Below are 54,735 nucleotides of genomic sequence, written 5' to 3'. Positions count from 1 at the left end.
AGCATATCCAGCGCGTCTATGAGCTGTGCGACCACAACGTGTCCGAGACGGCACGCCGCCTGGGCATGCACCGCCGCACGCTGCAACGGATTCTGGCGAAGCGGGCGCCGAAGTAGATCCCACCCCTCTCCCCTTGCGGGAGAAGGGCTTCACTCACGCATCGTCCTCAGGGCCCCCAGCCGCGCAAAGGCCAGCGTCAGCGCCTTCCTGCGCGCGGGCGCCAGCGGCGTGACGGGCGCCGCCCTGACCACCGCCCCGCCAAAGCCGTCAGCAACGATCAGCCCCGGCTCCTCCGGCAGAACCCCTTGCGGAAACTCGGGCGCGACAGCGAAGTAGAAGGCGTCGCAGTATGGCCCGTATTCCTGCCATTTGCGATCGACGCGATAGTCGTCCACCCCCGACTTCACCTCGCAGATAACCACGTCGCCCTTGCGGCCCAAGGCCATGACATCGGCCCGCCGTCCGTTAGGCAGGCAGACCTCGAGCAAGGGCGCATAGCCCATGTCCAGCATCAGGCGCGCCGCCCCGCGCGTCACCGACAGGGTGGTTTCGGGACGACTGAAAGCCAGTTCGAGATGCAGGGCGGAAGCGGGCATGCCCCTTTATGTTCCGCCTATGTTCTTATCGCAAGCGGCGCCGTCAACGGCCCGTGTGAACCGGCTGGCCGGTGAAGCCCAACTCCCGCGCCCGTGCGATCAGCCGTGTTCTCGTGGCTTCGGATGGGCTTTGGCTGCGATGCCATATCCACCAGTTCGACTTGTTCGGCAGGCCCATGATGGCCCAGCTGTAATCGGGCGCATGATCCCAGATCCAGTAGTTCTGGCCCGCCAGGCCGCCGAAGCTGAGCAGACCCCTCAAGGTGAAGCGGAACTTGGCGTTGCTCGTGGTGTCAGTGACGCGGGCCGCCGCGCGCAGGGTCTCGATCTGTCCGCCCGGCCGCCGGGTGCAGGTCACTGTGATGGCGAAGCGCTCGGCTTGGGCCTGGGGCGTGAAGTCGATCTGGGCGCGGCTACAGTCCTTCTGCGCGTCATTGGGATTGCGCACGATCTCGAACCAACGCCCGTCGAAGCGGCTCAGGTCCACCGCCTCGGCCTGGGCCAGGGCGGAGCCGGCGAACAGGCTGAGGCCGACGACCAGCGGCGCCAGGGGGCTCAAGCTGCGGTGTCTCATACGGCGTCCTCCGAAAGTCCCGACGAGGTCCTTACGCCCGACGCCGGGCTTCGGATGACCTGTCGGCTACAGACGCTCGCGGTTGACCCGCCATTCCTCGCGCGTCTGGCCCCACAGATTGACCGGATGGTGCTGGAACGGCGGCGGCATGGCGCCCAGCCCGCGATTGGTCGAGCCCAGCCGTTCGGCGACCTTTTCCGACGCCAGATTGTCCGGATCGATGCAGTGGATCACATCGCTCCAGCCCAGAACATCGAAGGCGTAGTCCATGCTCGCCGCCGCCGCCTCGACGGCATAGCCCCGACCGGTCGCGTCGCGGTGCAGGCTCCAGCCCACCTCGCGGCCCGGCCAGTCGTAGGGATGCAGCGGCCCGATGCGGCCCATCCAGTTTCCGGTTTCTTTCTCGATCAGCGAGAACATGCCCTCGCCCTGCAAGGCCCACATGCCGGCGACCGAGGCCATGGCGCGCCAGACCTCATGCTTGGACTGCACCCCGCCGATGAAGCGGGTCGTCTCCGGATCGCTCATGAAGTCGGCCCAGCGCGGAAAGTCCTCCAGCGTCGGCGGGCGCAGGAACAGGCGCCCGGTCTCCAGCGTCGGCCCCAGGGGCGAGGTGGGGCGCTCGATCACAGCAGGTACTCCCGCTCGAGACTGTAGACGCTGCCGTCGCCGGTCAGGACGCTGGAATAGAGGCCGAAGCGATCGACCCGGATCGGCGGAGAATGCAGCAGGTTGTGCCCGGCGATCCAGGCCCCGATCCGGTCCGGATTCGCCTGCGGCTTCAGATAGGCCAGGGTCACGTGGGGCCGGTACTCGCGCTTCTCCGGCGGCACGCCCGCCCGCTCGCCCGCCGAACGGCAGCGCCCGGCCAGCACGTTCAGGGGCTCCGATCGTTCCAGCCCTGCCCACAGGGTGTGGGTTCTATGGGCGTCGCCGAAGGCCCCGACGCCTTTCAACGTCAGATCAAACGCCCCGCCGCCCTCGGCCCGGCTCAGCTCCGAGGCCAGATCGTCCGCCGTCCGCTCGGACGCCTCTCCATAGAAGGCCAGGGTGACATGCAGGGCCTCCAGCGGTCGCCAACGCGCGCCCGGCAGACCGGATTGGCGGCGCTGAAGCGTCTCTGCGACGTCTTCAGGGATCGAAATGGCGGTGAACAGGCGCAGCATGCGACCCTTGGTAGCGGGCGGAACGTGTGTTCGGAAGACGGGTTTTCCTTGCAAGGCGGCCCGTCCGTCACGATATTTCCGGTCAAGGTCGGCATTTGCCGTCCACTTGGGAGACTTCTTTCGCGATGAGCGACTTCAACAACGGCTATGCGCGCCCGCTACCGCAGTCGGCGGACATGTCCGTCGACGCTGGTCTGCGCGCCTTCATGCTCGGCGTCTACAACAAGCTGGCCCTCGGCCTCGTGGTCGCCGGCGTCCTCGCCTACATCACCGGCAACGTGCCCGCCGTGCAGCAGCTGCTGTTCGCCCGCACCGATGACGGCCGCATCGGCCTGACCCTGCTGGGCATGATCGTCCAGTTTTCGCCCCTGGTCATGCTGTTCGGCTCGATGTTCTTCATGAAGAACCCGACCGCCAAGGGCGTGAACATGCTCTACTGGGCCGTGGTTTCGACCATCGGCGCGGGTCTGGGCGTCCTGTTCCTGCGTTACACCGGCGGTTCTCTGGCCTCGACCTTCTTCGTGACGGCGGCGGCGTTCGGCGGGCTCAGCCTGATCGGCTACACGACCAAGAAGGACCTGACCGCCATGGGCAGCTTCCTGATCATGGGCGTGATCGGTCTGATCATCGCCTCGATCGTCAACATGTTCATGCAGTCGGGCACCATGTCCCTGATCATCTCGGCGCTCGGCGTCCTGATCTTCTCGGGTCTGATCGCCTATGACACCCAGCGCCTGAAGATGACCTACTACCAACTGGGCGGTAATCAGGAAGCCATGGGCGTGGCCACGGGCTTCGGCGCCCTGAGCCTGTTCATCAACTTCGTGAACCTGTTCCAGTTCCTGCTGGCCTTCATGGGCGGCAGCCGGGAATAGAGGGCGTCTGAGTGCGCTATGGCCGTGACACGGTCACGGCCGACTTGAACGCGAACGGCCTCAAGTAGCCCGAAGGGCGATAGCCCAAAAAGAATGAAGGCCCCGGCGGAAATGTCGGGGCCTTTTTCTACTCCACCACGCTGAACTTGCGGCTGTCGAACACGCGCAGCACCTGGGCCAGGTCGCGGCCGCGCTTCAACACATGGCCGCCCTCGCCGATCACGGCCCATTGGCCCTGCTTCAGGCGCAGGGCCGGACGCTTTTCGATCCGATACAGAGGCGCGTCCCCCGAGCGGCGGAAGACGGCGAACTCGGCCACCTCCTTGTGGCCGATCATGGCGTAGTCACGCCATTCCCCGGCGGCGACCATGCGTCCATAGACCCGCAGCACCAGCCCCAGTTCCTGTCGGTCGAAGAAGACCGGACCGGCTTGCTGGGCGTCTGAACTGTTCGGATCAAGGCTCATCGTTCTTCAACTTAAGGACACCCGCGCCGAACGCCAGCGGCGCCGCGACTTGTCACCCGCCCGCCGCGCGTCCAAAAGGCGGTTCAAGTTCTAGATACGGAGACGAACCCATGGCGACGAGCGAAGGCTGGGATATGCCCACCGGCGACCTGATGAAGGGCAAGAAGGGCCTGATCATGGGGGTCGCGAACTCCAGTTCCATCGCCTGGGGCATCGCCTCGCAGCTGGCGGCCCAGGGCGCCGAGCTGGCCTTCACCTACCTCGGCGAGAGCCTTGAGCGCCGCGTGCGCCCCCTGGCCGAAAGCGTCGGCGCCAAGCTGCTGATCCAGGCCGACGTCACCGACGACGCCTCGATGGACGTCGCCTTCGCCGAGTTGGAAAAAGAGTTCGGCACGATCGACTTCGTCGTCCACTCAGTGGCCTTCGCCAACAAGGACGAGCTGAAGGGCTCCTTCGTCGACAACACCACCCGCGACAGCTTCCTGCTGGCCATGAACATCTCGGCCTTCAGCTTCGTCGACGTGGCCAAACGTTCGGCCAAGCTGATGCCCAACGGCGGCTCGATGATCACCCTGACCTACCTGGGTTCGGAACGGGTCATCCCCAACTACAACACCATGGGCGTGGCCAAGGCGGCTCTGGAAGCGGCCACCCGCTACATCGCGCGCGACCTGGGTCCGAAGAACATCCGCGTCAACGCCATCTCGGCGGGCGCGATGCGCACCCTGTCGCTGGCCGGAATCTCGGGCGGGCGCGGCCTGCACTCCAAGTCGGCGCAGTTCTCGCTGATCAAGGAAGAGACCTCGATGGAGGGCGTCGCCGGCGCCGCCCTGTGGCTGTGCTCGGACCTGGGCCGCTCGACCACGGGCGAAGTCGTCCACGTCGACGCCGGCTTCCACGCCGTCGGCCTGCCGGACGACGTCGAGGGCTGAACCCCTCCGGGTTCTGGAGAGTGCGAAGGGCCGTCGGGACACTGGCGGCCCTTTTTGCATATCCCTCACTACCCGCTCATCCCGGCGGACGCCGGGATCCAGTGAGAGCCAAGGACGCGCCCCTCAGATCAGCACCTCAGTCCCGGCCGCGCAGATGAAGCCAAAGCACTGGGTCCCGGCGTCCGCCGGGATGAGCGGAGATGAGAGGTTTCCTCTTTCAGGGCGCCGTCCCCCGGCCTAGCTTCGCCGCATGACTTCGTCGCGTCTGCCGCCCCCCGCCAGCTTCTCCGCCGCCGCAGTGGCGACCGTCATCGGCTTCGGCGGCACGGTGGCCCTGATCGTCCAGGCGGGTCAGGCCATGGGCGCTTCGCCGGCCCAGATCATCTCCATGGTCACGGCGCTGTGCCTTGGAATCGGCCTGCCGGGCGCCGTGCTGAGCTGGCGGCTGAAGATGCCGGTGGTGCTGGCCTGGTCGACGCCGGGCGCGGCCCTGCTGGCGGCCTCGACCTTGGGATTGGGCTGGTCCACCGCCGTCGGCGCCTTCGTCATCGCCGGATTACTGATGGTGCTGACCGGGTTGGTTCCGGCTCTGGGGCGGCTGGCCGAGCGGATTCCGGCGGCCATAGCCTCGGCCATGCTGGCCGGGGTGCTGCTGCCCTTCTGCCTCAAGCTGTTCCTCGTCTTCCCCACCGACATGGCGCTGGCTGCAGGCCTGCTGGCGGTCTTCCTCATCATGCGCCGCGTCGCCGCCGCCTGGGCCCTGCCCGCCGTTCTGGTCGCGGCCTTTGCCGTTCTGACCCTGCGGGGCCAGGTCGGCCTGCCCGCCGGGACCGGCCTGTTCGGCGAGCTGTCGCCCGTTATGCCCGCCTTTGACTGGAAGGCGGCCATCAGCCTGGCCCTGCCCCTCTATTTGGTGACCCTGGCCTCGCAGAACCTGCCCGGTCTGGTGGTGCTGCGGGCCGCAGGATACGCTCCGCCCGCCGGAAAGCTGATCTTCTGGGGCGGGTTGACCAGCACGCTCCTGGCCCCCTTCGGCGCCCACGGCGTCAATCTGGCCGCCATCACCGCCGCGATCTGCACCGGGCCCGAAGCTCATCCCGATCATGACCGGCGCTGGACCGTCGGCGTCCTCTACGGCCTGGTCTATCTGGTGGTCGCCCTGTTCGCCGCGCCTCTGGCCGGACTGTTCATCGCCATGCCGACCGGCGCCCTGGCCGTCATCACCGGCCTGGCCCTGATCGCGCCGCTGACGGGGTCGCTGGCCGGCATGATGAGCGTGGCCGAGGATCGCGAGGCGGCGGTGCTGACCTTCGCCGCCACGGCGTCGGGCGTGGCCCTGTTCGGGGTCGGCTCGGCCTTCTGGGGCCTGACGATCGGCTTCGTCGCCCTGGCGGCGCGGCGCTGGATCAGGCCCCGCTGAAGACGCGGCGAAAGGGGAAGCGATCCCGAATATTGGCCCCGAAGAACTGCCCTTTCGATCCGGCTGAGGCCAGCCCCTCGATGATGTCTGGCGGCACCTCTTCGTAGTCGTAGACGGCCCCGGAAACGAACCTGATCCTCAGCCGGCGGGCGGCTTCGTCATAGCTGTAGAGACGGATGACGCTGGAAGGCATGACAGCCTAACGGGTCCGCCATGTCCGGGCTCCCGCTCACGCGCCTGTGTTCCAAGCCAGATTGACGACGGGCTTGGCTGTGGCAGCTTGACCATGGGCCGACCCGGGCCTGCACAGCGAGGCGACCATGGCTCACAAGTTCGAAGTCTATCAGGACAAGGCCGGCGAGTTCCGCGTCCGGTTCAAGTACAACTCGGAAATCATCTTCTCGACCGAGGGCTATTCCGACAAGTCGGGCGCCAAGCGCGCGATCGAGTCGATCAAGAAACACGTCGGCGACGCCCCGACCGAGGAAGTCTAAGGCTTTCGGGGGCGCGACACACGCGCCCCCGTCATCTCTTTTACGGCCGCGCCGGGATGTTCAGCCCGCGCTGCACCGCCGGTCGCGCCAGACCGCGTTCCAGCCAGGCGGCGACATTGGGGAAGTCCGCAAACCCGACCAGATCGCCGGCCTCATAGAAGCCGATCAGGTTACGCACCCAGCCCAGGCTGGCGATGTCGGCGATGGTGTAGTCCTCGCCCATGATCCAGTCCCGGCCCTCAAGCCGAGCTTCGAGCACGCCCAGCAGACGCTTCGACTCGGCGACGTAGCGGTCGCGCGGCCGCTTGTCCTCGAACTCCCGCCCGGCGAACTTGTGGAAGAAGCCGACCTGGCCGAACATCGGGCCGATGGCCGCCATCTGGAAGAAGACCCACTGCAGGGCCTCATAGCGCGCCGCCGGATCGGCGGGCAGGAAGCGCCCCGTCTTCTCGGCCAGATAGACCAGGATGGCTCCGGATTCGAACAGGGGCAGAGGTTTGCCGCCCGGACCGTCGGGATCGATGATGGCCGGGATCTTGCCGTTGGGGTTCAGCGACAGATAGTCGGGCGTCCAGGTCTCGTTCTGGCCGATGTCCACCAGATGCGGCTCATAGGCCAGACCCAGCTCCTCCAGCAGGATGGAGACCTTGACCCCGTTCGGCGTCGGAAACGAATAGAGCTGAAGCCGGTCGGTATGGGCCGGCGGATACTGGCGGGTGATCGGAAAGGCGGACAGGTCGGCCATGGGGCGCTCCGGGCGGGTTGAACCTTCCATGTTGGAAGCCGCCCCGCCCGCCGCAATAGCCACCGCGTCGGTGGCGGTCGATCAGGCCTCGTCGCGCTCGTCCACCTCGGTCGGGCGCCAAAGACGATCTCAGCTTAGCGCCGGCGGGTTTGTTCAACCACTTTGACATAGTCGGCGCTTGATGCGCCCGCGTGGATCGTCATCAGAATGCGGATTACGTCGTCGAAATCGAGATAAGCTCCCCTTGCCTGTCCGGCTCCATCGACGCCGCCTCTCAACATCACGCCCGTCAGCCCTTGCCTCGTATTATTGAACACTGGCGAGCCGCTGATACCGGCTATTGAAGAGAACCCAACGTTCTTCCAGAACGCCGAGCACGTACGAAGGAAAGGGTCGTATGCAAGCGGCCCGTCATCGTCAAAGTCGAGCTTTGCAAAGGTCGGCCGAATTGTCCGATCCTCAATGCGCAACTCTTCTTTGAGTGCGCCGTAGACGGTTAGCTCGTCCCCTGCCTGGGAGCCAACGACTGTGCTGCTATCTAGAGGATAATAATCCTCACCGAAGAACTCGACCCCGATGTCATCGGAAAACTCGATGACCGCGATGTCGCCAATGTCTGTGCCGCTCGCCGCCTTGCGGAGATCGCTTGCGTAGCTGAGGGCTTTGAGACCGGCGATCTTGGTGCCCGTCTTCTCATTTGTAATGCACAGCCGCTTCCATGGAAAATCTTTGGCGATGTGCCGGGCGGTTACCCCGTAGGGCTTGTCCCCATACGAAACCACGAACACCGTTCCGCCATGCGAGGCGTATTGCCATTCTTCATAGTCGGTCTCGAACAAAGCCAGCCGTGTAGAGCGCGCAAGACGGACAAACAGGTCGCTCATATCGGGATGCCGCCGTGAGATTATCTACTTTGGAGAATGCACACGTTCGACTGAGCCATCTCGCTCATCCTATGTCGATCAGCCCTCGTCGCGCTCATCCACCTCGGTCGGGCGCACGATGCGCAGCCAGCCTTCGGAAATGCGCAGGTCCGGCGCCGCCTCGCGGGTGAAGGGCAGGTACCAGGTCGGCCCCCCTTCCTTGGGCGCGATCTCCAGCATGTCCGAGGCGCCGAAATTCTGCACCGACTTGACCGTGCCCACGGCCGTATCGTCGAGCTCGCGCGCTTCCATGCCGACCAGATCGGTCAGGTAGAACTCGTCTTCCTCGGGCTCGGGCAGGCGGTCGCGCGGGATGAACAGCTTTTGCCCGCGTGCGGCGTCGGCCTCTTCCTTGGTGGCGATCTCCCTGACCCTGGCGACCACGCCCGCCTTGTCCGGCCGCGCCGAGAGCAGGGTCAGGGCCGGCGTGCCGTCCGCCTTCAGCAGCGGCTGATAGTTCATCAGGGTCATGGCGTCGGCGGTGAAGGCGGTGATGCGCACCTCGCCCTTGACGCCAAAGGCGCCGCCGACCTGGCCGACGAGGATCATCTTGTTGTCGTCGCTCATCGACAGGCTCCGTTTCGTACTTCCAAGCGCCAGATAGCAGAAAAGCAGCGCCCGGGATCGGACGCTGCTTTCCATTTCGCGTCCCGGTCGAAACCGGGAAGCCGAAGGGTTTAGCCTTCAGCCTTTTCTTCGGTCGCTTCAGCAGCGGCTTCAGCCGGAGCTTCTTCAGCAGCGACGTCTTCGGCAGCGGCTTCAACCGGAGCTTCTTCGACAGCCGGAGCGTTCTTGGCGGCTTCAGCAGCAGCGGCGGCTTCTTCCTTGGCGCGGGCGGCGGCTTCGGCGGCCTCGACCTTGGCGGCGGCTTCAGCTTCCAGACGGTCGGCTTCGCGCTGGGCGCGCTCGGCGGCGCGTTCCTGGGCCTTCTTGCCTGGAGCGCCCTTGTTCGGGTTGTTCGACTGGGTCCAGGCGACCTTGCCGACCAGGGCCTCGTCCTGCGACTGGCTGATGAAGCGCGCGACGCGGTCGGTCGGCTGAGCGCCCTTGGCGAGCCATTCCGAAATACGGTCGGCCTTCAGGGTGACGCGCGGTTGAGCGCTGTCCTTGGGCAGCATCGGGTTGTAGCTGCCGACGCGCTCGATGAACTTGCCGTCGCGGGGAGCGTGGCTGTCAGCAACGACGATGTAGTAGTAGGGGCGCTTCTTGGCGCCGCCGCGGGCCAGACGAATCTTCAGCATTTTCAGTCTCTTTCTAGAAGGTCGAAATCAGTTCTTTTTCGGGAAGCCCGGCAGGCCCGGAAGGCCCCCCGGAAGTTGTCCGCCGCCCAGTCCGGCGAGGCGGTCCTGAATGGCTTTCATTTCGTCGGCGCTGGGTTCGGCCATCTTGCCGCCGCCCAGGGCCTTGAGGCGAGCCATGTCGGGGCCGCCGCCCATGCCGGGAAGGCCGGGCATTCCGCCGCCGCCTCCGCCGAGACCGCCCATCATGGCGGCCATCTTCTGCAGGTTCTTGCCGCCGCCCTTGGACAGGGACTTGACCATGTCGGCCATCTGCCGGTGCTGTTTCAGCAGGCGGTTGATGTCCTGAACCTCGACGCCGGCGCCGGCGGCGACGCGCTTCTTGCGGCTGGCGTTCAGCAGGTCGGGCTTCTTGCGCTCGGCCCTGGTCATGGAGCTGATGATGGCTTCCTGACGGGCGATCATCTTGTCGTTGACGTTGCTGTCGGCCATCTGGGCCTTCAGCTTGGCCACGCCGGGCAGCATGCCCATGATGCCCTGAAGCCCGCCCATCTTCTTCATCTGCTGCAGCTGGGCGGCCAGGTCGTCCAGATCGAACTGACCCTTGGCCAGCTTGCGGGCCATCTTTTCGGCCTTGGCCTGGTCCAGCTCGCCCGCAGCCTTTTCGACCAGGGCGACGATGTCGCCCTGACCCAGGATGCGGCCGGCGACGCGGCGGGCGTCGAAGACGTCGAGGGCGTCGACCTTTTCGCCGGCGCCCAGATACTTGATCGGCAGGCCGGTGACGGCGCGCATCGACAGCATGGCGCCGCCGCGACCGTCGCCGTCGGCGCGGGTCAGCACCAGGCCGGTCAGCGGCAGACGTTCGTGGAAGGCGGCGGCGGTGCGGACCGCGTCCTGACCGGTCAGGCTGTCGGCGACCAGCAGGGTCTCGACCGGATTGGCGACGCGAGCGACCTCGGCCACCTCGGCCATCAGGGCCTCGTCCAGCGTGATGCGGCCGGCGGTGTCGAGGATCAGGACGTCGAAGCCCTGGAGTTTGGCGGATTGCAGCGCCCGCTTGGCGATCTCGACCGCCGACTGGCCCGCCACGATAGGCAGGGTCGCAACCTCGATCTGCTGACCCAGGGTCGCCAGCTGCTCCATGGCCGCCGGACGACGCGTGTCCAGCGAGGCCATCATGACCTTCTTCTTGTCGAACTTGGTCAGGCGCAGGGCCAGCTTGGCCGAGGTCGTGGTCTTGCCCGAGCCCTGCAGGCCGGCCATCAGGATCACGGCCGGCGGCGTCGCGTTGATATTGATCGGGGTCGGCTCTTCGCCGCCCAGCATCTCGACCAGGCCGTCATAGACGATCTTGACCACCTGATCGGCCGGCTTGACCGAACGGATGACGTCCTCGCCGGTCGCCGCCTCCTTGGCGCGACTGATGAAGTCCTTGACCACCGGCAGGGCGACGTCGGCCTCGAGCAGGGCGACGCGGACTTCGCGCAGCGCTTCCTCGACATCCTTTTCGGACAGGGCGCCGCGGCCGGTGATCCGGTCGAAGACGCCTGTCAGTCGCTCGTTCAGAGCCTCGAACATTCAAAACCTTTCATGCGCGAACCCTGACCTCCATAGAGAAACGGCCTCTGGCGACGATCACGTCGGCAGAGGGTCCTCGCCATCCTCGTTCTTTCTTTTGGGGGCTATCGGCCGGTCGGCCTACTTGAGCCCGAATGGGCTGTGCTCAAGTAGCGCTCAGCGCGGTAGCACGACCAAGAAAGCTGTCGTGATGGAGGAGGCGCAGGTTCAATTGCGCCGGAAGCCGCGGCTTATGGAGCATCCGCGAGCAAATGTCGACTCTGCGGCGCGCGGCCGAAAACCACACAAAGGGTTTCAGCGTTGACCTTGGGGACTAGCCGGGTCGGATTCCGCTGATACGGTTCCGCTCCCAGCCTCCCCGCTGAAGGATGATGCGATGATCCAGGCCGCCGACGACCGACTGCGTGACGAGGTTCGCCTTCTGGGCGCCCTGCTGGGCGAGGTCATCCGCGACGAAGGCGGTCAGGAACTCTACGACCGGATCGAGGCGGTGCGTCAGGCCTCGGTGGCCTATCACCGCGACCCGGCCTCGCACGGGGCGTCCAAGCTGGAAGCCCTGCTGAACGATCTGTCGCTGGATCAGGCCATCGGCCTGACCCACGGCTTCGCCGCCTTCTCCCTGCTGGCCAATGTCGCCGAGGACCGGGCGGGCAAGCGCCGCGCGCGGGAACAGGCCGTGGCCGGCGAACGCGCCGACACGCCCGAGGGCGCGCTGAAGCGGCTGGATGCGGCGGGGGTGGACCGGGCGGCGGTGCGCGACCTGCTGGCCCATGCCCTCATCTCGCCGGTCCTGACCGCCCACCCGTCCGAGGTCCGGCGCAAGAGCGTCATCGACCGCATCGGCGCCGTCGGCGGTCTGCTGGACGGCTGCGACCGCGACGGGATCGCCTGTTCGCCTACCCGGCTGAAGGCAGAACTGCGCCGTCAGATCGTCATCCTGTGGGCGACGCGATTGACCCGCGCCTCGGGCCTGGTGGTGCAGGACGAGATCAACACCGTCACCGACTGGCTGCAGCGTATCTTCCTGCACGTCGCCCCGGCCCAGCTGGCCGAGTGGCGGACCCTGCTGGATGCGCCCGACCTGCCGCCCTTCCTGCGCATCGGCACCTGGGTCGGCGGCGATCGCGACGGCAATCCCAATGTGGACGCCACGGTTCTGGCCGCCGCCTTCCGCACCCAGTCGCGCGCCGTGCTGCGCTTCTATCTGGAGGAGGTGAACGCGCTCGGTGAAGAGCTGAGCCTCTCGGCCGAGCTGACCACCGTGACGCCGGAGTTGGCGGCCCTGGCCCAGGCCTCGGTCGACGCCTCTGTCCAGCGGGCGGACGAGCCCTATCGCCGCGCCCTGAGCCAAATCTACGCCCGGCTGTCGGCGACCCATCTGGTCCTGACCGGGGGCCGTGCGCCCCTGCCCGCCTCGTTCGAGGCTCCCGGCTATGAAAGCCCTGACGCCTTCCGCGCCGAGCTGGCTGTGCTGCACGACAGCCTGGTGCGCACCCACGGCGCGGCCTTCGCCGACGACCGGCTGACGCGGCTGATCACGGCGGCGGACATCTTCGGCTTCCACATGGCGACCCTGGACCTGCGCCAGAACTCCGACGTGCACGAACGGGTCGTGGCCGACCTGCTGAAGGTGGCGGGCGTCTGTCCCGACTACGCCGGCCTCGACGAAGAGGCCCGGTTGAGCCTGCTGGCTCGAGAACTGGAAAGCCCCCGCCCCCTCTTCTCGCCCTATGCCGACTATGACGCCGAGACCTTGAAGGAGCGCGCCATCCTGCAAGCGGCCGCCGCCGCCCTGGCCGCCTTCGGCCCCCAGGCGATCCGCACCCATATCGTGTCCAAGACCGATGCGGCGTCCGACATGCTGGAGGTCTACCTGCTGCTGAAGGAGGTCGGCCTCTACGACCCGGCCGACCCGGCCGCCTGCCCCGTCCAGGCCGCCCCCCTGTTCGAGACCATCGAGGATCTGCGCGCCTCGCAGCCGACGCTGGAGCGGGTGCTGGCCGAACCGTCTGCCCGCGCCGTAGCGACCGCGCGCGGGGTGCAGGAGGTCATGATCGGCTATTCCGATAGCAACAAGGACGGCTCCTATCTGACCTCGGGCTGGGAACTGCACGAGGCCTCGCGCGCCCTGCTGGAGGTAACCCGCGCGGCGGGGGTGCGACTGCAGCTGTTCCACGGTCGCGGCGGCGCCGTCGGGCGCGGCGGCGGCTCATCCTTCTCGGCGGTGCTGGGCCAGCCGGCCGGGACAGTCGCCGGCCGCATCCGCGTCACCGAACAGGGCGAGGTCATCGCTAACAAGTACGGCGAGCCGGAGGTGGCGCAGAGGAACCTCGACGCCCTGACTTGCGGGACCCTGCTGGCCTCGCTGGGGCCGCAGACCGACGGCGGCTACAGCGCCGAGCACGGCGCCACGGCGGCCCGCCTGTCGGCGGCTTCGATGAAGGCCTATCGCGCCCTGGTCTATGAGACGACCGGCTTCGTCGACTATTTCCGCGCCGCCACCCCCATCGCCGAGATCGCCGACCTGAAGATCGGCTCGCGCCCCGCCTCGCGCTCGACCTCTACGGCCATCGAGGACCTGCGCGCCATTCCCTGGGTGTTCAGCTGGTCGCAGTCGCGGGTCATGCTGCCCGGCTGGTACGGCTTCGGCTCGGCGGTTCAGGGCGAGGACCCGGACGAGCTGCGCGCCATGGCCCAGGCCTGGCCCTTCTTCCGCACCGTGGTCCAGAACATGGAGATGGTGATGGCCAAGGCCGACATGGCCATCGCCCGCCGCTACGCCAAGCTGGTGCCCGACGCGGCGCTGGCGGGCCGCATCTATGGCGAGATCCGCGCGGAGTGGGACCGCACCCGCGACGCCGTCCTGTCGATCACCGGCCATGACGACCTCTTGGGCGGCCAGCCCGAGCTGGATCGGCTGATCCGCCAGCGCATGCCCTATGTCGAGCCGCTGAACCATGTGCAGATCGAGCTGATCCGCCGACGTCGCGCCGGCGACGACGATCCCCGCGTCAGCAACGGCATACTGCTGGCCATCAACGGCGTGGCGGCGGGCCTCAGAAACAGCGGCTGATCACAGCCACTTGGTGCGCTTGAAGGTGATGTAGAGGCCCAGGCAGATGGCGAAGATCAGCCCCATCACCGCCGGATAGCCATAGGTCCAGCGCAGCTCCGGCATGTGCTCGAAATTCATGCCGTAGATACCCGCCACCGCCGTCGGCGTGGCCAGGATGGCGGCCCAGGCAGCCAGCTTGCGGGTGATGACGCCCTGTCGCTGCTGCTCCAGCAGATTGGACACCTCGAACACCGACGACAGGATGTCACGCAGGACCGCCGCCCGACTGGAAACCCGCCGCACATGATCCGCCACGTCGCGGAAATAGGGGCGAACCTCGCGGTCGATGCAGGGCAGGTCCAGCGACTGCAACTTGTTGGCCACCTCCTCCATCGGTCCGAGGACGCGGCTGAATTTCAGCAGTTCCCGACGAAGCTGGAACAGGCGCTTGAGGTCGGCGCGCGACAGGAAGCTGTCCAGCGCCCGCTGCTCCATCTCCAGCACGCTGTCCTCGATGTCGTCGACGATGGGGACATAGGCGTCGACGATGAAGTCCAGCACCCCGTGCAGGATGAAGTCTGCGCCATGCTTCAGCTGCAGCGGCGAGGCCTCCAGCTGGGCGCGCAGCTGGGTGTGGGCGCGCGCAGAGCCGTGGCGGATGGTGATGACATAGCGCGGCCCGACGAAGACGTGGGTTTCGCCGTACCAGATGGCGTCGTCGGCCTTTTGCGCCGTGCGGGCGACGATGAACAGCTCGCCGCCATAGACCTCGATCTTGGGCATCTGATGCGCCGCCAGCGCATCCTCGACCGCCAGGGGGTGCAGACGGAAGCGCCGCACGAGGGCCTCGAACTCCTCGCTCGTCGGTTCGTAGAGGCCGATCCAGAGATATTCGCCGGGCTTGAGCCGCAGCCCCTCATCGGTCAGCGGCGCCTCGCGAACCCGCTTGCCGTCCTTGTAGACATAGGAGGCGACGACGCTCATGGGCACTCCTTCATTCGAATGGCCAAGGCTTACGCCACCTCAGCCGGAAACAGAATGGGCTTGCCGACAAGGCTTTTCCTCGCCGTCATTCCGGGGCGCGCAGCGAACCCGGAACCCAGGCGCCGACTCCCCCTGCCCGATCAAACGCCTGGGCCCCGGATCGCCCCTACGGGTCGTCCGGGGTGACGGCGGAAGATAAGGCGAAGCACAAGGAAAAGGCCCGGAGGATCACTCCACCGGGCCCCTTCCAATTTCAGCGCCTAACGGGCCTCAAGTAGGCCGAAGGCCGATAGGCCCCTTAAGAGGTAGGGAAGCCGCGCACCTTCAGCAGGGCGGCCACGTCGGGGTTGCGGCCGCGGAACTGGCGATAGGCGTCGCCGCGATCCGTGGTGTTGCCCGGCGCCAGGATGATCGACTTGAAGCGGCCGCCGATCTCCGGGTTGAAGACGTCGCCCGACTCCTCGAAGTAGGCCCAGGTGTCGGCGTCCATCACTTCCGACCACAGGTAGGAGTAGTAGCCGGCCGAATAGGCGTCCGAGGTGAAGAGGTGGTTGAACTGCGGCAGGCGGTGCCGCATCACGATCTCCTTGGGCATGCCCAGACGGTCCAGCGAGGCCTTCTCGAAGGCGGCGATGTCGGTCGGCGGCGTCGCCTGCGTATGCAGGTCCATGTCGACCAGGGCTGAGGACAGGTAGCTGACCGTCGCGTAGCCCTGGTTGAAGGTCGAGGAGGCCTCGATCTTGTCCACCAGCGCCTGCGGCATCGGCTGCTTGGTCTCGACGTGCTTCATGTAGCCGTCGAGGATCGGGCGGCTCAGCACCCAGTGCTCGTGCACCTGCGACGGATATTCCACAAAGTCGCGCGGCGTATTGCCGAACGACGGATAGGTCACCACCGACGAGAAGTAGTGCAGGGCGTGGCCGAACTCGTGGAACAGGGTCTCGGCGTCGTCCAGCGAGATCAGCAGGGGCTGACCGGCCTCGGCCTTGACGAAGTTGTTGTTGTTCGAGGCCAGGATCGGCTTGGCGCCGGTCAGGGTCGAGAAGGACCGATAGGTGGTCATCCAGGCGCCCGAACGCTTGCCCGGACGGGCGAAGTCGTCGGCGTAATAGAGGCCGATCAGCTTGCCGCTGGCCTTGTCGGTGACCTCATAGGTGGTCACGTCCGGCTCGAAGGTCGAGACCGTGCCCTTGGGGATGGCCTTGAAGACGAAGCCGTACAGGCGCTCGGCCATGTAGAAGGAGGCCGCGCGGACGGCGTGCAGTTCGAAGTAGGGCTTCAGCTCGTTCTGATCGAGGTCGTACTTGGCCTTGCGCACCTTCTCGGCGAAGTAGAGGTAGTCCCAGGGCTCGATGTCGTAACCGGCGATCGCCTTCATGTCGGCGACCTCTTCGGCCACGCGAGCCTTGGCCGGGGTCCAGACGCGCTGCATCAGCTCCATGGCCGCGGCCGGGGTCTTGGCCATGGTGTCCTGCATGCGCCATTCGGCATGGTTGCCGAAGCCGAGCAGCTTGGCGCGCTGCTGACGCAGGGCCACGATCTGGGCGATGGTCGACTTGGTGTCGTTGGCGTCGTTGTTGTCGCCGCGCTTGACGAACTTCTTCCACACCTGTTCGCGCAGGGCGCGGTCGTCGGCGAAGGTCAGGAAGGGATCGACGCTGGAGCGGGTGTTGACGATGGCCCAGCCCTGGACGTTGCGCGTGCGTGCAGCGGCGGCGGCGGCGGCCTTGTTGGATTCAGGCAGGCCCTTCAGGCCGGCCTCGTTGGTGATGACGGTCCAGGTGTTCTCGTCGGCCACCACCTTCTGACCGAAGCCGGTGAAGGCGTTCGACAGGGCGGTGTTGATGCGGCCCAGTTCGGCCTTGCCGGCGGCGTCCAGGGCGGCGCCGTTGCGCACGAAGGCGTCGCGGCTGCGCTCGGCCAGACGCTTCTGCTGGGCGTTCAGGCCCGCCGCGTCGGCGCCGTCGGCCACGGCCTTGATACGAGCGAACAGCTTCTCGTTGAAGGTGATCTCGTCCGAGGCGGCCGACAGGATCGGCGACAGCTCGGTCTCCAGCACGTCCCACTGCTCGCCGCCGATGTTCGAGGTCATGACGCTGAAGACGTTCATGGCCCGGTCCAGCGGCTCGCCGACCAGCTCCATGGCCACCAGGGTGTTGGCGAAGGTCGGGGCGTCCGGGTTGTTCGCAATGGCGGCGATGTCCGCGCGTTGCAGCTCGATGCCTTCCAGGATGGCTTCGCGCATCTTGGGCGCCGTCACCTTGTCCCAGGGGGGCACGCCCTCATAGGGGCCGGTCCAGGGCTGCAGCAGTTCGGCGCGCGGCGCGGCGGCCGGCAGGACCGCGCGGCCGATGCGGGCTTCATCCGCAGTCGAGAGGGCCGTGGCCGATCCGGTCATTCCGTTCTCCATGGCGCCGGCGGAGGCGCAACCCGTCAGGGCGAAGAGGCTCGCGCCCCCGATGAGAAGATGGCGTCTGTGCATCCAGGTCTCCCAACCATAGCTGTTTCTGACATCCCCCGGCGTGCTCGCCCGGACCGTCTGATGCGCCTGATGTAATCCTAACCATTGGACGACGGAACCCCACGGGTCTAAAGGCCGCGTCATGGCGATAGGCGTTTTTGACTCCGGCGTGGGCGGACTGACGGTTCACCGCGAACTTGTGTCCCGCTTTCCGACGCGGGACTTCATCTATCTGGGCGACCAGGGGCACGCCCCCTATGGCGGGCGCGGCGGTGAGGACATCGTCGAACTGACGCGCGCGGGCTGCGAACGCCTGTTCGAGGCGGGCGCCTCGGTCGTGGTCCTGGCCTGCAACACGGCCTCGGCCATTGCGCTGCGTCGCCTGCAGCAGACCTGGATTCCGGGGATGCGCGAAAAGCTGGGCCGCCCGGTCAACGTCCTGGGCATCATCGTTCCCACCATCGAGGCGGCCACCGGCCTGCCCTGGTCCTATGAGGCCGAGCGCAACGGCCGCAACGAAGGCCAGAAGAAGGAGGCGATCGACGTCACCGGCGTCTTCTGCACCGCCGCGACAGCCATGAGCCGGGTCTACGAGATCGAGATCGACAAGCGCCGCGAAGACCTGGCCGTCTTCACCGAGCCCTGCCCCGGTCTGGCCGGCCTGATCGAACTGGGCGCCCCCGCCGAGGAGCTTAAGGTGGTGGTCGACGACCACGTCGACGCCCTGCGCCGCCGGATCGGCCGTCACCCGGACAAGGCCATCCTGGGCTGCACCCACTACGAGATCGTCGCCGACCTGTTCGCCGCCGCCCTGCCCGCCGGGGTCCAGGTGATCAGCCAGCCGACCGCCGTGGCCGACTCGCTGGAACGCTACTTCGCGCGCCACCCGGAATATGAGCTCGGGAACTCGGCCCGCCGCGACTTCCTGACCACCGGAACGCCTGGACCGCAGTCGGACCTGATCGCCCGCTTCTGGGGCGCGCCCCTGACGTTCGACGCCGCCTGACTATTCGGAGGATCGCGTGGAAGGCCGGCGCTGACCAAAGGTCGGGGCCCGCTCTTTCTGCTGGGCCCAGTAGGTCGGACCGTCGTCGGGCTTGAACATGGTGCGCGGCACGCCGTTGCGATCCACCACCGCGAAGGTGTTGGTCGAGGCCTGATAATAGAGGGTGTCGCCGTTGGGGCGCTTGACCGTCTCGGTCCCGCTGGGCGCCCTGTCGGTAAAGGCCCGCACCTTGGTCAGGTAGTCGTCGGCCGATTTCGCCCCAAAGGCCGCGCCGTTACGCTCATACAGGCGCTGGACCTTGGCGTCCGCGGTCTCCCGCCGGTTGGCGGTGACCGGAGGCTTGGCCTCAGGCGTCGCCTCCATCTCGCTGTCGGGCGCCGCCGCCGAGATCAGGGCGACCGGCTCGGCCGCCGTTCGCTCACGGGTCTCCACCGCCGAGCCGCCGCTGTCGCACCCCGCCAGGACCAGCATCGCCAGAGCCGCCGTCGCCATCTGCATTCGCATGGGTCACCCTCCCTGAAGAACCCGCCGAACACAGGTATACACAGACGATGCGTTCCCGCAATGTTCCTACTGACATTTCTGTTTGAACAAGGCCCTGTCTCGACGGCGTCATGCGGCCCCGCTAGAGATTCCCCATGACCGCATCCTCGCTTTCCGGCCGCAAGGTCCTGCTGATCGTCGGCGGCGGCATCGCCGCCTACAAGGCGCTGGAGCTGACGCGCCTGCTCAAGAAGGCCGGGGCCGAGGTGATGAGCCTGCTGACCGCCGCCGGGGCCGAGTTCGTCACCCCCATGTCGCTGGCGGCCCTGACCGGACATCCGGTGCGGCAGGACCTGTTCATGCCCGAGGACGAGACGGCCATGGGCCATATCGAGTTGTCGCGCTGGGCCGACCTGGTGGTGGTGGCGCCGGCCACGGCGGGTCTGATCGCCAAGGCGGCGAACGGCTTGGCCGATGACCTGGCCTCGACCACCCTGCTGGCCACCGACAAGAAGGTGCTGCTGGCCCCGGCCATGAATGTGCGGATGTGGCTGCACCCGGCGGTTCAGGCCAATGTCGAGCGGCTGAAGAGCTTTGACGGCTTCCATGGCGTCGCCGTGGTCGGACCGGACGAGGGCGAGATGGCCTGCGGCGAATTCGGTCCCGGTCGCATGGCCGAGCCCGCCGCCATCCTGAACGAGATCGCCCGCCTGCTGGCCGGGCCGGATGGTCGCCCCCTGACCGGCAGGACCGCCATCGTCACCGCCGGGCCGACCTTCGAACCCATCGACCCGGTGCGCGGCCTGACCAATCGCTCCAGCGGCAAGCAGGGCTATGCGGTCGCCGCCGCCCTGGCCGAGCTGGGCGCCGAGGTGACTCTGATCTCCGGCCCTGTAGCACTGGAGGCGCCCGTCGGCGTGACCCGCGTCTGGGTCGAGGCGGCGACCGAGATGAAGGCGGCCGTCGAGGCGGCGCTTCCCGCCGACATCGCCGTGATGAGCGCCGCCGTGGCCGACTGGCGCGTGGACGGCGTCGCCTCGGGCAAGATCAAGAAGAAGCCGGGCGGACCGCCGTCGCTGGCCCTGATCGAGAACCCCGACATTCTCGCGGGCGTCTCCGCGCCAGGACCGAAGCGTCCCAGGCTGGTGGTCGGCTTCGCCGCCGAAACCAGCGACCTGGAGGCCAACGCCCGCGCCAAGCTGTCGCGGAAGGGCTGCGACTGGATCGTCGGCAACGACGTGTCCGACGAGGTCTTCGGTTCCGACGGCAACGCCGTGACCCTGTTCACCCGTGACGGCGCCGAGCCCTGGCCGCGCCAGTCCAAGACCGATGTGGCGCGCAAGATCGCCCAGCGCATCGCCGATCATTTCAAGGCCTGAGAGACTTACCGTAATGACCACCGTCCGCGTCGAACGCCTGCCCCACGCCGAGGGCCTGGCCCTGCCCGCCTATGAGACGGCAGGATCGGCGGGCATGGACCTGCGCGCCGCCGTGGCCGAGTTCGAGCCGATCGTTCTGGCCCCCGGAGAGCGCAGGCTGATCCCGACCGGGCTGAAGATCGCGCTGGAGCCGGGCTATGAGGCCCAGGTGCGACCCCGTTCGGGTCTGGCGCTGAAGCACGGCGTCACCTGCCTGAATTCGCCGGGCACCATCGACAGCGACTATCGCGGCGAGGTCGGGGTCATCCTGATCAACCACGGCCAGGTCGCCTTCGAGATCCGGCGCGGCGAACGCATCGCCCAGATGGTGATTGCGCCCTACGCCCAGGCCGTCATGGCCGAGGTCGAGGCCTTGGACGAGACCGCGCGCGGCGCCGGCGGCTTCGGCTCGACCGGGCGCTAGAGGCTTTCAGACCGAGGGCGACGGCGGCGTGATCTCACGGTGCAGAACCCGCTCGCGCCAGGCGGTGTAGAGACCGCTGCCGGCGATCAGGGCGGCCCCGCACAGGGTCGGCAGGGTCGGCGCGTCGCTGAGCAACAGCCAACCCAGCACCACCGCCCCGACCATCTGCAGATAGTCCAGCGGCGCCAGGGCAGAGACCGGGGCGTGCTGTAACGACGTGGTCATCAGCAGTTGCGCCAGACCGCCGGCCAGTCCGCCCGCCGCCAGGATGGCCAGGACCGCCCAGCTGTGACTATGGCCGTCGATCAGGCTCAGAACCCCGCCCACGGCGGCGCAGGCGACGAAGAACCAGAAGACGATGGCGGTGGCCGATTCCGTCTTGCCCAACTGACGCAAGGTGACGGTGACGGAAGCCGCCACGAAGGCGCCGCCAAGCGCGAACAACAGACCGACCAGGGGCGGCGCCCCCTCGGCGCCGGGGCGCACCATGACCAGCACGCCGAGGAAGCCCAGACCCACCGCCGTCCAGCGATGGCGGCCCACCTTCTCCTTGAGGAAGAGGATGGACAAGAGGGTGGCGAAGATGGGCGAGGTGAAGCCGATGGTCGTGGCGTCGGCCAAGGGCAGCAGCCGCAAACCCTGAAAGATCAGCACGATGCCCGTCACGCCCAAGGCGCAACGCCAGACGTGAACCATGGGGCGGCGGGTCGACAGCGAGGCTAGTCCGCCCCCGGCGCTCAGAACCCAGATCAACACGACCGGCAGGCCGAAGAGCGAGCGGAAGAAGACCATCTCGCCCGCCGAGACGGGCTCGAGCGTCGCTGCCCATTTCATCAGGGCGAACATCAGGGAGAAGCTGAGGGCGGCGGCGGCCCGCAGCACCATGCCATAGCTCGTCCCGTGTCGGATCACGCCCTCAGGCCTGACGGAAGCCGAGCACGTCCTGCATGTCATAGAGGCCGGGGCGGCGGTTGCGGACCCAGGCGGCGGCGGCCACGGCGCCCTTGGCGAACAGGGACCGGTCGATGGCCGAATGCGACAGGGTCAGCAGCTCGTCTTCCGATCCGAACAGGACCGTGTGCTCGCCGATGACGCCGCCGGCGCGCAAGGAGGCAAAGCCGATCTTGCCCGGCTCGCGCGGGCCGGTGATGCCGTCATAGGGGGCGGTCTTGAGGTCCTCCAGATCACGACCCCGGCCGTTGGCGGCGGCCTCGCCCAGCATCAGGGCGGTGCCCGAGGGGGCGTCCACCTTGCGTCGGTGATGGGTCTCCAGGACCTCGATATCCCAGTCGCGGCCGTCCAGACGCTGGGCCGCGTGCTCCACCAGACCGATCAGGATGTTGAGACCCAGCGAGAAGTTGCCGCTGCGCACAATGGCGATCTTCTCGGCGGCCGCCTCGATCAGGGCGTCCTGTTCCGGCGACAGGCCGGTCGAGCCGATGACCAGGGCCGGGCCGCCCCGCTCGGCGCAGGCGCGGGCCAGTTCAACCGAGGCCTCGGGCGTCGAGAAGTCTATGACGACGTCGCACAGCTGCAAGTCGGGGGTCTCGCCGCGATCAAAGCGGGTCGCGACCACCACGTCCTCGCGGGCGTCCAGGACCAGCGAAACAGCGCGGCCCATGCGGCCCCGGGCGCCGGAGATGCCGGCGTGGAAGATATCGCTCACGCATTCTCTTTCGGATTGTCAGCGTCGCCGCCCAGAATATCGGCCCAGAAACGCTTGGCCTTGCCGGCAAAACTGGAGTTGCGTGGATTCTGGCTCTCTCCGAACGAGGCTGCAAGCTCCTGCATCAGCTCCTTCTGGCGTGCGGTCAGATCGGTCGGGGTCTCGACGAAGAGCTCGACCACCAGATCGCCGCGCTGGCGGCCGTTCAGGTGGGGCATGCCCTTGCCCTTGATGCGGATGGTCTTGCCGGTCTGGGCGCCGGCCGGCACCTCGACCGGGGCCCGGCACTTGCCGTCGCAGGCCTCGGACACCAGGCAGGGCGCATCCACGGTTCCGCCCAGGGCCGCCACCGTCATCGGCACCGGGACCGTGACCAGCAGGTCCAGGTTGTCACGCTCAAACAGTTCGTGGTCATGCACCGACAGGAAGACATAGAGGTCGCCGCGCGGACCGCCGCGCTGGCCGGCCTCGCCCTCGCCCGACAGACGGATGCGCGAACCGTCGTCGACGCCGGCGGGGATCTTGAGGCTGAGCTGGCGGTTCTTGCGGACCTGGCCGTGGCCGTGACAGGCGTTGCAGGGGTCCGAAATCATCTCGCCCGAACCGCCGCAGCGGGGGCAGGTGCGCTCGACCTGGAAGAAGCCGTTGGCCTGACGCACGCGTCCGGCGCCGCCGCAGGTGGAGCAGATGGTCGGCTTGGTCCCGGCCTTGGCGCCCGACCCGTCGCAGATCTCGCAGGTCATGGTAGTGGGGACCGCGATCTCGACCTCGGCGCCCTTGTAGGCCTGCTCCAGGGTGATCTCGAGGTCGTAGCGCAGGTCCGAGCCGCGACGCGGGCCGGCCTGTTGCTGGCGTCCGCCGCCTCGACCGCCGAAGGCGTCGCCGAACGCGTCGCCGAAGACCTGGGAGAAGATGTCGTTGATGTCGTGGAAGCCCTGGCCGCCGCCGCGCCCGAACGGGTCGCCGCCGCCGGCGCCGCCGTTCACGCCCGCATGACCGAACCGGTCATAGGCCGCGCGTTTCTGATCGTCCGACAGGACCGTATAGGCCTCGGATATCTCCTTGAACTGGGCGAGGGATTCTTCCGAGCCGCCGTTGCGATCCGGATGGTGGATCATGGCCAGCTTGCGATAGGCCGACTTCAGGCCCGGCGCGTCGATGGTCCGCTCGACCCCCAGAATTTCGTAATAGTCACGCTGCGCCATCAGGCGTTCGTCCTCTTACTTTATCGCGGCGTCCGCCGTCCCGGTTGAGCCGAGGATCAGGCGGTCGCGGATGACCAGATGGCCATGCCTGCTGACATGGGCGCCCGGCCGAATGATGCAAGTTTTATGAAACGGCCCCGCCTGCCGTCTGGCAAGCGGGGCCGGTCGTCATGAGCCGCGTTTCGTTACGCGTTCTTCTTGTCGTCGTCAGCGTCCGAGACTTCCTCGAACTCGGCGTCGACCACGCCGTCGTCGGCGGGGGCGTCGGCCGAAGCGCCGTCTTCACCGGCGCCCTGCTGCGAGGCGTACATGGCCTCGCCCAGCTTCATCGAGGCCTGGGCCAAGGTGTTGGTCTTCTCGCGGATGGCTTCCGGGTCCGAGCTGTCCTTGGCCGACTTCAGGTCGTCCAGGGCCGACTGGATGGTCGCCTTGGTGGCGTCGTCGACCTTGTCGCCGTGTTCCGACAGGGCCTTTTCGGTCGAGTGGATCAGGCTGTCGGCGCCGTTCTGGGCCTCGACCAGTTCCTTGCGGGTCTTGTCGGCCGCGGCGTTGGCCTCGGCTTCCTTGACCATCTTGTCGATGTCGGCGTCCGACAGGCCGCCGTTGGCCTGGATGCGGATCGACTGTTCCTTGTTGGTCGCCTTGTCCTTGGCCGTCACGTGCACGATGCCGTTGGCGTCGATGTCGAAGGCGACCTCGATCTGCGGCATGCCGCGCGGCGCCGGCGGGATGCCCATCAGGTCGAACTGACCCAGGACCTTGTTGTCCGACGCCATCGGGCGCTCGCCCTGGAAGACCCGGATCGTCACGGCCGACTGGTTGTCGTCGGCGGTCGAGAAGACCTGGCTCTTCTTGGTCGGGATGGTGGTGTTGCGCTCGATCAGCGGGGTGAAGACGCCGCCCAGGGTTTCGATGCCCAGGGTCAGCGGGGTCACGTCCAGCAGCAGCACGTCCTTGACGTCGCCTTGCAGAACGCCGGCCTGAACGGCGGCGCCCAGGGCCACGACTTCATCAGGGTTCACGCCCTTGTGCGGCTCCTTGCCGAAGAAGGCCTTCACGGCTTCCACGACCTTGGGCATGCGGGTCATGCCGCCGACCAGAACGACCTCGTCGATGTCGCCAGCCTTCAGACCAGCGTCGGCCAGGGCCTTCTTGCAGGGCTCGATCGTGCGCTGGATCAGGTCGTCGACCAGGGCTTCCAGCTTGGCGCGCGACAGCTTGATGTTCAGGTGCAGCGGGCCCGAGGCGTTCATGGTGATGAACGGCAGGTTGACCTCGTACTGAGCCGTCGAGGACAGCTCCTTCTTGGCCTTCTCGGCTTCTTCCTTCAGGCGCTGCAGGGCCAGCTTGTCGGTCCGCAGATCGACGCCCTGCTCCTTCTTGAACTCGTCGGCCAGGTAGTCGACCAGACGCAGATCGAAGTCCTCGCCGCCCAGGAAGGTGTCGCCGTTGGTCGACTTCACCTCGAAGACGCCGTCGCCGATCTCCAGGATCGAGACGTCGAAGGTGCCGCCGCCCAGGTCATAGACGGCGATCTTCTGGCCTTCGTGCTTCTCCAGGCCATAGGCCAGGGCGGCGGCGGTCGGCTCGTTGATGATGCGCAGGACTTCCAGACCGGCGATCTTGCCGGCGTCCTTGGTCGCCTGACGCTGGGCGTCGTTGAAGTAGGCCGGAACGGTGATCACGGCCTGGGTCACGGTCTCGCCGAGGTAGGCCTCTGCGGCCTCCTTCATCTTGCCGAGGGTGAAGGCCGAAACCTGTTGCGGCGAATAATCCTTGCCGTGGGCGCGCACCCAGGCGTCGCCCGTCGGGCCCTTGACGATCTCGTAGGGCACCATGCCCTTGTCCTTGGCCACCACCGGGTCATCAAAATTGCGGCCGATCAGGCGCTTGATGGCGAAGAAGGTGTTGGTCGGGTTGGTCACCGCCTGGCGACGCGCGGGCTGGCCGACGAGGACCTCGCCGCTGTCCTGGATCGCCACGACCGACGGGGTCGTGCGGTTGCCTTCGGCGTTCTCGATGACCTTGGGGTTCTTGCCGTCCATGACGGCCACGCACGAGTTGGTCGTGCCGAGGTCGATGCCGATGATCTTGGCCATGAGCTTGTCTTTTCACTCCTTGCGGCGGGCGATGCGGCGGCCTTCGAAAAGCGCCGCGCGTGACCGCCCCCAGTTGGGCTGAAAGCCGTCCCGGACATCCGGTCGGGCGGGTTGAATGGTTTCGGTCGAAAGCCCCAAGAATTTCGGGGTTTCTTCCGGACAGGCCCGGATATGGGAAAGACCGCAGGGGCTGCAAGGGTTTCGTGCGGTTCGGGGCGGATTCGGCGCCGTTTCCCTATCCAACCCTCTCCGTTGGGAGAGGGCTTGAGCCTCGGAGAGCCGAAGGCGATCCGCAAGGCGAAAGGGTGAGGGGCTAAGATGTCAGTCGGCGTCAGCCGTATTGCTCTGCGACGGCTTGCGCCGACGGACGCCCTCAACCCTCATCCGGCCCTTCGGGCCACCTTCTCCCATTGGGAGAAGGGTCTTAAATGGTGAGCATGCCCTCGCCTCGCGAAACCCCGACCGGCCTGCCCGGCTTTCGCCTGTGGCCCAACGCACTGGACGCAGAAGCCCAACAGGCCCTGCTGGCCGAGGTGCTGGCGGCGGCGCAAACCGCGCCCTTCTATCGCCCTGTCACACCCGGCGGTCGGCCCTTTTCCGTCGAGATGACGGGGATGGGGCCGTTGGCCTGGGTCTCGGACCGGGCGGGATATCGCTATCAGCCGACCCATCCGATCACCGACCATTCCTGGCCGCCGATGCCGCAGACCCTGCTCGACCTCTGGGACGCCCTGACCGGCTGGCCCCAACCGCCCGACGCCTGTCTGGTGAACCTCTATCGCCACCAGGCGAAGATGGGCCTGCATCAGGACCGGGACGAGGCCGACCTGCACGCGCCGGTCCTGTCGGTGTCGCTGGGCGATACCGCGGTGTTCCGCATCGGTCCCGCCGAGGGCGGCCGGACCCAGAGCCTGAAGCTGGCCTCGGGCGACGTCTGCGCCCTGACGGGGCCGGCCCGACTGGCGCGGCACGGGATCGACCGGTTGCTGGCGGGGTCGTCGCAACTGGTTCCCGGCGGCGGGCGGATCAATCTGACGCTGAGGCGTGCCCGCTGATCAGGACTCGACGACGACGTCAAAGCCGGGTCACATTCCCCACCTCATTTTGACGCGCACCGGAGACCCGCGATGACCCTGATCACCCGGCCCGAGGGCCTGAGCGCCGACCAGATCGCTCCCAGCCGCCGCAGCCTGGGCATGGCGACCCTCGGCGGCGTCGCCTTCGCGGCCTATGCTCCGGCCGCCCTGAGCCAGGCGGCCAGTCCCATCACCACCGACAGCGCCGGCCTGACCACCGCGACCGTCTCCTGGCCCGCGCCCGACGGCTTCGACCTGCCCGCCTACGTCGCCCGGCCCGAGGGCGAGGGCCCCTTCCCCGTCGTCATCGTCGTGTCCGAGATCTTCGGCGTGCACGAATACATCCGCGACGTCTGCCGCCGCCTGGCCAAGGCCGGCTACGCCGCCATCGCCCCCGCCTTCTTCGTGCGTGAGGAAGACCCAGCCCCGCTCAGCGACATGGCGCGCATCCAGCAGATCGTCGCGACCGCGGGCTACGAACAGGTCATGGGCGACGTAGCCGCTGCGCTGGAATGGATCGGCCTTCAGTCCTGGGCCAATGCGGGCAAGGTCGGGATCACCGGCTTCTGCTGGGGCGGCAAGGTGGTGTGGCAGGCCGTGGCCCGCTTCCCCGCGCTGGACGCCGGGGTCGCCTGGTACGGCCGTCTGGCCCCCGCCGCCACGGCCACCGAAGCGCAGGCCGCCGCCGGACGCCCCTGGCCCGCCAATCTGGCCGCCGACCTCAAGGCCCCGGTCCTGGGTCTCTATGGCGGACAGGACGGCGGGATCCCCAACGACACGGTCAAGGCGACGAATGACGCCCTCGCCGCCGCCGGCAAGACCGACAGCCAGATCATCCTCTATCCTGACGCCCCGCACGGCTTCCACGCCGACTACCGCGCCAGCTACCGCGAGGCGGACGCGAAGGACGGCTGGGCAAGGTTGCTGGCCCTGTTCGAGCAGAAGCTGAAGCACTGACCTCTACCGCTCATCCCGGCGGACGCCGGGATCCAGTGAGAGCCACGCACACAGATTGAAGCCAAAGAACTGGACCCCGGCGTCCGCCGGGGTGAGCGGGGTTTGGGAACCGCCGAAATGAAAAAGGCCCGGAGCGTCTGCTCCGGGCCTTCCCGTTCTCAATCAACCGAAGCTCACGCCTTGGCGTCGAAATTCCCGCCGGTCGTATTGGCTTCCGAATAGGCGCCGCCCGAGGCCGGGCCCGAGCCCTTGGCCGCGACCGCCACCATGGCGGCGCGCACGGTGCGGCCGAACAGGGCGTAGCCGGGCTGCAGGGTCTGGATCACCGTGCCGCCCGGCACGCTGTCCGACGGCTGCTCCATCACAGCCTGATGCAGATGGGGATCGAAAGCCTCGCCCGGCTCGGGCGCGACGCGCGTCAGGCCGTTGGATTCAAAGGCCGACAGCAGGGATTTCTGCGTCAGCTCCAGGCCGGTGACCATGGCCGCCGCAGCGCTGTCGGCCTCAGCAGTCTCCAGCACCTTGGGAGCCGACATCAGTCCGCGCTCCAGGGTGTCGGCCACGCCCAGCAGGTCCTTGGCGAAGCGCTGGATGGCGTAGGCGCGGGCGTCGTTGGCCTGGGTCTCGGCGCGGCGTTTGGTGTTCTCGGCGTCGGCCACGGCGCGCAGGGCGCGGTCCTTCCACTGGTCGCGCTCGGCGATCAGGGCGTCGACCACGGCCATGTCGCCGTCGTCCGCGCCTTCAACTGTGGCGTCGATGGCGGCCTCTCCCATGTCCTGCTCGAGTTGGTCCCGGGTCTCGTCGTTGATGTCGTTCACGTCTCTTGTCCGTCCAGAATCCGGCCCAGCACCCGGGCGGTATAGTCCACCAACGGTATGACACGGGCATAGTTCAGTCTTGCAGGGCCGATGACGCCGATGGCGCCCAGCATCCGCTGCCGACCCGTCATATAGGGCGCCGCGATCACGGCGGAACCCGAAAGCGAAAACAAGCGTGTTTCGGCGCCGATGAAGATGCGCACCCCCTGGGCCGCGCCGACCCCGTCGAGCAGGCCGATCAACTGTTCCTTCTGCTCCAGATCGTCGAACAGGACGCGGACCCGCTCCAGATCCTCAACGGCCTGGGCGTCCTGCAACAGGTTGGCCCGGCCGCGCACGATCAGGGCGCGATCACGCTCGCCCCCGCCGGACCAGGCGGCCAGACCGTCCTCGACCAGACGGGCGGCGGCCACGTTCAGCTCGCGCCGGGCGGCGTCCAGCTCGGCGCTCATCTCGGTGCGCGCCTCGGCCAGGGGGCGGCCCTTCAGCCGGGCGTTGAGGAAGTTGGAGGCCTCGGTCAGGGTCGAGGGCGTCACCCCCGCCAACAGGGGCATCAGCCGGTTCTCGATGGTGCCGTCGTCGCCGACCAGAACCGCCAGGGCCTGATCATGGCCCAGGGCCACGAACTCGACGTGCTTGACGCCTGCGTCTCGCACCGGGCTGGCGACGATGCCCGCCCCGCCGGCCAGGCCGGAAAGCAGGTTGGTGGCGGCGTCCAGCGCCTCTTCGAAATTCCGCCCCTTGCCGGCCAGACGCGCGTCGATCTCGCGTCGCTCGTCCTGACCGATGTCGCCGACCTCCAGCAGGCCGTCGACGAACAGGCGCAGACCTGCATGGGTCGGCACCCGTCCGGACGAGGTGTGCGGCGAGGCCAGCAGGCCCGCCATCGTCAGGTCCTGCATGGTGTTGCGGATCGACGCGGGCGACAGCGCCAGCCCCCCACGCGAGATGGTGCGCGATCCGACCGGCTCGCCCGTTTCCAGATAGGTCTCGACGATGCGACGGAAGATATCGCGCGCACGGGCGTCCAGCGTCCCCAACCCGGCGGGGGCGCTTCCGAACGGCGACGGGTGGGGGGCATACAGGCTCACCGTTTCAGGATAAGCACGCGCCACTCAGGTTCCAAGGAAATCCCATGCGCCCGTCTGAACGCACCCCCGAACAACTCCGCGCCGTCACGCTGGAAACCGGCGTCAACCGCTACGCGGAGGGCTCGTGCCTGGTCTCGTTCGGCCACACCAAGGTCCTGTGCACCGCCTCCATCGAGGAAAAGGTGCCGGGCTGGATGCGCAACACCGGCCAGGGCTGGGTAACGGCCGAATACGGCATGCTGCCCCGCGCCACCCACACGCGCGGTCGTCGTGAAGCCGCCGCCGGCAAGCAGTCGGGCCGCACCCAGGAAATCCAGCGCCTGATCGGCCGTTCTCTCCGCGCTGTGGTGGACCTGAAGGCGCTCGGCGAGCGTCAGGTCCTGATCGACTGCGACGTCATCCAGGCCGACGGCGGCACCCGCACAGCCTCGATCACGGGCGCCTGGGTCGCCATGTCGGCGGCCCTCAACTATCTGACCGACGAGGGCGTGCTGAAGACCAACCCCGTCCTTGATCAGGTGGCGGCCGTATCCTGCGGCATCTTCAACGACCTGCCGGTGCTGGACCTCGACTATGAGGAAGACTCCACCGCCGAGGCCGACAGCAACTTCGTCCTGACCGGCGCCGGCGGCATCGTCGAAATCCAGGCCACGGGCGAGAAGCGCGGCTTCAGCCGGCCCGAGTTCGACCGCCTGTTCCAACTTGCCGAGATCGGCTGCGCCGACCTGTTCGCCCTGCAACGCGCGGCGCTCGGCAAGTAGGCCGGGACGCTAACCAAGGACTAGGCCGCGAGGGCCGATCAAGGCATGGTGGGGCCTTCTGCGAACGGAGACCCCCGCCCCATGCCCCCCATGAAGCGCCCCGCCCTCGCCGCCTCCCTTCTGGCCCTGTCGCTCGCTCTGGCCGGGTGCGGCCAGCCGCAGCCTGCCCCCGCCGATACCTCGAGCGCAGGCGCCGACGCCAAGTTGTCGCAAGAGCCGATCGACGCTGTGCCCTACACGGCCGAGCCGACGCCGGCGCCCGCCCCGGCCGCGCCGCCCAAGCCCAAGACCGAACTCAAGCCAGAGCCTGTCGTCTCCGAACCCGCCGCCGAACCTGCGGGCGAGCCTGGCTCCTGCCTTGCCGAGATCGGCGAGGCCCGCGCAAAACGTCTGGTCGAACGCTGCATCCAGGTCAGCCCCGCCACCCGCCCGCCCTGCAACGTCGCCAACCCCTGCGCCATGATCCAGGGCGAGATCGACCGATCCTGCGCCATGTACGGCCCGGACGAGACCAAGCCGAAGGAATGCGCGGCCTAAGCTCGCCAGGTCTCGGAGAAGACCCGCTGGAAGTTGGCGCCGAGCACTTTTTCAACGACCCGCACGGGCTGGCCACGCTCCAGCAGGGCGCGGGCGATGACCGCGGGCCGGTCGGCCCTGTTCAGGCCGGTGACGAACGGCGGACGACCTTCGCCGGGCGCGGACACCCCGGCGGCCTTGCGGGCGGCGATCGAGGCGTCCCATTCGGCCATGCTCTCGGGCGAGGTGTCGAACGGGGTCAGAATGGCGTCGCTGCCGATGCCGACATGATCCTCGCCGCACACCGACAGGGCGTGCAGCATGTGGGCCATGTAGTCGTCCAGCGACTGCTGTTCGGGGCCGGCGCTGATGTAGCTGAGCCCATAGATGCCGACCACGCCGCCGCTTTCGGCCACGGCGCGCAGCACAGCGTCGCTCTTGTTGCGGGGATGGGCGTAGGCCGAGTGGCAACCGGCGTGGGTGATGGCGACCGGGCGGGTCGAGGCGGCCACGGCCTCCAGGCTGGAACGTTCGTCGGCATGGCTGAGGTCCAGCGTCACGCCGCAGGCGTTCATGCGGCCGACCGCCTCATGTCCCAGGGGGGTCAGACCGGCCGAGGGCTGAGGCGCCATGACGCCTGAAGCGAAGGGCGAGACGCCATTGTAGCCCAGTTGCATGACCCGCACGCCCAGGGCGCTGAAGTGGTCGATATTGGCCGGCTTGCCGTCCAACATGCCTGCGTCCTCGAAAGAATAGATGACGCCGACCCGTCGGGTTCGCTTGGCGACCAGCAGGTCCTCGGCCGTCGCGATCTTCATGTAGACGTCCGGGCTGAGCGCGATCGCCTTGTCGAAGGCGGCGATGTCGCTGTTGACCGCATCGAACTCGCCGGACGATCCGCCGATGCTCATCTTGAAGGCGGTCAGGCCCGAGCTTAGCACCTGATCCGCCGTGGCGCGGTCCAGCGGAGCCGCATCGTCGAACGGGCCGACCAGGTTGCCGTCGATGACCATGGCGCTGCGATAGAGGCGCGCGATCTCGTCATTCCCGGTTGGCGCTGCCTGCGCGGCGCGCGCGACGCTGGGCGCAAGCGCCACAGCAGCGGAGGCCGCAAGGAAGGCGCGTCGGTGGGTGGTCCAGGTCATGAAGCTCGCCTCATTCACACGCGGTTCGTCCGCAACGAGAAATATGTAGGCAGCTACATAGTTCGTCAACTTCTGTTGGAAGAACGGCCGTCAATGCGCTCGCTGATGCGCTCGAACATGGATTTTCGCGCAAGGGCGTCGTCGAGCCGGTCGAGCAGCGCCACGACATTGCCGGCCTCTTCGTTGAGCTCCGCCGCTGCAGCGTTGAAGGCCTCCCACAGCGGCGTCAGCCGTTCGACCAGGGCGTCGCCGGCCGGGGTCAGGGACAGGGTGCGTCGCCGAGCGTCGACCGGGTCGGGGGCCGAGCGGATGATCCCCGCCTTTTGCAACGAGCGGCACGACTGGCTGACCGAGACGTGGGTGATCTGCAAGGCCGCTGCGATCTCGCCGACCGTGGTGGGCCCCTTGAGGATCATCTGGTTCAGCACGCCGAACCAGCGCTGTTCGAACACCACGCCCCGAGCGGCGTAGATGCGCGTGCCGTCGCTGTCGATCCGCTCCGACAGGCGGCGAAGTCGCGCGCCCAGGGCCTGACCGCCCTTGCCCCGGCTGTAGTCGTCCGATCCGGCGTCTCGCCCGTCTTCATCCTGCGTCATGCGCCACAGATACCGGCAGAACCGTCAAACGACAAAGGCCCCGCTGTTTCCAGCGGGGCCTTCTTCAGTTCAACCGTAAGGTCGAGGCCTAGTCGCGACGGCGACGGCCGCGGTCGCCGCCGTTGCGGTCGCCTTCACGCTTGGGACGGCCGCCGGTGTCGTCCGACAGAGCCGGCTCACCGCGTTCAGCGCGCTCGGCGTTGATCTTGTCGGTGATGTCTTCGCCGGTTTCCTGATCGACGACCTTCATCGACAGCTTGGTCTTGCCGCGATCATCGAAGCCCAGGAACTTGACCTTGACCTCCTGGCCTTCCGACAGCACGTCGGCCGGGTTGGCGACGCGTTCCAGAGCGATCTGGGACACGTGGACCAGGCCGTCCTTGGCGCCGAAGAAGTTCACGAAGGCGCCGAAGTCGACGACCTTCACGACCTTGCCGGAGTAGATCATGCCCAGCTCGGGTTCCGAGGCGATGGACTGGATCCAGGCCTTGGCGGCGTCGATCTTCTCCTGGTCGTTGGCGGCGACCTTGATGGTGCCGTCATCGCCGATGTCGATCTTGGCGCCGGTCTTCTCGACGATCTCGCGGATGACCTTGCCGCCCGAACCGATCACTTCACGGATCTTGTCGACCGGGATCTTGATGGTTTCGATCTTGGGCGCGTGCTCGCCCAGCTCGGCGCGCGGCGCGTCCATGGCCTTCGACATTTCGTCGAGGATGTGGAGGCGGCCGGCCGAGGCCTGCGTCAGGGCCTGTTCCATGATCTCCTTGGTGATGCCGGCGACCTTGATGTCCATCTGAAGGCTGGTGATGCCTTCCGAGGTGCCCGCGACCTTGAAGTCCATGTCGCCCAGGTGATCTTCGTCGCCCAGGATGTCGGACAGGATGGCGAACTCGCCCGACGGCTCCAGGATCAGACCCATGGCGATGCCCGAGACCGGACGGATCAGCGGCACGCCGGCGTCCATCAGAGCCAGCGACGAACCGCAGACCGTGGCCATCGAGGACGAGCCGTTGGACTCGGTGATCTCGGAGACCAGACGGATGGTGTAGGGGAAGTCTTCCTTGGTCGGCAGCATCGGACGGATCGCGCGCCAGGCCAGCTTGCCGTGACCGATTTCGCGACGGCCGGGCGAACCCATGCGGCCCGCTTCACCCACCGAATAGGGGGGGAAGTTGTAGTGCAGCAGGAAGGATTCCTTGTACGTGCCCGACAGGCTGTCGATGTACTGCTCGTCCTCGCCGGTGCCGAGCGTGGCGACGACCAGGGCCTGGGTTTCGCCGCGCGTGAACAGCGACGAACCGTGGGTGCGCGGCAGGACGCCGACTTCCGAGACGATGGCGCGGACCTTGTCGAGGGCGCGGCCGTCGACGCGGTGGGCGTTCTCGATGATGTCGCGACGCAGGACGTCGGCTTCGCATTCCTTGAAGGCGGCCGAGAACTTGGACGAGTCAACGCCCTCGGGGTTCTCGTCGGTCTTCACCAGCTTGGCGGCGGCGGTCTTCTTGGCCGCGTCGACGCCCGAGCGGCGCTCATACTTGCCCGGGTGGGCATAGGCGGACTTGATGTCCTCGCCGACCAGCGACTTGATCGAGGCGACGACGTCGGAGTGGTCTTCAGCCTGGAAGTCGAAGGGCTCCTTGGCGGCGTGTTCGGCCAGTTCGATGATGGCGTCGATGACCGGCTGCATGCCCGCATGCGCGAACATCAGGGCCTCGAGCATCTTCTCTTCCGACAGCTCCTTGGCTTCGGATTCGACCATCATCAGGGCGTCTTGCGTACCGGCGACGACCAGGTCGAGCGTGGAATCAGCCAGGGTGTCGATGGCGGGGTTCAGCACCAGCTCGCCGTCGATCAGGCCGACGCGCGCGGCGCCGATCGGACCCATGAAGGGCACGCCCGAGATGGTCAGGGCGGCCGAGGCGGCGACCATGCCGACGATGTCCGGGTCGTTCTCCATATCGTGCTGCAGCACGGTGATGACGACCTGGGTCTCGTTCTTGAAGCCCTTGACGAACAGGGGGCGGATCGGACGGTCGATCAGGCGCGAGACCAGGGTCTCTTTCTCTGACGGACGACCTTCACGCTTGAAGTAGCCGCCCGGGATCTTGCCGGCGGCGAACGTCTTTTCCTGATAGTTGACGGTCAGGGGGAAGAAGTCCAGGCCCGGCTTGGGCTGGCGGCCATAGACGACGGTGGCCAGAACCACGGTCTCGCCGTAGGTCGCCAGAACGGCGCCGTCAGCCTGACGGGCGATGCGGCCGGTTTCCAGCGTCAGCGGGCGGCCGGCCCACTCGATCGTCTTGCGTTTGATATCGAACATTTTTCTTCTTTCAGATCCCGGCGGGCGTATTCCCGGCGGGGGCGGAGCGGCAGGCTTTATCGTCCCACGGTTCCCGATGAACCCGGCGGCGCTTCGCGGCCGGGCGGGTGGAGTGAGGACCGCCTTCATGGCCCTCGCGTCTGCGCCGTTTCAAGACCTGCGGCGCGCAGGAAGCTCGTTGGTCCGAGCGCTTCTCGAAGCGGACCGCGTCCGCCTCGGAAAAGGCTCTTAGGTGCGGAACGAGGCGCGGACGTGTCCGCCCGCGCCTCGAGAAATCTATCCGCTGCCGGTCGGCCGCCTTAGCGACGCAGGCCCAGCTTGGCGATCAGGGCGGTGTAACGCTCACGATCAACCTTGGTCAGGTGGTCAAGAAGACGACGACGCTGCGAGACCATCTTGAGCAGGCCGCGACGCGAGTGGTTGTCCTTCTTGTGGGTCTTGAAGTGCTCGGTCAGGTTGGCGATGCGTTCCGAAAGGATCGCGACCTGAACCTCGGCCGAGCCGGTGTCTGCAGCCGAACGGGCGTTGTCAGCGATGACTTCGCCCTTGCGTTGAGCCGTAATCGACATCGAGAGTCTCCATGTTGGAGCCCTGTCGCGCCGCTCGAAAACGAGCGCTAGGGGAGATTGAAAACACGGTCGGGTTCTAGCCGTCCGGCCCGCATGGTGCAGAGTGCGACGAGGGTCTCTCCCACGAAGGCCGACACCGTGCGCGAACCGGCTGAAAGCTGGCTCTTCAAGGTCTCAACCTGACGGGGGAGCAGAACGATCGGCCGTCCCTGCCTCAGCGAGAAGGCGTCCTGTTCCGTGACGGCCAGATCCGGGATGTCGTCCAGAGCGGTCGAAACGGGCAGCAAGCCTTCCAAGGCGGCGCCCTTATGCGCCAGATCGACGAGAAAATCCAGAGTGACGGCGTTCTCGGTCGAGAACGGCCCCACCCGCTCGCGCCGCAGGGCCGAAACATGCCCCTCGGCGCCCAGCATGGCGGCCAGGTCGCGCGCCAGCGAGCGGACATAGACGCCCTTGCCCGTGCGCATGGTGATTTCGACGTGGTCGGCGTCCGGGGCGTCGGTCACCGCCGCCTCGTGGATGGTCACCTTGCGGGCTTCCAGCTCGAACTCGGCCCCGTCTCGGGCCAGGTCATAGGCGCGCTCGCCATTGACGCGGATGGCCGAGAACTGCGGCGGAACCTGATCGATCTCGCCGACGAAGCTCGGCAGGGCCGCCTTGACCGCCTCGACCGAGGGCCGCACGTCCGAGCGGCCGATGATCTCGCCCTCGCGGTCGATGCTGTCGGTGGAGATGCCCCAGTGGATGGTGAAGCGATAGACCTTCTCGGCCTCCATCATGAAGGGGACGGTCTTGGTCGCCTCGCCGAGCGCAATGGGCAGGACGCCCGAGGCCAGAGGGTCAAGCGTCCCGGCGTGACCCGCCTTCTGGGCGCCGAACAGGCGACGGACCTTGGTCACCGCCTCGGTCGAGCCCATCTCATAGGCCTTGTCGAGGCAGACCCAGCCGTTGACGATCTCGCCCTTCTTGCGGCGCGCCATCAAGCTTGGCCTTCGTCGTCGCTTTCCGGACGTTCCAGATCGGCGCGTATGCGCGGATCGTTCATCAGACGATCCATATAGTTGGCCGCGTCGAAGCTCTCATCGTGGCGGAACTTCAGATCCGGGGTGAATTTCATGTCGATGTGCCGGCCCAGCTGGCCGCGCAGGAATTTGGCGTGGGTGTTCAGCGCCTTGATGATCACCGACTCCTGGCCCGCCGTCTCGGCGCTTTCCACGCCGGCGCCCAGGGGCTCGACGAAACAGGTGGCGTGCCTCAGGTCGGGCGACAGCCGCACCTCGGTCACGGTGATCGACACGCCGGCCAAGGCCTCGTCGTGGATGCCGTGCTCGCGCAGGACGTCGACCAGGGCGTGACGGATCAGCTCGCCGGCGCGCAGCTGGCGCTGCGAAGGCCCCTGGGGACCGGTGGCGTTGCGGGTATGTTGTTTGCGGCTCATGGCGCGCCTCCCTTGTTCGCTCGCCGGGGATCGGACGCCGGCTGAAAAAGCGAAGGGCGCGGTCTAGTCGCGGACGGGCTTCAAGTCCAGCTTGGCCGCATGACCCGCCGTCCGCATGACCTCGCCCGAAGTCACCGTTCGGAAGGGCCGGATCGGCAGGCCCGCCGCTGACAGAAGCTCCGCCGTCCAGTGATTGCACAGATGGCCGATCCAGAAGGTTTCGCGGCTGGCGAAGAAACGGGCGTCGTCGCCGGGTCGCGCCGCCGCCGGGGCCGGACGCCCCGCTTCATCGGTCATCAGCGAGGCCTGCACCCGCGCCCGCAGGGCCGCCATGCCCGCCAATGACAGCATCAGCGCCTGGCGGTCCTCTGGCCTGAATCGCCTTGTCGGGTCTGCAGCCTGGGGGTCCATCATGACGACCGAGGCGTTGCCGGGCTTGAAGAAGGCCCGCGCCCCGTCAAGCAGCCGCCCCTGGATCGGGCTCTGATCGACATAGAAGCTCGCGTCGCCCCAACCGATCAGGACCCAGTCGCCCGGCGCCAGGGTGGTCAGGGCCTCCGCCAACGGCCCTCCTCCTTCCATCAAGGCCGCGCGCGGCGCGGCCAGATCCGTGTGGAAGCCATTGTCGAGCAGATAGACCGTCACGCTCGCCTGGTCAGGTCTGGCCGGATAGAGGGCGGGATCGCCCGGTCGGGTCAGGGTCCCCAGGGCGGCGATCAGGCCGATCAGGGCCGCGATCAGAAACCGGCCGGGCATTCCGGTCAGTTGGGGCCGTAGGCCACGGGCGCATCCCGCGCCGGCCCGGGGCCGGCCTGGGTCGCCCATTCCCCGCGATAGTCGTAGTTCAGTTGCACGCAGTGGCGATACTGGCCGTCGCTCCAGCGCCCGACCGCCTGCATGGTCATGGGCCGCCCGGCCTTGACGCGACCGATCACCAGCCAGGTTTCGTCGGCGCCGGGGCAGAGGGCGCGGGCCAGGCCGCGACCGTCGCCCTCCTGCACGATGGAATAGACGCCGCTCTCGCTGGCGCCCGCCGGCAGGGCGCGGCGCACGGCGTCGGGACCGCCGCGCTCGAACCTGGCCGACCCGCGCGAGGTGCTGGAAAACAGGTTGCGGACCGCCACGGCGCCGAACAGGCCGCGCTCGATCTCCAGGGTCACGCCGCGCGTCAGGGCCTGGGTCGTGCGGTCGCGGGCGTCAAAGGCCAGAAAGCGGGTGTCGGCGGCCGCCGTTCCCGCCACGGCGGATGCGGCGACAAGGGTCGAGATCAGAAGTTGGCGGCGCATGGCGACCCTCTATGAACGCCCCCCGGCGACGACGCGACCCTAGAACCCCGCGCGCCCCAGGTGAAGCCTTCTCGCCGTCGCGCCCAAGACAAAGGGCGCGGCCCCTTTCGAGACCGCGCCCTGATGCTTTCGTCAGTCCAGCATCCCCTAGTCGAGGGTGCGCTTGACCTCTTCGACGGTGAAGCACTCGATGTAGTCGCCTTCCTTGATGTCCTGGAAGCCCTGGAACTGCATGCCGCACTCCTGGCCCGACGGGACTTCGTTGACCTCGTCCTTGAAGCGCTTGAGCGTGTTGAGCACGCCCAGTTCCAGCACCACCACGTCGTCGCGGATGATGCGGACGCGCGCGCCCTTGCGGACCACGCCTTCGGCGACACGGCAACCGGCGATCTTGCCGACCTTGGTGATGTCGAAGACCTGCAGCACCTTGGCGTTGCCGAGGAAGGTTTCGCGCTGGAGCGGCGGCAGCATGCCCGAGAGCACGCCCTTCATGTCGTCCAGCAGGTCGTAGATGATCGAGTAGTAGCGGATCTCGACGCCTTCACGCTCGGCCAGATCGCGCGCCTGCTTGGACGCCCGAACGTTGAAGCCGAGGATCGGCGCCCCGGCCGACTTGGCCAGGTTGACGTCGCTTTCGGTGATGCCGCCGGCGCCCGAGTAGATGGTGCGGGCGCGGACCTCGTCGTTGCCCATCTTCTCCAGCGAACCGACGATGGCCTCGGCCGAGCCCTGAACGTCGGCCTTGATGAGGACCGGCAGTTCGTTGACCTTCTTGGACTGCAGCTTCGACATCATGTCGACCAGCGAGGCCGAACCCCCCGAAACCTGATTCTTCTCGCGGCGCGCACGCTCGCGATACTCGGTCAGTTCACGAGCGCGGGCTTCGCTTTCGACGACGGCGAAGACATCACCCGGCGACGGCGCTTCCGACAGGCCGAGGATTTCGACCGGAACGGAGGGACCGGCTTCGGTCAGTTGGGCGTTGCGTTCGTCCAGCAGCGCGCGCGCCTTGCCCCAGGCGGAGCCGGCCACGACGATGTCGCCGCGCTTCAGCGTGCCGCGCTTGACCAGGACGGTGGCCACCGGGCCGCGACCCTTGTCCAGCTTGGCCTCGATGACCACGCCTTCGGCCGAACGGTCCGGGTTGGCCCGCAGGTCCATGACCTCGGCCTGGACCAGAATGGCGTCGAGCAGACCCTGGAGGTTGATGCGGTTCTTGGCCGACACCTCGATGATCTGGGTTTCGCCGCCCAGGCTTTCCGCGATGACTTCGTGCTGCAGCAGCTCGTTGACGATCTTCAGCGAGTTGGCGTCGGGCTTGTCGATCTTGTTGACCGCGACGATCAGGGGGGCACCGGCCGCACGGGCGTGACGGATGGCTTCGATCGTCTGCGGCATGACGCCGTCGTCGGCCGCCACGACCAGAACCACGATGTCGGTGACGTTGGCGCCGCGCGCCCGCATCGCCGAGAAGGCGGCGTGGCCCGGGGTGTCGAGGAAGGTGACCCGCTGGCCGTCTTCCAGACGCACCTGATAGGCGCCGATGTGCTGGGTGATGCCGCCGGCTTCGCCGCCGGCGACGTCCGTGGTGCGCAGGGCGTCAAGCAGCGAGGTCTTGCCGTGGTCGACGTGACCCATGATGGCCACGACCGGCGGACGCAGGGCGGTGGCGCCCTCGTCGTCGGCCTCGGCGATGAAGCCGGTTTCGACGTCGGATTCCGACACGCGCTTGACCGTCATGCCGAACTCGTCGGCCACCAGCTCGGCAGTATCCGAGTCGATGACGTCGTTGATCTTCATCATCAGGCCCTGACGCATCAGGAACTTGATGATGTCGACGCCGCGGACGGCCATCCGGTTGGACAGTTCCTGCACGGTGATGACGTCGGGGACGACGACTTCACGGGCGGTGCGCGGCGCGTCGGTGGACCCGCCCTTGCGCTTTTCCTTCTCGCGTTCACGAGCCCGGCGGACCGAGGCCAGCGAGCGCATGCGCTCGGCGGTGTCGCCGTCGCCGGCGACCGACTGGATGGTCAAGCGGCCTTCGCGGCGCTTGGGTTCGCCGCGGGTGCGCGACACGGCCTTGCCGGCGTCGGAGAAACGCTTGTCGCGGTCATCCTCGGGACGGATCGGACGGCCGAAGCCGGTCGTCGGCGCGCGGCTGGGACGCGCCACGTCGGGCGTGGCCGGGGGCGCGTTCGGGGCGGGACGACCGCCGGGACCGGTGCGCGCAGCGCCCGGACGGGCGGCGCCGGGCGCCGGTTTCGGGTTCAGCGCCGAATAGCGGACGGTCTGGCTGGCGGCCGGACGGCCGCCCTGCGGACGATCGCCCTGGGGGCGAGCGCCTTGCGGACGGTCCGAGACCTGGGGCCGGTCGGACGCGGGGCGTTCGCCCTCGCCCATGGCCTGTTCACGGGCCGAACGGCCGCCGAAGGCGGGACGCTCGATCGGCGCGCGGCCGGTCGGAATCTTGGGCGTGCGCTGGCCGAAGTTGACCACCGGACGCGCCGGCGGGGCCGGACGCGGAGCCGGAGCGGCCGGCGCCGGGGCGGGTGCTGGCGTCGGGGCGGCCACGAGCGGCTTCGGCAGTTCCACCTTGGGCAGTTCCACCTTGGGCGGAACAGGCTTGGCCGAAGCGGCGGGCGGCGCGGCGGCCGTCAGCTTGGAAGCCTCGGCGCGGGCGGCGTCAGCAGCGGCCTGTGCGGCGGCGGCTTCGGCGCGAGCGGCGTTGGCGGCCTTCTCGGCGGCGGCGGCCTGATCGCGTTGAGCGGCTTCGCGGGCGGCCTTCTCGGCGTCGGCGGCGCGGGCCCGCTCGGCTTGCGCCTGCGTGGCCAGGGCGATGGCGCGGCGACGCGCCTCCTGTTCCTCGATCGACAGCCCGCCGCCGGCGGGACCGCCGCGGGGCGCGTTCGATCGCGGCGCGTTGGCGCCGCCCTGATCAGCACGCGGACGTGAGACGTCGAAGCCCTGCGGACGTTGATGTCCGGGAACTGCGCCGGCGCGGCGCTTCGTCTCGACGACCACGGTCTTGGATCGGCCGTGGCTGAAGCTCTGCTTCACGGTGCCGGTCGAGACCGATCCCGCGGCGCGCGGCTTCAGGCTCAGCGGAGCGCGCGGCCCCGTTTGAGAAGGCGCGTCTGCGGAGGTCTTGCCGTCTTCGGTCTTGTCGTTTTCGTCGCTCATCCGGTCGCTTTACTCGGGGCGGAGAATTCCGCCGTCGTCTCGTCAAACACCCATAGCCGGGCGTGGTCCCGCTTCCTTGTCAGGAAACAGGTCCTCGCCCGCCAAAAGCCTCAGGCTCTCGTTCCGGGGTCTCGCCCCGGTCGTCCCCAGCGCCGTCGCCGGGGCCAACCCGGCGCCAGCTCTCCGGACGGAGAGGTCGAAATCCCGCCAGTCGCTCGACCTCTACGGTCCAGCGATCAGCTCGCCCGCCCTTCAGCAGGACGGCGTGTATCGCATTTTCCAGCCCAAGGGCCAAACTCAAATCGTCCGCCGTGAAAGCACCGCAGATTTTGGGCGCCGGGGACGGGTGTTTCGCCAGGGCCAGAAGCTTGCCACGGCCGTCCGCCGCGCCGTCCGACGCCTCGACGACCCAGGCCGCCCGACCGCCACGAATGGCGGCGGCGCTCTTTTCGAAGCCAGAGATAAGCACGCCTTCGCGTCGGGCAAGACCCAACTGGTCGAGACAGCGCCGAACCAGCAGCTTTTCGACCATGTCGGCCAGGTCCGCCGCCGGTTTCAGCGGCGCCTTGGCCGAACGGGCGAACAGGTTTTTCTTCACCGCCGTCTCGATCGAGGCGCGGTCGGCCGCGACCCAGAGACCGCGGCCGGGCAGTTTGCGTGCGAGATCGGGGGCCACCGAGCCGTCCGGCGCCGGCACGAAGCGGATCAGGCGAGATTCATCGAGAACCTGGCGGGTCACCAGGTCCTGACGGTCTCTATCGATCAGCGCCTCGTTCGGGTTCATGGACAGCTGCGGCTCCCATCACGCGTCTTGGGTCGGCTCGAGGTCCTCGTCGAGAACCTCCGCATCGACATCAACGGCTTCGACCTCGTATTCGGCGGCCTCTTCACCGGCTTCGGCGAAGATTTCTTCCTCATACTCGGGCTCGGGCTCCTCCACCTGCGGCAGTTCCGAGGCGTCGATCCAACCAGCGGCCACGCGAGCCTGAAGGATCAGCAGCTCGGCGTCCTGTTGCGACAGGTTGAAGCTTTCCAGCACGCCCGGCAGCTTCACCCGCTCGCCGTTCTTGACCTCGTAGCCGCCGCGGATTTCATCCGTGGCCAGGTCAGCCAGATCCTCGACTGTCTTCACGCCGCCTTCGCCCAGGGCGACGGCGATGGCGCCGGTCACGCCCGGAACGGCCAGGACGTCGTCCTCGACGCCCAGGGCCACGCGCTTGGCGTCGAGTTCGGCGGCCTTGCGATCCAGGAACTCGCGGGCGCGGGTCTGCAGTTCTTCGGCGGTGTCCTCGTCGAAGCCTTCGATCTCCGCGACTTCATAGGCGTCGACGAAGGCCAGATCCTCGACCGTGGCGAAGCCTTCGGTGACCAGCAGCTGGGCGATGGTCTCGTCGACGTCCAGGGCTTCCTGGAACAGGACGGTTCGCTCGGCGAACTCCTTCTGACGACGTTCCGAGTCCTGCGACTCGGTGATGATGTCGATCTGCCAGCCGGTCAGCTGCGAGGCCAGACGCACGTTCTGGCCGCGACGGCCGATGGCCAGCGACAGCTGCTCGTCGGGCACCACGACTTCGACGCGGTCGGCGTCTTCGTCCATGACCACCTTGGCGACTTCAGCCGGGGCCAGGGCGTTGACGATGAAGGTGGGCTCGTCGTCGTTCCACTGGATGATGTCGATCTTCTCGCCCTGCAGTTCGGCGACGACCGCCTGAACGCGGCTGCCGCGCATGCCGACGCAGGCGCCGACGGGGTCGATCGAGCTGTCGTTCGACAGGACGGCCATCTTGGCGCGCGAACCGGCGTCACGGGCGGCGGCGCGGATCTCGATCACGCCGTCATAGACTTCCGGCACTTCCTGCGCGAACAGCTTGGCCATGAAGCCCGGGTGGGCGCGGCTCAGCATGACCTGCGGGCCCTTGGCCTCGGGACGGACGTCGTAGATGTAGGTGCGGACGCGGTCGCCGACGTTGAACACTTCGCGCGGGATCGACTGGTCGCGGCGCATGATGCCTTCGCCACGGCCCAGGTCGACGATGGTGTTGCCGTATTCGACGCGCTTGACCGTGCCGTTGACGATCTCGCCGACGCGATCCTTGAACTCTTCGTACTGGTTGGCGCGCTCGGCCTCGCGGACCTTGCCGGTCACGACCTGGCGCGCCATCTGCGTCTGCACGCGGCCGAACTCGAACGGCGGCAGGGTCTCGACGTACTCCTTGCCGACCTCAGCTTCCGGGTCGCGCTTGGAGGCGTCGTTCAGGCGCACCATGGCGCTGTCGTTGAACTCCTCCAGCTCGTCTTCCGGCTGCCAGTCGTCCGGCACGATGGTGACGTGGCGGGTCAGCGACAGTTCGCCGGTCTTGTGGTCGATCTTGGCGCGGATGTCGTGGTGTGCGCCGTAACGCGACTTGGCGCCCTTCTGGATCGCCTCCTCGATCGCCTCGATGACGATTTCCTTGTCGATATTCTTCTCACGCGCGACGGCGTCGGCGATGGAGAGCAGTTCGAGGCGGTTGGCGGAAATACCGGTGACGGCCATCAGGCTTTGTCCTTGGTCGAGGTCGGAGTGTTGGTCGTGTCGTCAGTCTCAGCCTCGCCTTCCGGCAGGCCGTCGTCTTCGGGTTCGCCGCGCGCCGCACGCAGGGCCGCGCCCCGCTTCAGCAGCTCGTCGGTCAGAACCAGCTTGGCGTCCGAAACCCATTCGAAGGGAATCAGGGCCGTGTCGTCTTCACCGTCCAGATCGATGGCGACATTGTCGCCCTCGACGCCGGCCAGGAGGCCCTTGAAACGCTTGCGGCCCTCGACCATCCGGTCGGTCTCGAGGCGCGCCTCGAAGCCTTCGAACAGCTGGAAGTCCAGCAGGCGGGTCAGCGGCCGGTCGATGCCGGGCGACGACACCTCCAGCAGATATTCGCCCGAAATCGGGTCGGCGGCGTCGAACACTTCCGACACGGCGCGCGACAGACGGGCGCATTCCTCGACCGAGATGTCGTTGTCGATGACGCGCTCGGCCATGATCTGCAGGCGGCGACGCAGGGTCCCGCCCATCAGGCGCACGCGCACGACGGCCAGCCCCAGGCTCTCGGCCACGGGGTCGATCATCTCCAGCAGGGCGCGGTCTTCAGCGGTCTTGGCGCGCAAAGGCTTCACTCTTTGTCCGGCCGCCACGCAGGCGCCGGATGGATCCAGAAAACAAAAGCGGCGGTCCGTCCGGGCCGCCGCTTGAAACGACGCCGTTGGACGCCGGTCTAACGATGTGAGCGGTCATATAGGCGAAAGCGGGGGCCGTGTCAGCCCCCGCTTTCGACCTGTCCGATTCAGAACTCCTCCCAGCCGTCCGAGACCAGGGCGAGGGCCGGCTTGCGTGCGACGCCGGCGCCGCTGCGCAGCGCAGCGACGGTCTGGGCCACAGGCTGAGGCTGGCGGGCAGGCGCCGCCGCGGGCCGGTGGGTCGGGGCGGCGGCCTGGCCGGTGCGGAAGCGCGACACCGAGGCGGCCAGGGTGTCGGCCTCCTGGGCCAGCGAATGGCTGGCGGCGGTGGATTGCTCGACCATGGCCGCATTCTGCTGCGTGACCTGGTCCATCTGGTTCACGGCGGTGTTGACCTGTTGCAGACCGGTGGCCTGCTCCTGGGCCGAGGCCGAGATTTCCGAGACCAGGCTGTCGATCTCGGCCACGCGGTTGACGATGCGCTGCAGGGCCTCGCCCGTCTGGCCGACCAGGCTGACGCCCGCGCCGACCTGCTGGCCCGAGGCCGAGATCAGGGTCTTGATCTCCTTGGCCGCTTCGGCCGAGCGCTGGGCCAGGGCCCGGACTTCCGAGGCCACGACGGCGAAGCCGCGGCCGGCGTCGCCCGCACGGGCGGCCTCGACGCCGGCGTTCAGGGCCAGGAGGTTGGTCTGGAAGGCGATCTCGTCGATGACGCCGATGATGTCGCCGATCTGGTTGGACGACTGCTCGATCTGGCTCATGGCGGCGACGGCGTCGCGCACCACCTGACCGCTCTTCTCGGCGTCGCCGCGTGCGGACTGCACCACTCCGGAGGCCTGACGCGCGCCGTCGGCGGTCTTGTTCACCGTGGCGGTGATCTGGTCCAGGGCGGCGGCGGTCTCTTCCAGCGAGGCCGCCTGCTGCTCGGTGCGACGCGACAGGTCGTCCGAAGCCTGCGAAATCTCGCCGGCGCCGGAACGAATGGCGGTGACATTGTCCACAACGACGGCCACGGCCTGTTCCAACTGGGCGATGGCGGTGTTGAAATCGGTCTTCAGCTGCTCCGAACGGGCGGCGACCTCAGCGGTCATGCGATGCGTCAGATCGCCGTTGGCCATGGCTTGCAGACCCTGCCCCAGGGCGGTGACGGCTACGCGATCCTCCTCGGCGATGCGGGTCTTTTCAGCCTCGCCGCGCGCACGCTCCTCGTCGGCGGCCTGACGCGCGGCGACGGCTTCGACTTCCAGGCGGTCGTTGGCGATGGCGGCGTCGCGGAACACCTCCAGCGCTCCGGCCATGCGGCCGATCTCGTCATGTCGCGCCAGGCCGGGAATGGCCGAGCCCTTGTCGCCCTCGGCCAGTCGCTTCATCCGGTCGGCCAGAGCCGCCACCGGCCCGGCGACCGAGCGCCCCAGCAGCCAGCCCGCCACGCCCATGGCCAGGGCCACCAGCAACGCCATGCCGCCCAGCCCCAGGGCCGCCGCGCCGACGGCGGCGACGATCTGGTCGGTATAGACGCCCGAGCCGATCACCCAGCCCCAGGGCTTGAAGGCCTTGACGTAGGAGATCTTGGGGGCGGGCTCTTCCTGACCCGGCTTGGCCCAGCGATAGTGGACGAAGCCGGCGCCGTCGCGTCGCGCCACATCGGTCATCTCGCGGAACATGAAGACGCCGTCGGCGTCGGTCTTGGTGCTCAGGTCCTGGCCTTCCAGCTGCGGGCTGAAGGGGTGCATGACCATGCGCGGCTGCATGTCGTTGACCCAGAAATAGTCGTCCTGGCCGTAACGCAGGGCGCGCAGGGTCGACAGGGCGGCCGCCTGGGCCTGGGGGCGCGTCATGACGCCCAACTGCTCCTGCGCCTGATAGTGGGCCGCCACGCTGTGGGCGACCTCGACGGTCTTCTGCGTCCGCTCGGCGATCTCCTGGCGCAGCACCCCGTCGAGCTTCATCAACGACAGACCCGTCACCAGAAGCAGGCCGGCCACCGCCAGCACCGACAGCAGGTTCACCCGCCCGCCGATCGTCAAACTACGCATCACGTCATATCCCCTGACTATGGAGACGGGAGATAACGACGGCCGGTAAACGCGACGGAAAATCGGAAGTGCGTAAAATTCCCTATATGTGGGACGTGGTGCGTTCGAACTCGAGGAAGATCGGCGTGGTGTCGCCCAGCTTCTTCTCCTCATAGCGGGTGACGACGTGGTCGGCGGGAACGGCAAACCAGTCTTCGCCCTCAGCCTTGATCCGCGTCAGGCCCGGCGTGCGCGCCAGCCGTTCCAGCGCCCATTCGGCATAGTCCAGCCAGTCGGTGACGAAGCGCACCCGGCCGCCGAGCTTCAGCAGGCGGGCGATCTCGACCGCCGTCTCGTCCTGCAACAGCCGCCGCTTGTTGTGGCGCACCTTGTGCCAGGGATCGGGGAACAGGATCATCACCCGGTCCAGCGAGGCGGCCGGCAGAGCCGTCATCACCGCGCGGGCGTCGTCGGCGTGCAGGCGGACGTTCTTCAGACCGCCCTCCTCCACATGACGCAGGGCTGACGCCACGCCGTTGAGAAAGGGCTCGCAGCCGATCATCAGGGCGTCCGGGTGGCGCGTCGCCTGCTCGGCCAGATGTTCGCCGCCGCCAAACCCGATCTCAAGCCAGACTTCTTTCGCCTCGGGCATCAGGGTCAGGGGATCGATCGGCCCCTTGGTCGGATCCGGCACCGCGATCTGGGGCATCAGGGTGTCGAACAGGGCCGCCTGACGCGCCTTGATCGGCCGCGACTTGATCCGGCCGAACGAGCGCAGCGGGCCATGGGCCTGGGCCCATTCGGGGCGGTCGCTGTCGAAGGCGGGCAGGTCGGCGGGCGGGAGGTCGGACTTGTCGGTCATGGCGCGCGCTCTAGCGGTTTCCGCTCGCACGCGCAAAGTTCATCGACCCGCTCAGCCCCAGGGACCTCGCGGCGACGCCGGGGGCGTGACGGGCACGCTGGCGCCGGTCGCCCCGGCCTTCGGCGCAGGCGGGACGGAAGCCGTCGCCGGGCGCCGGCTCATGCCCATTCTCGTCCCCAGATCCAGCAAGGCGCGCACGCGATTGCCTGTGGCCGGGTGGGTCGAAAACAGGTTGTCCGCCCCCTTCCCGTTCAGCGGATTAATGATGAACATATGGGCGGTGGCCGGATTGCGCTCGGCCGGCGCATTCACCGCGCCGCGCGCATAGGCCTCGATCTTCTGCAGGGCCGAGGCCAAGGCGTGGGGATCATTGGCGATCTCGGCCCCGACCCGGTCGGCCTCGTATTCACGCGCGCGGCTGATGGCCATCTGCACCAGGCCCGCCGCCATCGGGGCCAACACCATCAGGGCGATAGCGCCGATCATGCCGCCCGGCCGCTCCCGGTCATCGCCGCCGCCGAAGAAGAAGGCGAAATTAGCCAGCATGGCGATGGCCCCGGCCACCGTGGCCGTCACCGTCATGGTCAGGGTGTCGCGGTTCTTCACATGGGCCAGTTCATGCGCCATCACCCCCCTCACCTCTTCGCGCGTCAGCATGTCCAGCAGGCCGCTGGTCGCGGCGACCGCGGCGTTCTGCGGATTACGCCCGGTGGCGAAGGCGTTGGGCTGGTCATTGGGAATGATGGTGATGACCGGCTGCGGCAGGCCCGCGGCCATCGCCATCTGCTTGACGTCGGCGACATAGGCGCGGACCACGGCGTTGGGGTGGGTCTCGTCCACCACCTGCGCCTTGTACATCTTCAGCACGATCTTGTCGGCGTTCCAGTAGCTGAACAGGTTCATCGCCGCCGCCACGGCAAGCGCGATCATCATGCCCATGGCGCCGCCGATCAGATAGCCGATCCCCATGAACAGGGCGGTCATCGCGGCCAAGAGGGCGAAGGTCTTGAGGTGGTTCATCGGGTCCGGGCGTCGTCAGGGGTGGCGAAGAAGGCCTGAACGTCTATGTGAGGCCCTGTATCCTCGCCCTCAAGGCAGCTCCCCTGTGACCGAACAGCCCACCCCGACCGCCGCCGACGACGCCGAGAAGGCGCCCGCCTTCAACGCCGACGTGCCCCACGCAACGCCCGCGCGTCCCCTCAGCGCGGTTGCGCGTCGCGCGCTGCTGGAAGCGGCCGAACGTCGCAAGGCGAGCGAAGAGGCGGTTCGGGAGCCCATCCTGGAAACTGAACACGGCGGCCCGCGCGGCCCGGAGCCGACCCGTTACGGCGACTGGGAGAAGAAGGGTCTGGCCGTCGACTTCTGAGTAGAGTCAGCCTCTCATGCTCGCGCCAGGGGAGAATATTGAACGCTTCGGCCCAAACCGCATTAACCTTTGCGGCTGAAACAAGGAGCGTGGCCATGAAGGCTGTTCTGTATATTGCGGTCGCATCGAGCCTGCTTGTCGCCGGAACCGCCCAGGCGCAACAGCAGCTGGTCCGTCAGAACGCGGCCTCCGGCTATGCGCAGCAGGGCTATGCTCCGTATGGCTCCGTGGCGGGCAGCCGGGTCCAGACCTATTACAGCGACACCGGCTGGCAGGGCGGCTATGGCCCGGTCGAGGCCTATGGCTACGGTTACGGCTATGGCGGCGCGGGCCAGCAGCCCCCTGTCGTGATTGCGCCGCAACAGGTCCCCATCCGTCAGGGATACGCCTATGGCGGCGTCACCCGGTCCATGCCGTTTGGCTACACCGTCGATGGATATGGCCGCTACCCGTGGGCGCGCGGTTATGGCCAGGGCCAGTATCAGGGCCAGTATCAGCAGGCCTATTATCAGGGCGGCTACGACCCGGGCTGTCGGTGCGCCCCGCAGCAGGCCTACCGGCCCGAGCCCGTCTATGTCAGCCAGCCCCCGGTCTACGTCTCACAGCCTCCTGTCTATGTAGAATCACCCCCGGTCTATGTTCAGCCGGCCCCGGTCTATGTCGAACCCGCGCGTGTCTACGTCTCGCCGCCGCCGGTCCATGTCGCGCCCGCTGACGTCCGCGTCGCTCCGGCCCAGGTCGAGGTCGCCCGGCCCCAGGTCTATATGGAGCCCGCCCGGGTCGAGGCAGCCCCGCCGGTCGTCAACTTCGAGCAGGGTTACTACGCCGTGCCGAGCGCTCCGCCGCCCCCGCCTCCGCCCCCGCCTCTGTCGGGCACGGAACGGCCCTATACGCAGGAGCGAGGCGAGCGAGGCTGACCCGCGCAAACCCTATTGTTTCACGTGGATCAAAGCCTTAGGCGGCCAGACGTGCGGCGACGCTTCCACCCACGCTGTTAGACGAGCGCGATCTCCCGAGAGATAGCCTGAGCCGCTGCGCGGGGATCAGCCGAGGCTGTGATCGGACGCCCCACCACCAGATGGGTCGCGCCCGCCTGCAAAGCGCTGGCCGGGGTCGCCGCCCGCGCCTGATCGTCCAGGGCCGCACCCGCCGGCCGCACGCCCGGCGTCACGATCAGGAAGTCGTCGCGGCCCGCCGCCAGGGCGATCTCGCGCACCCGGGCCGCCTCATGCGGGCTGGAGACCACGCCGTGGACGCCGGCGTCCAGCGCCTGACGCACCCGCAGTTCCACCAGTTCCGCCGCCGACAGGCTGTGATCATCCGCCTTCAGATCATCCTCGGTCAGACTGGTCAGGACGGTGACGCCCAGAATCTTCAGGTCCGAACCGGCCGCTCCCCGCGCCGCCGCCGCCATCACCTGGGGCCGGGCGTGAACGGTCAGCAGGTCGCAGCCCGCCCCCGCCAGCACCGCGGTCGCCTTCTCCACCGTCGCGCCGATGTCGTGCAGCTTCCAGTCCAGAAACACCTGGGCGCCGGCGGCCTTGAGCTCGCGCGCCAGACCCATGCCGTCAGAGGCGAACAGCTGCAGTCCCACCTTGTAGAAGCCGACCGCGTCGCCGATCCGCTCGACCAGAGCCCGCGCCTCGTCGGTCGTCGGCACGTCGAGGGCGCAGATAACGCGCGGATCGAAGGGACGGTTGGGATGGCCAATGGGTTGGTCTGGCGACATTTCCGGCTCTCGGCGGGTTGCAGGCGCGCGCGGATGCCCCGATAGGTGAGACCAAGGGTCGCGGGGTGCGCGGCGGGATTTAAGGGCGGGACGAAGCAATGAACGCGGTCGATCTGGGGGTCAACCTGTTCGTGGCGCTGTTCGCGCTGCTGGACCCCATTGGCAATGTGCCGATCTTCGCCGCCGCCACCGCCGGGGCCTCGCTGCGTCAGCGCATCACCGTCTCGGCCATGATCTGCGGTTTCGCCGCCGTCTTCCTGGGTTTCTTCTTCTTCACCGGCCTCGGCCTGCTGCAGTTCTTCGGCATTTCGCTGGCCGCCTTCCGCATCGCCGGCGGCATCCTGCTGCTGCTGCTCGGCCTCGACATGGCGCGTGAGGACTTCCTCAAGATCTTCGCCGACGCCGACGCCGTGACCGACGCCAAGGACGTGCGCGGCTACGCCAAGCGTCGCTTCAAACGCCTGATCGTGCCTTTCGCTATCCCGCTGATGATCGGCCCGGGCGCCATTTCGGCCATCATCATCAATGCGGGCGAGGCGCAAAAGTTGGGCGCGGCGGGCACCGCCGCCTCCTTGACCGCCATGGTCGCGGCCTGCGTCGTCACCTTCGTCTGCTTCGCCTGCACCGGCCCGATCAGCCGTATCCTGGGCGACGTCGGCATGGCCATCGTGGTGCGGGTCCTGGGCCTGATCCTGTGCGCCCTGGCCATCCAGTTCATCATCGCCGGTCTGGGCGAGGCCATCCCGGGCATGTTCAGCATCGGCGTAACGGCGCCCTACCCCGCCGGCGGTCACTGAACTCAACCGTCATCCCGGAAAGCGCGGAGCGCTTATCCGGGACCGCCACACACACTAGCCGCTGAGCCTTGAGCGGTCCCGGATAGCGGCTTCGCCGCTTCCGGGATGACGGGTGGCTAAAGCCGGTCCAGCCGTTTGGCGTGGCCGCCGACCATCTTCAGCGCCAGGCTGTCGGGCAGCATCCCGCCCAGGGCCGCCAGTACATTATTCATGAAGCCCGGCGTGACGCGCGGACGATTGGCCTCGACCGCGTCCCAGCCGATGCGGGCCACCCGGTCGGCCTCCATCCACATCCATTCGGGATAGGCGCTCGACACCTGCTCGCGCGACCCGTTGACGTCGTGGAACTCGGTATAGGTATAGCCGGGGCACAGCGCGGTGACGTGGACGCCGGTCCCCTGCGTTTCCAGCCACAACCCCTGCGACGCCTTGATCAGGAAGCTCTTGATCGGCCCGTACAGGGTGTCGCCGCCGGTCGCGGGCATCTGCCCGGCCAGAGAGGCCACGTTCAGCACCCGCCCCCAGCCGCGCGCGACCATGTCGGGCAGCAGCAGGCGGGACAGCTCCACCGGCGCCGTCAGCATGACGCGGATCATGGCGGCGTGGTCGGCGGGGTCCGTAACCAGAAAGCCCGTGGTGCGGCTGAAGCCTGCATTATTGATCAGACCGTCGACGCTCAAACCGCGCGCCTTGATCGCCTCGACCAGACGCGAAGGCGCCCCGGGCTGGGCCAGATCGGCGGTGACCACGCTGGCCAGGACGCCATGCTGCGCCGTCAGGTCCTCGGCCAGGGCCAGCAAGGGTCCTTCGCGACGCGCGGTCAGGATCAGGTCATGACCACGCCGGGCGCACTCGCGCGCCAAGGCCGCGCCGATACCGGCGCTGGCCCCCGTGATCAGAATGGTTCTACGTTGCGCCCCCAAGCGACGTGCGTCAGGCGGCGACGGGGCAGGAGCTGTGCGGCGCAAAGTCGCGCAGCGAGGCCGGGTCGGCCTCCAGCAGGTCGGCGATGGTGATCTTGGCCAGGGCCTCGCCCGCCGCCTGATCCGCGGCGGTCAGGGCCTTGGCCACCTGACGGGGAATATGTTCACCCACAGGACAGCCCTTGGCCCCGGCGGGGGTCGAGCCCAGGTGGGCGCAGCCGTTCACCGCCTTCAACACCTCGTCCAGACAAATGGTGTCGGGCTGACGCAGCAGCCATGAGCCGCCCGAGGCGCCGGGACGCGTGGCGATCAGGCCTGCCTTGGCCAGCAGGGCCGTCACCCGGCGGATCACCACCGGATTGGTCGGCACCGAGGCGGCCAGAACGGCGCTGGGCGCCGCGTCCGCAGCCGAATAGGCGCCCTTGTGGGCCAGATAGGCCAGGGCGTGGGCCGCGACGGGGAATTTTTGGCTGTCAGACATCTTGATCAATGCTCCAGACCGGAAGGTAGGGGTTCAGGCGCCGTTTCACAAATCCAACCGCAACAAAAACTGTTTTAATTACCGCCAAGCTTCACGCCCCGGCCTTGCGGGCGAAGCTCCAGGCCGCTTCCGACAGGGGGCCGACCTGGGCCGCCATGCTCCTGGCGTGGGCGCTGGCGGCGGTGCCGTCGCGCACCCGGCCGGCGATGCCCTGACAGATGGCCGCCAGCCGGAACAGGTTGTAGGCGAACAGCCAGTCCAGATTCTGCGGCGGCGCCGTGCCCGTCTTTTCGGCGTAGCGTTCGACCGTCGCCTCGACCGAGGGAACGCCCAGCTCCTTCAGGTCCGCCCCCGCCAGTCCGTTGCGCAAAGACGCCGGAATGACCCAGGCGATCAGCAGATAGGAGAAGTCGGCCATGGGATCGCCCAGGGTCGACAGCTCCCAGTCCAGCACAGCCCTCACCTTCGCCTCGACCGGGTCGAGGATCATGTTGTCGAGGCGGAAATCGCCGTGGACGATCCGCGTCGGCCCCTCCGGCGGCAGGCTGTCGGGCAGGAAGGCGATCAGCCGGTCCATGGCCGGGACGGCATCGATCTCGCTGGCCCGATACTGCTTGGTCCAGCGTCCGACCTGACGGGCGAAGTAGTTGCCCGGCTTGCCGTAGTCCGACAGGCCGATGGCGGCGGGATCAAAGGCGTGCAGGGCCGCCAGCGTATCCGTCTGAGCCTCATAGACGGCGCGGCGCTCGGCGGGAGCCAGACCCGGCAGCTTCAGGTCCCAGAAGACGCGGCCCTCGACCTTGTCCATGACATAGAAGATCGAACCGATGACCCCTTCGTCCGTACACAGAGCGTATGGCCGCGCCACGGGGAAGCCTTTCGCGTGCAGGGCCGAGATGACGGTGAACTCGCGGTCCACGGCGTGGGCGCTGGCCAACAGGGTTCCCGGCGGCTTCCTGCGCAGCACATAGGTCCGGCCCGGGGTGGTCAGCTCATAGGTGGGGTTGGACTGGCCGCCCTTGAACTGGCGGAGCGTCAGCGGCCCGGCGTAGCCCTCGACGTTCGCCGACAGCCAGGCGTCCAGCGACGCCTCGTCCAGACGATAGCGTTCGTCCACCTCGCGCGTGCCGGAAAAGGCGGACTGGGCGTCCATTTGATCGGTCATGTCTCGTCTCCCCCGCCGACGCTCTGGGGCGTGCGTGCGATCACTCTGCGGCGATGATGGCGGCCTTCACCGCCCCGCGCCAGCCCTTCAGCAGCCGCGCCCGTTCCGCCTCGCCCATGCGCGGGCGCCAGACGGCGGGCGCCTCTAGCGGGGCGGTCCACAGCTCGGACGTCAGACCGACGCCGAAGGCCGCGAGCCTTGCGGCCCCCATGGCCGTCATCTCCTGAAACGCCGGCCGCTCGACCTCGACCTCGCAGATGTCGGCGACGAACTGCATGGCGAAGGCGTTGGCGGTGACCCCGCCATCGACCTTCAGCCGCGTCAGCGGCGGCGCCCCGTCCTTGGCCAAGGCGTCCAGCAGGTCGCGGGTCTGAAAGGCCAGGCTTTCCAGCGCCGCGCGGACGAAGTGAGCCGGGCCGCTGTCACGGGTCAGGCCGATGACCGTGCCGCGCGCCTCGGGCTTCCACCAGGGCGCGCCCAGGCCGGTGAAGCCTGGCACCAGATAGACCCCGCCGTTGTCCTTCAGGGTCTGGGCCATGGCTTCGGACTGACGCGAGTCCGAGATCACCTTCAGCCCGTCGCGCAGCCACTGGATCGCCGACCCGGCCGAGAAGATCGAC

56 protein-coding genes (2 of these 56 running past the window's edge) are annotated in these 54,735 nt (G+C 67.8%); 16 read left to right on the top strand and 40 right to left on the bottom strand.

What is annotated here, in order from left to right:
- Positions 1-116: the 3' end of an ActR/PrrA/RegA family redox response regulator transcription factor gene (locus ACOZBP_RS07560; RefSeq protein WP_422675786.1), read on the top strand. The gene continues 439 nt to the left of window position 1, outside the view; the window shows 116 of its 555 coding nt (coding positions 440-555); its start codon lies off the left edge, out of view; it ends in the stop codon at positions 114-116.
- 33 nt (positions 117-149) lie between these two features.
- Here ACOZBP_RS07560 and mmcB read toward each other — a convergent pair whose 3' ends face one another.
- The 4 genes from mmcB to thpR form a co-directional block, all read right to left on the bottom strand.
- Positions 150-596, bottom strand: a complete 447-nt coding sequence (mmcB, locus tag ACOZBP_RS07555) for a DNA repair putative endonuclease MmcB (RefSeq protein WP_422675785.1) — start codon at positions 594-596, stop codon at positions 150-152.
- Between the two features lie 43 nt (positions 597-639).
- A complete protein-coding gene (locus ACOZBP_RS07550; RefSeq protein ID WP_422675784.1) occupies positions 640-1,170 on the bottom strand; it encodes a lipocalin family protein in 531 nt (176 codons plus the stop codon).
- 66 nt (positions 1,171-1,236) lie between these two features.
- On the bottom strand, positions 1,237-1,800 hold the full coding sequence (locus ACOZBP_RS07545) for a GNAT family N-acetyltransferase (protein WP_422675783.1): 564 nt from the start codon (positions 1,798-1,800) through the stop codon (positions 1,237-1,239).
- Positions 1,797-2,336 (bottom strand): RNA 2',3'-cyclic phosphodiesterase, encoded by a 540-nt coding sequence (thpR, locus tag ACOZBP_RS07540; protein ID WP_422675782.1) that lies wholly within the window; start codon positions 2,334-2,336, stop codon positions 1,797-1,799. Before thpR ends, ACOZBP_RS07545 begins: the two co-directional genes overlap by 4 nt.
- Positions 2,337-2,461: 125 nt before the next feature.
- On the opposite strand from thpR, the gene ACOZBP_RS07535 reads away from it, so the two are divergent.
- On the top strand, positions 2,462-3,211 hold the full coding sequence (locus tag ACOZBP_RS07535; protein ID WP_422675781.1) for a Bax inhibitor-1/YccA family protein: 750 nt from the start codon (positions 2,462-2,464) through the stop codon (positions 3,209-3,211).
- Positions 3,212-3,338: 127 nt separating this feature from the next.
- Here ACOZBP_RS07535 and ACOZBP_RS07530 read toward each other — a convergent pair whose 3' ends face one another.
- A complete protein-coding gene (locus ACOZBP_RS07530) occupies positions 3,339-3,677 on the bottom strand; it encodes a DUF2794 domain-containing protein (protein ID WP_422675780.1) in 339 nt (112 codons plus the stop codon).
- Positions 3,678-3,811: 134 nt separating this feature from the next.
- Here ACOZBP_RS07530 and ACOZBP_RS07525 point away from each other — a divergent pair, with 134 nt between their 5' ends.
- Both ACOZBP_RS07525 and ACOZBP_RS07520 read left to right on the top strand, forming a co-directional pair.
- Positions 3,812-4,609 (top strand): enoyl-ACP reductase FabI, encoded by a 798-nt coding sequence (locus ACOZBP_RS07525; protein ID WP_422675916.1) that lies wholly within the window; start codon positions 3,812-3,814, stop codon positions 4,607-4,609.
- A 250-nt stretch (positions 4,610-4,859) separates the two neighbouring features.
- Positions 4,860-6,029: a benzoate/H(+) symporter BenE family transporter gene (locus tag ACOZBP_RS07520; RefSeq protein WP_422675779.1), complete on the top strand. Its 1,170-nt coding sequence runs from the start codon at positions 4,860-4,862 to the stop codon at positions 6,027-6,029.
- Here the strand turns inward: ACOZBP_RS07520 and ACOZBP_RS07515 are convergent.
- Positions 6,016-6,222 (bottom strand): KTSC domain-containing protein, encoded by a 207-nt coding sequence (locus ACOZBP_RS07515; RefSeq protein WP_422675778.1) that lies wholly within the window; start codon positions 6,220-6,222, stop codon positions 6,016-6,018. The genes ACOZBP_RS07520 and ACOZBP_RS07515 overlap by 14 nt on opposite strands.
- Positions 6,223-6,349: 127 nt before the next feature.
- Here ACOZBP_RS07515 and ACOZBP_RS07510 point away from each other — a divergent pair, with 127 nt between their 5' ends.
- The gene (locus ACOZBP_RS07510) at positions 6,350-6,523 is read left to right on the top strand and encodes a YegP family protein (RefSeq protein WP_114817138.1); all 174 of its coding nucleotides are present in this window, start codon (positions 6,350-6,352) and stop codon (positions 6,521-6,523) included.
- 40 nt (positions 6,524-6,563) lie between these two features.
- Here the strand turns inward: ACOZBP_RS07510 and ACOZBP_RS07505 are convergent, their stop codons facing one another.
- From ACOZBP_RS07505 to ffh, 5 genes are all read right to left on the bottom strand, one after another.
- Entirely contained in the window at positions 6,564-7,268 is a 705-nt protein-coding gene (locus ACOZBP_RS07505) for a glutathione S-transferase N-terminal domain-containing protein (RefSeq protein WP_422675777.1), read from the bottom strand.
- A gap of 134 nt (positions 7,269-7,402) precedes the next feature.
- The gene (locus ACOZBP_RS07500; RefSeq protein WP_422675776.1) at positions 7,403-8,152 is read right to left on the bottom strand and encodes a hypothetical protein; all 750 of its coding nucleotides are present in this window, start codon (positions 8,150-8,152) and stop codon (positions 7,403-7,405) included.
- Positions 8,153-8,230: 78 nt separating this feature from the next.
- Positions 8,231-8,764 (bottom strand): ribosome maturation factor RimM, encoded by a 534-nt coding sequence (gene rimM, locus ACOZBP_RS07495; protein WP_422675915.1) that lies wholly within the window; start codon positions 8,762-8,764, stop codon positions 8,231-8,233.
- A 104-nt stretch (positions 8,765-8,868) separates the two neighbouring features.
- Positions 8,869-9,432: a 30S ribosomal protein S16 gene (rpsP, locus tag ACOZBP_RS07490; RefSeq protein WP_422675775.1), complete on the bottom strand. Its 564-nt coding sequence runs from the start codon at positions 9,430-9,432 to the stop codon at positions 8,869-8,871.
- Between the two features lie 27 nt (positions 9,433-9,459).
- Positions 9,460-11,010 carry a signal recognition particle protein gene (ffh, locus tag ACOZBP_RS07485; protein ID WP_422675774.1) on the bottom strand — a complete coding sequence of 517 codons (1,551 nt, stop codon included), beginning with the start codon at positions 11,008-11,010 and terminating at the stop codon, positions 9,460-9,462.
- A gap of 376 nt (positions 11,011-11,386) precedes the next feature.
- On the opposite strand from ffh, the gene ppc reads away from it, so the two are divergent.
- Positions 11,387-14,083 (top strand): phosphoenolpyruvate carboxylase, encoded by a 2,697-nt coding sequence (gene ppc / locus ACOZBP_RS07480; protein ID WP_422675773.1) that lies wholly within the window; start codon positions 11,387-11,389, stop codon positions 14,081-14,083.
- Here ppc and corA read toward each other — a convergent pair whose 3' ends face one another.
- Both corA and ACOZBP_RS07470 read right to left on the bottom strand, forming a co-directional pair.
- Positions 14,084-15,049, bottom strand: coding sequence for a magnesium/cobalt transporter CorA (gene corA, locus ACOZBP_RS07475; protein ID WP_422675772.1), 966 nt, complete (start codon positions 15,047-15,049; stop codon positions 14,084-14,086).
- Positions 15,050-15,347: 298 nt separating this feature from the next.
- Entirely contained in the window at positions 15,348-17,531 is a 2,184-nt protein-coding gene (locus ACOZBP_RS07470) for a M3 family metallopeptidase (RefSeq protein ID WP_422675771.1), read from the bottom strand.
- 121 nt (positions 17,532-17,652) lie between these two features.
- Here ACOZBP_RS07470 and ACOZBP_RS07465 point away from each other — a divergent pair, with 121 nt between their 5' ends.
- Positions 17,653-18,516, top strand: coding sequence for a glutamate racemase (locus ACOZBP_RS07465; RefSeq protein ID WP_422675770.1), 864 nt, complete (start codon positions 17,653-17,655; stop codon positions 18,514-18,516).
- Here ACOZBP_RS07465 and ACOZBP_RS07460 read toward each other — a convergent pair whose 3' ends face one another.
- Positions 18,517-19,020: an S-type pyocin family protein gene (locus ACOZBP_RS07460; RefSeq protein WP_422675769.1), complete on the bottom strand. Its 504-nt coding sequence runs from the start codon at positions 19,018-19,020 to the stop codon at positions 18,517-18,519.
- Between the two features lie 134 nt (positions 19,021-19,154).
- Here ACOZBP_RS07460 and coaBC point away from each other — a divergent pair, with 134 nt between their 5' ends.
- Together coaBC and dut are read left to right on the top strand one after the other, a co-directional pair.
- Positions 19,155-20,378, top strand: a complete 1,224-nt coding sequence (gene coaBC / locus ACOZBP_RS07455; protein WP_422675768.1) for a bifunctional phosphopantothenoylcysteine decarboxylase/phosphopantothenate--cysteine ligase CoaBC — start codon at positions 19,155-19,157, stop codon at positions 20,376-20,378.
- A gap of 13 nt (positions 20,379-20,391) precedes the next feature.
- Positions 20,392-20,841: a dUTP diphosphatase gene (dut, locus tag ACOZBP_RS07450; protein ID WP_422675767.1), complete on the top strand. Its 450-nt coding sequence runs from the start codon at positions 20,392-20,394 to the stop codon at positions 20,839-20,841.
- 6 nt (positions 20,842-20,847) lie between these two features.
- On the opposite strand, the gene ACOZBP_RS07445 is transcribed toward dut, so the two are convergent.
- The 4 genes from ACOZBP_RS07445 to dnaK all read right to left on the bottom strand — a co-directional run bounded on the left by ACOZBP_RS07445 (position 20,848) and on the right by dnaK (position 25,811).
- Positions 20,848-21,726, bottom strand: a complete 879-nt coding sequence (locus ACOZBP_RS07445; protein WP_422675766.1) for a DMT family transporter — start codon at positions 21,724-21,726, stop codon at positions 20,848-20,850.
- A 31-nt stretch (positions 21,727-21,757) separates the two neighbouring features.
- Complete coding sequence (gene dapB, locus ACOZBP_RS07440; protein WP_422675765.1) at positions 21,758-22,507, bottom strand: 4-hydroxy-tetrahydrodipicolinate reductase; 750 nt, start codon at positions 22,505-22,507, stop codon at positions 21,758-21,760.
- Entirely contained in the window at positions 22,504-23,712 is a 1,209-nt protein-coding gene (gene dnaJ, locus ACOZBP_RS07435; RefSeq protein ID WP_422675764.1) for a molecular chaperone DnaJ, read from the bottom strand. Before dnaJ ends, dapB begins: the two co-directional genes overlap by 4 nt.
- Before the next feature lie 185 nt (positions 23,713-23,897).
- The gene (dnaK, locus tag ACOZBP_RS07430; RefSeq protein ID WP_422675763.1) at positions 23,898-25,811 is read right to left on the bottom strand and encodes a molecular chaperone DnaK; all 1,914 of its coding nucleotides are present in this window, start codon (positions 25,809-25,811) and stop codon (positions 23,898-23,900) included.
- A gap of 428 nt (positions 25,812-26,239) precedes the next feature.
- On the opposite strand from dnaK, the gene ACOZBP_RS07425 reads away from it, so the two are divergent.
- Both ACOZBP_RS07425 and ACOZBP_RS07420 read left to right on the top strand, forming a co-directional pair.
- A complete protein-coding gene (locus ACOZBP_RS07425) occupies positions 26,240-26,866 on the top strand; it encodes an alpha-ketoglutarate-dependent dioxygenase AlkB family protein (RefSeq protein WP_422675762.1) in 627 nt (208 codons plus the stop codon).
- Between the two features lie 72 nt (positions 26,867-26,938).
- The gene (locus tag ACOZBP_RS07420; protein ID WP_422675761.1) at positions 26,939-27,844 is read left to right on the top strand and encodes a dienelactone hydrolase family protein; all 906 of its coding nucleotides are present in this window, start codon (positions 26,939-26,941) and stop codon (positions 27,842-27,844) included.
- Positions 27,845-28,017: 173 nt separating this feature from the next.
- Here the strand turns inward: ACOZBP_RS07420 and grpE are convergent, their stop codons facing one another.
- Together grpE and hrcA are read right to left on the bottom strand one after the other, a co-directional pair.
- A complete protein-coding gene (grpE, locus tag ACOZBP_RS07415) occupies positions 28,018-28,662 on the bottom strand; it encodes a nucleotide exchange factor GrpE (protein WP_422675760.1) in 645 nt (214 codons plus the stop codon).
- Positions 28,659-29,747, bottom strand: a complete 1,089-nt coding sequence (gene hrcA, locus ACOZBP_RS07410) for a heat-inducible transcriptional repressor HrcA (protein WP_422675914.1) — start codon at positions 29,745-29,747, stop codon at positions 28,659-28,661. Before hrcA ends, grpE begins: the two co-directional genes overlap by 4 nt.
- A gap of 50 nt (positions 29,748-29,797) precedes the next feature.
- Between hrcA and rph the strand changes: the two genes are divergently transcribed.
- Together rph and ACOZBP_RS07400 are read left to right on the top strand one after the other, a co-directional pair.
- Positions 29,798-30,514 carry a ribonuclease PH gene (gene rph / locus ACOZBP_RS07405; protein WP_422675759.1) on the top strand — a complete coding sequence of 239 codons (717 nt, stop codon included), beginning with the start codon at positions 29,798-29,800 and terminating at the stop codon, positions 30,512-30,514.
- Positions 30,515-30,595: 81 nt separating this feature from the next.
- A complete protein-coding gene (locus tag ACOZBP_RS07400; protein ID WP_422675758.1) occupies positions 30,596-31,051 on the top strand; it encodes a hypothetical protein in 456 nt (151 codons plus the stop codon).
- Here the strand turns inward: ACOZBP_RS07400 and ACOZBP_RS07395 are convergent.
- The 15 genes from ACOZBP_RS07395 to htpX form a co-directional block, all read right to left on the bottom strand.
- On the bottom strand, positions 31,048-32,175 hold the full coding sequence (locus tag ACOZBP_RS07395; protein WP_422675757.1) for a dipeptidase: 1,128 nt from the start codon (positions 32,173-32,175) through the stop codon (positions 31,048-31,050). The two genes, ACOZBP_RS07400 and ACOZBP_RS07395, sit on opposite strands and share 4 nt — an antisense overlap.
- 65 nt (positions 32,176-32,240) lie before the next feature.
- Complete coding sequence (locus ACOZBP_RS07390) at positions 32,241-32,771, bottom strand: MarR family winged helix-turn-helix transcriptional regulator (RefSeq protein ID WP_422675756.1); 531 nt, start codon at positions 32,769-32,771, stop codon at positions 32,241-32,243.
- 88 nt (positions 32,772-32,859) lie between these two features.
- Positions 32,860-35,094 carry a polyribonucleotide nucleotidyltransferase gene (gene pnp, locus ACOZBP_RS07385; RefSeq protein WP_422675755.1) on the bottom strand — a complete coding sequence of 745 codons (2,235 nt, stop codon included), beginning with the start codon at positions 35,092-35,094 and terminating at the stop codon, positions 32,860-32,862.
- A 299-nt stretch (positions 35,095-35,393) separates the two neighbouring features.
- Positions 35,394-35,663 (bottom strand): 30S ribosomal protein S15, encoded by a 270-nt coding sequence (gene rpsO, locus ACOZBP_RS07380; RefSeq protein ID WP_422675754.1) that lies wholly within the window; start codon positions 35,661-35,663, stop codon positions 35,394-35,396.
- Positions 35,664-35,710: 47 nt separating this feature from the next.
- On the bottom strand, positions 35,711-36,643 hold the full coding sequence (gene truB / locus ACOZBP_RS07375) for a tRNA pseudouridine(55) synthase TruB (RefSeq protein ID WP_422675753.1): 933 nt from the start codon (positions 36,641-36,643) through the stop codon (positions 35,711-35,713).
- Complete coding sequence (rbfA, locus tag ACOZBP_RS07370) at positions 36,643-37,101, bottom strand: 30S ribosome-binding factor RbfA (RefSeq protein WP_422675752.1); 459 nt, start codon at positions 37,099-37,101, stop codon at positions 36,643-36,645. The genes truB and rbfA overlap by 1 nt, the downstream gene beginning before the upstream one ends.
- Before the next feature lie 63 nt (positions 37,102-37,164).
- A complete protein-coding gene (locus tag ACOZBP_RS07365; protein WP_422675751.1) occupies positions 37,165-37,857 on the bottom strand; it encodes a DUF2459 domain-containing protein in 693 nt (230 codons plus the stop codon).
- Positions 37,858-37,862: 5 nt separating this feature from the next.
- On the bottom strand, positions 37,863-38,387 hold the full coding sequence (locus tag ACOZBP_RS07360) for a hypothetical protein (protein WP_422675750.1): 525 nt from the start codon (positions 38,385-38,387) through the stop codon (positions 37,863-37,865).
- A 147-nt stretch (positions 38,388-38,534) separates the two neighbouring features.
- The gene (infB, locus tag ACOZBP_RS07355) at positions 38,535-41,570 is read right to left on the bottom strand and encodes a translation initiation factor IF-2 (protein ID WP_422675749.1); all 3,036 of its coding nucleotides are present in this window, start codon (positions 41,568-41,570) and stop codon (positions 38,535-38,537) included.
- A 79-nt stretch (positions 41,571-41,649) separates the two neighbouring features.
- Positions 41,650-42,354 carry an RNA-binding protein gene (locus tag ACOZBP_RS07350; protein WP_422675748.1) on the bottom strand — a complete coding sequence of 235 codons (705 nt, stop codon included), beginning with the start codon at positions 42,352-42,354 and terminating at the stop codon, positions 41,650-41,652.
- 18 nt (positions 42,355-42,372) lie between these two features.
- The gene (gene nusA, locus ACOZBP_RS07345; protein WP_422675747.1) at positions 42,373-44,106 is read right to left on the bottom strand and encodes a transcription termination factor NusA; all 1,734 of its coding nucleotides are present in this window, start codon (positions 44,104-44,106) and stop codon (positions 42,373-42,375) included.
- A complete protein-coding gene (gene rimP, locus ACOZBP_RS07340) occupies positions 44,106-44,708 on the bottom strand; it encodes a ribosome maturation factor RimP (protein ID WP_422675746.1) in 603 nt (200 codons plus the stop codon). The genes nusA and rimP overlap by 1 nt, the downstream gene beginning before the upstream one ends.
- A 176-nt stretch (positions 44,709-44,884) precedes the next feature.
- The gene (locus tag ACOZBP_RS07335; protein WP_422675745.1) at positions 44,885-46,813 is read right to left on the bottom strand and encodes a methyl-accepting chemotaxis protein; all 1,929 of its coding nucleotides are present in this window, start codon (positions 46,811-46,813) and stop codon (positions 44,885-44,887) included.
- Positions 46,814-46,895: 82 nt separating this feature from the next.
- Positions 46,896-47,654 carry a tRNA (guanosine(46)-N7)-methyltransferase TrmB gene (trmB, locus tag ACOZBP_RS07330; RefSeq protein ID WP_422675744.1) on the bottom strand — a complete coding sequence of 253 codons (759 nt, stop codon included), beginning with the start codon at positions 47,652-47,654 and terminating at the stop codon, positions 46,896-46,898.
- Positions 47,655-47,705: 51 nt separating this feature from the next.
- Positions 47,706-48,674, bottom strand: a complete 969-nt coding sequence (htpX, locus tag ACOZBP_RS07325) for a zinc metalloprotease HtpX (protein ID WP_422675743.1) — start codon at positions 48,672-48,674, stop codon at positions 47,706-47,708.
- Between the two features lie 85 nt (positions 48,675-48,759).
- On the opposite strand from htpX, the gene ACOZBP_RS07320 reads away from it, so the two are divergent.
- A complete protein-coding gene (locus ACOZBP_RS07320) occupies positions 48,760-49,020 on the top strand; it encodes a DUF1674 domain-containing protein (RefSeq protein WP_422675742.1) in 261 nt (86 codons plus the stop codon).
- A 95-nt stretch (positions 49,021-49,115) separates the two neighbouring features.
- Positions 49,116-49,937 carry a hypothetical protein gene (locus ACOZBP_RS07315; RefSeq protein WP_422675741.1) on the top strand — a complete coding sequence of 274 codons (822 nt, stop codon included), beginning with the start codon at positions 49,116-49,118 and terminating at the stop codon, positions 49,935-49,937.
- A 77-nt stretch (positions 49,938-50,014) separates the two neighbouring features.
- On the opposite strand, the gene pyrF is transcribed toward ACOZBP_RS07315, so the two are convergent.
- Positions 50,015-50,749, bottom strand: a complete 735-nt coding sequence (gene pyrF, locus ACOZBP_RS07310) for an orotidine-5'-phosphate decarboxylase (protein ID WP_422675740.1) — start codon at positions 50,747-50,749, stop codon at positions 50,015-50,017.
- Positions 50,750-50,847: 98 nt separating this feature from the next.
- Here pyrF and ACOZBP_RS07305 point away from each other — a divergent pair, with 98 nt between their 5' ends.
- Positions 50,848-51,546 carry a MarC family protein gene (locus ACOZBP_RS07305; protein WP_422675739.1) on the top strand — a complete coding sequence of 233 codons (699 nt, stop codon included), beginning with the start codon at positions 50,848-50,850 and terminating at the stop codon, positions 51,544-51,546.
- 116 nt (positions 51,547-51,662) lie between these two features.
- On the opposite strand, the gene ACOZBP_RS07300 is transcribed toward ACOZBP_RS07305, so the two are convergent.
- The 4 genes from ACOZBP_RS07300 to glpK all read right to left on the bottom strand — a co-directional run.
- Entirely contained in the window at positions 51,663-52,469 is an 807-nt protein-coding gene (locus ACOZBP_RS07300; RefSeq protein ID WP_422675738.1) for an SDR family NAD(P)-dependent oxidoreductase, read from the bottom strand.
- 10 nt (positions 52,470-52,479) lie between these two features.
- A complete protein-coding gene (locus ACOZBP_RS07295; RefSeq protein ID WP_422675737.1) occupies positions 52,480-52,950 on the bottom strand; it encodes an Rrf2 family transcriptional regulator in 471 nt (156 codons plus the stop codon).
- A gap of 91 nt (positions 52,951-53,041) precedes the next feature.
- On the bottom strand, positions 53,042-54,115 hold the full coding sequence (locus ACOZBP_RS07290; protein WP_422675736.1) for a phosphotransferase family protein: 1,074 nt from the start codon (positions 54,113-54,115) through the stop codon (positions 53,042-53,044).
- A 40-nt stretch (positions 54,116-54,155) separates the two neighbouring features.
- On the bottom strand, positions 54,156-54,735 hold the 3' end of the coding sequence (gene glpK, locus ACOZBP_RS07285; RefSeq protein WP_422675735.1) for a glycerol kinase GlpK. 917 nt of this gene lie beyond the right edge of the window; the window shows 580 of its 1,497 coding nt (coding positions 918-1,497); its start codon lies off the right edge, out of view; it ends in the stop codon at positions 54,156-54,158.

This window comes from Brevundimonas sp. NPDC058933 (assembly GCF_049315965.1).
GTDB lineage: Bacteria > Pseudomonadota > Alphaproteobacteria > Caulobacterales > Caulobacteraceae > Brevundimonas.
The sequence above is the reverse complement of the archived record's forward strand: the minus strand, read 5'-3'. Positions and strand labels throughout refer to the sequence as shown.

What these genes read in the sequence shown, in the direction of transcription:
- pyrF (WP_422675740.1), bottom strand. Translation starts at nt 50,749, where the DNA reads ATGTCGCCAGACCAACCCATTGGCCATCCCAACCGTCCCTTCGATCCG.
- ACOZBP_RS07420 (WP_422675761.1), top strand. Translation starts at nt 26,939, where the DNA reads ATGACCCTGATCACCCGGCCCGAGGGCCTGAGCGCCGACCAGATCGCT.
- ACOZBP_RS07350 (WP_422675748.1), bottom strand. Translation starts at nt 42,354, where the DNA reads ATGAACCCGAACGAGGCGCTGATCGATAGAGACCGTCAGGACCTGGTG.
- rbfA (WP_422675752.1), bottom strand. Translation starts at nt 37,101, where the DNA reads ATGAGCCGCAAACAACATACCCGCAACGCCACCGGTCCCCAGGGGCCT.
- ACOZBP_RS07470 (WP_422675771.1), bottom strand. Translation starts at nt 17,531, where the DNA reads ATGCACAGACGCCATCTTCTCATCGGGGGCGCGAGCCTCTTCGCCCTG.
- ACOZBP_RS07295 (WP_422675737.1), bottom strand. Translation starts at nt 52,950, where the DNA reads ATGTCTGACAGCCAAAAATTCCCCGTCGCGGCCCACGCCCTGGCCTAT.
- rpsP (WP_422675775.1), bottom strand. Translation starts at nt 9,432, where the DNA reads ATGCTGAAGATTCGTCTGGCCCGCGGCGGCGCCAAGAAGCGCCCCTAC.
- ACOZBP_RS07335 (WP_422675745.1), bottom strand. Translation starts at nt 46,813, where the DNA reads ATGCGTAGTTTGACGATCGGCGGGCGGGTGAACCTGCTGTCGGTGCTG.
- ACOZBP_RS07550 (WP_422675784.1), bottom strand. Translation starts at nt 1,170, where the DNA reads ATGAGACACCGCAGCTTGAGCCCCCTGGCGCCGCTGGTCGTCGGCCTC.
- rph (WP_422675759.1), top strand. Translation starts at nt 29,798, where the DNA reads ATGCGCCCGTCTGAACGCACCCCCGAACAACTCCGCGCCGTCACGCTG.
- dnaJ (WP_422675764.1), bottom strand. Translation starts at nt 23,712, where the DNA reads ATGGCGCAGCGTGACTATTACGAAATTCTGGGGGTCGAGCGGACCATC.
- infB (WP_422675749.1), bottom strand. Translation starts at nt 41,570, where the DNA reads ATGAGCGACGAAAACGACAAGACCGAAGACGGCAAGACCTCCGCAGAC.
- dut (WP_422675767.1), top strand. Translation starts at nt 20,392, where the DNA reads ATGACCACCGTCCGCGTCGAACGCCTGCCCCACGCCGAGGGCCTGGCC.
- ACOZBP_RS07505 (WP_422675777.1), bottom strand. Translation starts at nt 7,268, where the DNA reads ATGGCCGACCTGTCCGCCTTTCCGATCACCCGCCAGTATCCGCCGGCC.
- rpsO (WP_422675754.1), bottom strand. Translation starts at nt 35,663, where the DNA reads ATGTCGATTACGGCTCAACGCAAGGGCGAAGTCATCGCTGACAACGCC.
- ACOZBP_RS07500 (WP_422675776.1), bottom strand. Translation starts at nt 8,152, where the DNA reads ATGAGCGACCTGTTTGTCCGTCTTGCGCGCTCTACACGGCTGGCTTTG.
- ffh (WP_422675774.1), bottom strand. Translation starts at nt 11,010, where the DNA reads ATGTTCGAGGCTCTGAACGAGCGACTGACAGGCGTCTTCGACCGGATC.
- thpR (WP_422675782.1), bottom strand. Translation starts at nt 2,336, where the DNA reads ATGCTGCGCCTGTTCACCGCCATTTCGATCCCTGAAGACGTCGCAGAG.
- ACOZBP_RS07535 (WP_422675781.1), top strand. Translation starts at nt 2,462, where the DNA reads ATGAGCGACTTCAACAACGGCTATGCGCGCCCGCTACCGCAGTCGGCG.
- corA (WP_422675772.1), bottom strand. Translation starts at nt 15,049, where the DNA reads ATGAGCGTCGTCGCCTCCTATGTCTACAAGGACGGCAAGCGGGTTCGC.
- truB (WP_422675753.1), bottom strand. Translation starts at nt 36,643, where the DNA reads ATGGCGCGCCGCAAGAAGGGCGAGATCGTCAACGGCTGGGTCTGCCTC.
- ACOZBP_RS07365 (WP_422675751.1), bottom strand. Translation starts at nt 37,857, where the DNA reads ATGCCCGGCCGGTTTCTGATCGCGGCCCTGATCGGCCTGATCGCCGCC.
- ACOZBP_RS07520 (WP_422675779.1), top strand. Translation starts at nt 4,860, where the DNA reads ATGACTTCGTCGCGTCTGCCGCCCCCCGCCAGCTTCTCCGCCGCCGCA.
- ACOZBP_RS07525 (WP_422675916.1), top strand. Translation starts at nt 3,812, where the DNA reads ATGCCCACCGGCGACCTGATGAAGGGCAAGAAGGGCCTGATCATGGGG.
- ACOZBP_RS07305 (WP_422675739.1), top strand. Translation starts at nt 50,848, where the DNA reads ATGAACGCGGTCGATCTGGGGGTCAACCTGTTCGTGGCGCTGTTCGCG.
- mmcB (WP_422675785.1), bottom strand. Translation starts at nt 596, where the DNA reads ATGCCCGCTTCCGCCCTGCATCTCGAACTGGCTTTCAGTCGTCCCGAA.
- ACOZBP_RS07445 (WP_422675766.1), bottom strand. Translation starts at nt 21,726, where the DNA reads ATGGTGCTGCGGGCCGCCGCCGCCCTCAGCTTCTCCCTGATGTTCGCC.
- ACOZBP_RS07390 (WP_422675756.1), bottom strand. Translation starts at nt 32,771, where the DNA reads ATGACGCAGGATGAAGACGGGCGAGACGCCGGATCGGACGACTACAGC.
- ACOZBP_RS07510 (WP_114817138.1), top strand. Translation starts at nt 6,350, where the DNA reads ATGGCTCACAAGTTCGAAGTCTATCAGGACAAGGCCGGCGAGTTCCGC.
- ppc (WP_422675773.1), top strand. Translation starts at nt 11,387, where the DNA reads ATGATCCAGGCCGCCGACGACCGACTGCGTGACGAGGTTCGCCTTCTG.
- pnp (WP_422675755.1), bottom strand. Translation starts at nt 35,094, where the DNA reads ATGTTCGATATCAAACGCAAGACGATCGAGTGGGCCGGCCGCCCGCTG.
- ACOZBP_RS07530 (WP_422675780.1), bottom strand. Translation starts at nt 3,677, where the DNA reads ATGAGCCTTGATCCGAACAGTTCAGACGCCCAGCAAGCCGGTCCGGTC.
- ACOZBP_RS07400 (WP_422675758.1), top strand. Translation starts at nt 30,596, where the DNA reads ATGCCCCCCATGAAGCGCCCCGCCCTCGCCGCCTCCCTTCTGGCCCTG.
- ACOZBP_RS07360 (WP_422675750.1), bottom strand. Translation starts at nt 38,387, where the DNA reads ATGCGCCGCCAACTTCTGATCTCGACCCTTGTCGCCGCATCCGCCGTG.
- htpX (WP_422675743.1), bottom strand. Translation starts at nt 48,674, where the DNA reads ATGAACCACCTCAAGACCTTCGCCCTCTTGGCCGCGATGACCGCCCTG.
- nusA (WP_422675747.1), bottom strand. Translation starts at nt 44,106, where the DNA reads ATGGCCGTCACCGGTATTTCCGCCAACCGCCTCGAACTGCTCTCCATC.
- ACOZBP_RS07315 (WP_422675741.1), top strand. Translation starts at nt 49,116, where the DNA reads ATGAAGGCTGTTCTGTATATTGCGGTCGCATCGAGCCTGCTTGTCGCC.
- coaBC (WP_422675768.1), top strand. Translation starts at nt 19,155, where the DNA reads ATGACCGCATCCTCGCTTTCCGGCCGCAAGGTCCTGCTGATCGTCGGC.
- ACOZBP_RS07465 (WP_422675770.1), top strand. Translation starts at nt 17,653, where the DNA reads ATGGCGATAGGCGTTTTTGACTCCGGCGTGGGCGGACTGACGGTTCAC.
- ACOZBP_RS07290 (WP_422675736.1), bottom strand. Translation starts at nt 54,115, where the DNA reads ATGACCGATCAAATGGACGCCCAGTCCGCCTTTTCCGGCACGCGCGAG.
- ACOZBP_RS07425 (WP_422675762.1), top strand. Translation starts at nt 26,240, where the DNA reads ATGGTGAGCATGCCCTCGCCTCGCGAAACCCCGACCGGCCTGCCCGGC.
- dnaK (WP_422675763.1), bottom strand. Translation starts at nt 25,811, where the DNA reads ATGGCCAAGATCATCGGCATCGACCTCGGCACGACCAACTCGTGCGTG.
- ACOZBP_RS07460 (WP_422675769.1), bottom strand. Translation starts at nt 19,020, where the DNA reads ATGCGAATGCAGATGGCGACGGCGGCTCTGGCGATGCTGGTCCTGGCG.
- ACOZBP_RS07515 (WP_422675778.1), bottom strand. Translation starts at nt 6,222, where the DNA reads ATGCCTTCCAGCGTCATCCGTCTCTACAGCTATGACGAAGCCGCCCGC.
- trmB (WP_422675744.1), bottom strand. Translation starts at nt 47,654, where the DNA reads ATGACCGACAAGTCCGACCTCCCGCCCGCCGACCTGCCCGCCTTCGAC.
- ACOZBP_RS07395 (WP_422675757.1), bottom strand. Translation starts at nt 32,175, where the DNA reads ATGACCTGGACCACCCACCGACGCGCCTTCCTTGCGGCCTCCGCTGCT.